Source organism: Pseudomonas rosaeacicularis, assembly GCF_057128745.1.
This window is the reverse complement of sequence record NZ_JBSKHT010000012.1, coordinates 1-57671: the sequence shown is the minus strand read 5'-3', so window position 1 is coordinate 57671 and position 57671 is coordinate 1. Positions and strand designations below refer to the sequence as shown.

Annotated in this window: 48 protein-coding genes (1 of these 48 running past the window's edge); 21 read left to right on the top strand and 27 right to left on the bottom strand. The window is 58.4% G+C overall.

All coding sequences use genetic code 11. The annotated features are described in order from the left end of the window. The 4 genes from ACWKWM_RS16575 to ACWKWM_RS16560 all read left to right on the top strand — a co-directional run. Nucleotides 1–1971 carry the 3' portion of an NEL-type E3 ubiquitin ligase domain-containing protein gene (locus ACWKWM_RS16575; RefSeq protein ID WP_483847177.1) on the top strand. Its footprint begins 3564 nt before the window's first position, so 1971 of the gene's 5535 nt are visible here — the last part of the coding sequence; its start codon lies off the left edge, out of view; its stop codon occupies nucleotides 1969–1971. Between the two features lie 158 nt (nucleotides 1972–2129). Next, on the top strand, nucleotides 2130–7679 hold the full coding sequence (locus ACWKWM_RS16570; protein ID WP_483847176.1) for an NEL-type E3 ubiquitin ligase domain-containing protein: 5550 nt from the start codon (nucleotides 2130–2132) through the stop codon (nucleotides 7677–7679). A gap of 131 nt (nucleotides 7680–7810) precedes the next feature. Further along, nucleotides 7811–8158 (top strand): GIY-YIG nuclease family protein, encoded by a 348-nt coding sequence (locus ACWKWM_RS16565; protein WP_483847175.1) that lies wholly within the window; start codon nucleotides 7811–7813, stop codon nucleotides 8156–8158. A 65-nt stretch (nucleotides 8159–8223) separates the two neighbouring features. Then, on the top strand, nucleotides 8224–9156 hold the full coding sequence (locus ACWKWM_RS16560; RefSeq protein ID WP_483847174.1) for a glutathione S-transferase family protein: 933 nt from the start codon (nucleotides 8224–8226) through the stop codon (nucleotides 9154–9156). Nucleotides 9157–9162: 6 nt separating this feature from the next. Here ACWKWM_RS16560 and ACWKWM_RS16555 read toward each other — a convergent pair whose 3' ends face one another. Together ACWKWM_RS16555 and yejK are read right to left on the bottom strand one after the other, a co-directional pair. Beyond that, nucleotides 9163–9513, bottom strand: a complete 351-nt coding sequence (locus ACWKWM_RS16555) for a glutaredoxin domain-containing protein (protein ID WP_483847173.1) — start codon at nucleotides 9511–9513, stop codon at nucleotides 9163–9165. 35 nt (nucleotides 9514–9548) lie between these two features. Next, nucleotides 9549–10550 carry a nucleoid-associated protein YejK gene (gene yejK / locus ACWKWM_RS16550; RefSeq protein ID WP_483847172.1) on the bottom strand — a complete coding sequence of 334 codons (1002 nt, stop codon included), beginning with the start codon at nucleotides 10548–10550 and terminating at the stop codon, nucleotides 9549–9551. A gap of 353 nt (nucleotides 10551–10903) precedes the next feature. On the opposite strand from yejK, the gene ACWKWM_RS16545 reads away from it, so the two are divergent. Then, a complete protein-coding gene (locus ACWKWM_RS16545; protein WP_483847171.1) occupies nucleotides 10904–11185 on the top strand; it encodes an HU family DNA-binding protein in 282 nt (93 codons plus the stop codon). Nucleotides 11186–11296: 111 nt separating this feature from the next. On the opposite strand, the gene rlmF is transcribed toward ACWKWM_RS16545, so the two are convergent. From rlmF to ACWKWM_RS16520, 5 genes are all read right to left on the bottom strand, one after another. Continuing rightward, nucleotides 11297–12313 carry a 23S rRNA (adenine(1618)-N(6))-methyltransferase RlmF gene (gene rlmF, locus ACWKWM_RS16540; protein ID WP_483847170.1) on the bottom strand — a complete coding sequence of 339 codons (1017 nt, stop codon included), beginning with the start codon at nucleotides 12311–12313 and terminating at the stop codon, nucleotides 11297–11299. A 167-nt stretch (nucleotides 12314–12480) separates the two neighbouring features. Further along, nucleotides 12481–15327 carry a valine--tRNA ligase gene (locus ACWKWM_RS16535; protein ID WP_483847169.1) on the bottom strand — a complete coding sequence of 949 codons (2847 nt, stop codon included), beginning with the start codon at nucleotides 15325–15327 and terminating at the stop codon, nucleotides 12481–12483. A 248-nt stretch (nucleotides 15328–15575) separates the two neighbouring features. After that, nucleotides 15576–15992 carry a DNA polymerase III subunit chi gene (locus ACWKWM_RS16530; RefSeq protein ID WP_483847168.1) on the bottom strand — a complete coding sequence of 139 codons (417 nt, stop codon included), beginning with the start codon at nucleotides 15990–15992 and terminating at the stop codon, nucleotides 15576–15578. A 7-nt stretch (nucleotides 15993–15999) separates the two neighbouring features. Continuing rightward, the gene (locus tag ACWKWM_RS16525) at nucleotides 16000–16428 is read right to left on the bottom strand and encodes a DNA polymerase III subunit chi (RefSeq protein ID WP_483847167.1); all 429 of its coding nucleotides are present in this window, start codon (nucleotides 16426–16428) and stop codon (nucleotides 16000–16002) included. 53 nt (nucleotides 16429–16481) lie between these two features. Then, nucleotides 16482–17972 carry a leucyl aminopeptidase gene (locus ACWKWM_RS16520; protein ID WP_483847166.1) on the bottom strand — a complete coding sequence of 497 codons (1491 nt, stop codon included), beginning with the start codon at nucleotides 17970–17972 and terminating at the stop codon, nucleotides 16482–16484. A 306-nt stretch (nucleotides 17973–18278) separates the two neighbouring features. On the opposite strand from ACWKWM_RS16520, the gene lptF reads away from it, so the two are divergent. Continuing rightward, nucleotides 18279–19403 carry an LPS export ABC transporter permease LptF gene (lptF, locus tag ACWKWM_RS16515; RefSeq protein ID WP_483847165.1) on the top strand — a complete coding sequence of 375 codons (1125 nt, stop codon included), beginning with the start codon at nucleotides 18279–18281 and terminating at the stop codon, nucleotides 19401–19403. Next, on the top strand, nucleotides 19396–20457 hold the full coding sequence (gene lptG, locus ACWKWM_RS16510) for an LPS export ABC transporter permease LptG (protein ID WP_483847164.1): 1062 nt from the start codon (nucleotides 19396–19398) through the stop codon (nucleotides 20455–20457). Before lptF ends, lptG begins: the two co-directional genes overlap by 8 nt. A 187-nt stretch (nucleotides 20458–20644) precedes the next feature. Here lptG and ACWKWM_RS16505 read toward each other — a convergent pair whose 3' ends face one another. From ACWKWM_RS16505 to gap, 14 genes are all read right to left on the bottom strand, one after another. Next, the gene (locus tag ACWKWM_RS16505) at nucleotides 20645–21133 is read right to left on the bottom strand and encodes an RDD family protein (protein ID WP_483847163.1); all 489 of its coding nucleotides are present in this window, start codon (nucleotides 21131–21133) and stop codon (nucleotides 20645–20647) included. A 105-nt stretch (nucleotides 21134–21238) separates the two neighbouring features. Then, on the bottom strand, nucleotides 21239–21451 hold the full coding sequence (locus tag ACWKWM_RS16500) for a cold-shock protein (RefSeq protein ID WP_003227496.1): 213 nt from the start codon (nucleotides 21449–21451) through the stop codon (nucleotides 21239–21241). Nucleotides 21452–21844: 393 nt separating this feature from the next. Further along, complete coding sequence (gene gcvT, locus ACWKWM_RS16495) at nucleotides 21845–22966, bottom strand: glycine cleavage system aminomethyltransferase GcvT (protein WP_483847162.1); 1122 nt, start codon at nucleotides 22964–22966, stop codon at nucleotides 21845–21847. A gap of 63 nt (nucleotides 22967–23029) precedes the next feature. Beyond that, nucleotides 23030–24406, bottom strand: coding sequence for an L-serine ammonia-lyase (locus tag ACWKWM_RS16490; RefSeq protein ID WP_483847161.1), 1377 nt, complete (start codon nucleotides 24404–24406; stop codon nucleotides 23030–23032). 180 nt (nucleotides 24407–24586) lie between these two features. Next, on the bottom strand, nucleotides 24587–27448 hold the full coding sequence (gcvP, locus tag ACWKWM_RS16485) for an aminomethyl-transferring glycine dehydrogenase (protein ID WP_483847160.1): 2862 nt from the start codon (nucleotides 27446–27448) through the stop codon (nucleotides 24587–24589). 10 nt (nucleotides 27449–27458) lie between these two features. Beyond that, nucleotides 27459–27842, bottom strand: a complete 384-nt coding sequence (gene gcvH / locus ACWKWM_RS16480; protein WP_483847159.1) for a glycine cleavage system protein GcvH — start codon at nucleotides 27840–27842, stop codon at nucleotides 27459–27461. A 385-nt stretch (nucleotides 27843–28227) separates the two neighbouring features. Further along, the gene (locus ACWKWM_RS16475) at nucleotides 28228–29736 is read right to left on the bottom strand and encodes a sigma-54-dependent transcriptional regulator (RefSeq protein ID WP_483847158.1); all 1509 of its coding nucleotides are present in this window, start codon (nucleotides 29734–29736) and stop codon (nucleotides 28228–28230) included. 185 nt (nucleotides 29737–29921) lie between these two features. Continuing rightward, nucleotides 29922–30275: a DUF5064 family protein gene (locus tag ACWKWM_RS16470; RefSeq protein WP_483847157.1), complete on the bottom strand. Its 354-nt coding sequence runs from the start codon at nucleotides 30273–30275 to the stop codon at nucleotides 29922–29924. A gap of 65 nt (nucleotides 30276–30340) precedes the next feature. Continuing rightward, nucleotides 30341–30763 (bottom strand): YbaN family protein, encoded by a 423-nt coding sequence (locus ACWKWM_RS16465; RefSeq protein ID WP_483847333.1) that lies wholly within the window; start codon nucleotides 30761–30763, stop codon nucleotides 30341–30343. A 92-nt stretch (nucleotides 30764–30855) separates the two neighbouring features. Then, on the bottom strand, nucleotides 30856–31464 hold the full coding sequence (locus tag ACWKWM_RS16460; RefSeq protein ID WP_483847156.1) for a biliverdin-producing heme oxygenase: 609 nt from the start codon (nucleotides 31462–31464) through the stop codon (nucleotides 30856–30858). 110 nt (nucleotides 31465–31574) lie between these two features. Next, nucleotides 31575–34151, bottom strand: a complete 2577-nt coding sequence (locus tag ACWKWM_RS16455) for a TonB-dependent receptor (protein WP_483847155.1) — start codon at nucleotides 34149–34151, stop codon at nucleotides 31575–31577. A gap of 119 nt (nucleotides 34152–34270) precedes the next feature. Next, on the bottom strand, nucleotides 34271–35245 hold the full coding sequence (locus ACWKWM_RS16450; RefSeq protein ID WP_483847154.1) for a FecR family protein: 975 nt from the start codon (nucleotides 35243–35245) through the stop codon (nucleotides 34271–34273). A 91-nt stretch (nucleotides 35246–35336) separates the two neighbouring features. Then, nucleotides 35337–35855, bottom strand: a complete 519-nt coding sequence (locus ACWKWM_RS16445; protein ID WP_483847332.1) for an RNA polymerase sigma factor — start codon at nucleotides 35853–35855, stop codon at nucleotides 35337–35339. Nucleotides 35856–36076: 221 nt separating this feature from the next. After that, nucleotides 36077–37078, bottom strand: coding sequence for a type I glyceraldehyde-3-phosphate dehydrogenase (gap, locus tag ACWKWM_RS16440; protein WP_483847153.1), 1002 nt, complete (start codon nucleotides 37076–37078; stop codon nucleotides 36077–36079). A gap of 223 nt (nucleotides 37079–37301) precedes the next feature. Between gap and edd the strand changes: the two genes are divergently transcribed. The 10 genes from edd (at nucleotide 37302) to ACWKWM_RS16390 (ending at nucleotide 49651) form a co-directional block, all read left to right on the top strand. Then, a complete protein-coding gene (gene edd, locus ACWKWM_RS16435; protein ID WP_483847152.1) occupies nucleotides 37302–39128 on the top strand; it encodes a phosphogluconate dehydratase in 1827 nt (608 codons plus the stop codon). Next, nucleotides 39125–40093 carry a glucokinase gene (locus tag ACWKWM_RS16430; RefSeq protein WP_483847151.1) on the top strand — a complete coding sequence of 323 codons (969 nt, stop codon included), beginning with the start codon at nucleotides 39125–39127 and terminating at the stop codon, nucleotides 40091–40093. The genes edd and ACWKWM_RS16430 overlap by 4 nt, the downstream gene beginning before the upstream one ends. Nucleotides 40094–40246: 153 nt before the next feature. Continuing rightward, the gene (locus ACWKWM_RS16425; RefSeq protein WP_483847150.1) at nucleotides 40247–40984 is read left to right on the top strand and encodes a response regulator; all 738 of its coding nucleotides are present in this window, start codon (nucleotides 40247–40249) and stop codon (nucleotides 40982–40984) included. A 60-nt stretch (nucleotides 40985–41044) separates the two neighbouring features. Next, nucleotides 41045–42451, top strand: a complete 1407-nt coding sequence (locus ACWKWM_RS16420; RefSeq protein ID WP_483847331.1) for an ATP-binding protein — start codon at nucleotides 41045–41047, stop codon at nucleotides 42449–42451. 272 nt (nucleotides 42452–42723) lie between these two features. Beyond that, a complete protein-coding gene (locus tag ACWKWM_RS16415; RefSeq protein WP_483847149.1) occupies nucleotides 42724–44010 on the top strand; it encodes an ABC transporter substrate-binding protein in 1287 nt (428 codons plus the stop codon). A 121-nt stretch (nucleotides 44011–44131) separates the two neighbouring features. Further along, complete coding sequence (locus ACWKWM_RS16410) at nucleotides 44132–45040, top strand: carbohydrate ABC transporter permease (protein ID WP_483838915.1); 909 nt, start codon at nucleotides 44132–44134, stop codon at nucleotides 45038–45040. Beyond that, on the top strand, nucleotides 45033–45878 hold the full coding sequence (locus tag ACWKWM_RS16405; protein WP_483847148.1) for a carbohydrate ABC transporter permease: 846 nt from the start codon (nucleotides 45033–45035) through the stop codon (nucleotides 45876–45878). The genes ACWKWM_RS16410 and ACWKWM_RS16405 overlap by 8 nt, the downstream gene beginning before the upstream one ends. 2 nt (nucleotides 45879–45880) lie before the next feature. Further along, complete coding sequence (locus ACWKWM_RS16400) at nucleotides 45881–47041, top strand: ABC transporter ATP-binding protein (protein WP_483847147.1); 1161 nt, start codon at nucleotides 45881–45883, stop codon at nucleotides 47039–47041. Between the two features lie 131 nt (nucleotides 47042–47172). Continuing rightward, entirely contained in the window at nucleotides 47173–48528 is a 1356-nt protein-coding gene (locus ACWKWM_RS16395; RefSeq protein WP_483847146.1) for a carbohydrate porin, read from the top strand. Between the two features lie 247 nt (nucleotides 48529–48775). After that, nucleotides 48776–49651: a D-hexose-6-phosphate mutarotase gene (locus ACWKWM_RS16390; RefSeq protein WP_483847145.1), complete on the top strand. Its 876-nt coding sequence runs from the start codon at nucleotides 48776–48778 to the stop codon at nucleotides 49649–49651. Nucleotides 49652–49812: 161 nt separating this feature from the next. On the opposite strand, the gene ACWKWM_RS16385 is transcribed toward ACWKWM_RS16390, so the two are convergent. Next, nucleotides 49813–50682: a MurR/RpiR family transcriptional regulator gene (locus ACWKWM_RS16385; protein WP_483838910.1), complete on the bottom strand. Its 870-nt coding sequence runs from the start codon at nucleotides 50680–50682 to the stop codon at nucleotides 49813–49815. Nucleotides 50683–50902: 220 nt separating this feature from the next. On the opposite strand from ACWKWM_RS16385, the gene zwf reads away from it, so the two are divergent. Genes zwf through ACWKWM_RS16370 form a run of 3 tightly spaced genes read left to right on the top strand, consistent with a single transcriptional unit; the run spans nucleotide 50903 to nucleotide 53773 of the window. Next, nucleotides 50903–52372, top strand: coding sequence for a glucose-6-phosphate dehydrogenase (zwf, locus tag ACWKWM_RS16380; protein ID WP_483847144.1), 1470 nt, complete (start codon nucleotides 50903–50905; stop codon nucleotides 52370–52372). Next, nucleotides 52359–53081: a 6-phosphogluconolactonase gene (pgl, locus tag ACWKWM_RS16375; protein WP_483847143.1), complete on the top strand. Its 723-nt coding sequence runs from the start codon at nucleotides 52359–52361 to the stop codon at nucleotides 53079–53081. Before zwf ends, pgl begins: the two co-directional genes overlap by 14 nt. A gap of 17 nt (nucleotides 53082–53098) precedes the next feature. After that, the gene (locus ACWKWM_RS16370; RefSeq protein WP_483847142.1) at nucleotides 53099–53773 is read left to right on the top strand and encodes a bifunctional 4-hydroxy-2-oxoglutarate aldolase/2-dehydro-3-deoxy-phosphogluconate aldolase; all 675 of its coding nucleotides are present in this window, start codon (nucleotides 53099–53101) and stop codon (nucleotides 53771–53773) included. A gap of 129 nt (nucleotides 53774–53902) precedes the next feature. Here ACWKWM_RS16370 and ACWKWM_RS16365 read toward each other — a convergent pair whose 3' ends face one another. Together ACWKWM_RS16365 and ACWKWM_RS16360 are read right to left on the bottom strand one after the other, a co-directional pair. Then, entirely contained in the window at nucleotides 53903–55084 is a 1182-nt protein-coding gene (locus tag ACWKWM_RS16365) for an aminotransferase class V-fold PLP-dependent enzyme (RefSeq protein WP_483847330.1), read from the bottom strand. 30 nt (nucleotides 55085–55114) lie between these two features. Next, the gene (locus tag ACWKWM_RS16360; RefSeq protein ID WP_483847141.1) at nucleotides 55115–55390 is read right to left on the bottom strand and encodes a DUF3820 family protein; all 276 of its coding nucleotides are present in this window, start codon (nucleotides 55388–55390) and stop codon (nucleotides 55115–55117) included. A gap of 244 nt (nucleotides 55391–55634) precedes the next feature. Between ACWKWM_RS16360 and ACWKWM_RS16355 the strand changes: the two genes are divergently transcribed. Then, complete coding sequence (locus ACWKWM_RS16355) at nucleotides 55635–56105, top strand: PA2169 family four-helix-bundle protein (protein ID WP_483847140.1); 471 nt, start codon at nucleotides 55635–55637, stop codon at nucleotides 56103–56105. Nucleotides 56106–56408: 303 nt separating this feature from the next. On the opposite strand, the gene ACWKWM_RS16350 is transcribed toward ACWKWM_RS16355, so the two are convergent. The 3 genes from ACWKWM_RS16350 to ACWKWM_RS16340 form a co-directional block, all read right to left on the bottom strand. Then, complete coding sequence (locus tag ACWKWM_RS16350; RefSeq protein WP_483847329.1) at nucleotides 56409–56513, bottom strand: hypothetical protein; 105 nt, start codon at nucleotides 56511–56513, stop codon at nucleotides 56409–56411. A gap of 26 nt (nucleotides 56514–56539) precedes the next feature. After that, nucleotides 56540–56839 (bottom strand): hypothetical protein, encoded by a 300-nt coding sequence (locus tag ACWKWM_RS16345; protein ID WP_483847342.1) that lies wholly within the window; start codon nucleotides 56837–56839, stop codon nucleotides 56540–56542. Beyond that, nucleotides 56826–57671 (bottom strand): VgrG-related protein (locus tag ACWKWM_RS16340; RefSeq protein WP_483847139.1); only part of this gene is annotated, 846 nt, incomplete at its 5' end. The genes ACWKWM_RS16340 and ACWKWM_RS16345, both read right to left, overlap by 14 nt.

The window sequence follows — 57671 nt, the reverse complement described above, 5'->3', positions numbered from 1 at the left end:
CTAAACGACAACCGTATTTCGGCCTTGCCTGAGCGCCTGGTGAGCAATGGCGTCGGCGCGCCTGGCCGCACGCACGTTTCGCTGCGAGGCAATCAGTTGCCCCGCAGCGTCCTCATAGAAATGCAGCTGGACCAGGCCCGGCCTGACAGTGCGCTCAGCTTCGACTTTGAGCCAGCGCCGGAACTTCAAACCCGCATCGATGTGCTGTTGGGCGAACAGGCTGAGCTGCAAAACGCATTGCGCGACTGGAGCGAGTCATCAGGGTCCAGCGAGCCTGTGAATGAAAATCTAGCGCTGGCACGACGAGAAACCAGCGAGCTGCTGCTCACTCACTGGGGGCGAGCCGTGTCGGGCCGAGCCCCGTTGGCGGTGGTGATAGAGGCCTCGCCGTTGACGGGTTTCCCTCATACGCTGCCGGAGACCTTTTATCGCAACGTCAGCAGTTTGTCGTTGCGCGAAGTGGGGGTGGAGCCGTCACAGCTGGAGGGGTTTGTGCGCAGGTTTGGCCAGGTTTCCAGTCTGGAACTGGCCGATATTTCCCCGGCGTTACTTGCGCCGCCGCAGGTGCTGACCGAGCTGGCCAGCCTCAGGGAGCTGGACATCACTGATCAGGGAATGATCCTGGACCAAAGCGCCCTGGATTTTTACGCCCGATTGCCCCGGCTGCAGCACTTGAATCTGAGTGGCAATCGCCTCGGGATCATTTCGGACACGACCTTGTTGGCGGCGCGTTATCTGCACTCGCTGACCCTGGACAACGTGGGCATGACCAGTTGGCCCGAATGGCTCACCGATCTGCTTCCTGCGCACATCAATTCCCTGTCGCTCAACCGCAATCAACTGACGACCCTGCCGGCTGAGATCATGGAGAACCCTCGCAACGAACAGGCTCACACGGAAATCTCGCTGGAAGGCAATCCGTTGTCACGCGAGTCGATGATTGCCATGCACGCCCGCGATCACGGGAACAATACGTCCTTCAGTTTCTATATGCGCTTGCCTGACGACATACGCGCGATGCCTGTGGAATGGCGAGAGGGTGATGGCTTTGATACCGCCTCTGACTCTGATCTTGAGTACTCCCCCGATTCGCCCGTTCATGGTCATGGCCGCGTTGTGGTCAATACGCGAAGGCCACTGGTTGAACCGTGGTTGACAGGCACAGCCGATGAGGTGGTCTTGCGTCGGGGGATCTGGGAGCGCCTTGAAACAGCGGCCGATGCCCCGCAACTCATGGCGCTGGTTGACCGCCTGCGCGAGTCCGCGGATTTTCTCAGGGCGCGAGCCACGCTGACGCCACGGGTCTGGCATGTGCTGGAGGCGGCAGAGCGGGACCCCGAGTTGCGGGCGCTGCTCAATGGCATGGCGCAGGACGAAGACATCGGCAATCCCACCTGCGCTGATGGCGTGCGTCTGGAGTTCAACCAGATGGAGGTTCAGGTGTTCACCCGTCGTTCATTGCAAAACGTAGCGGACGGCGAGCGAGGCCCCACCCTGTATGAGCTGATGCGACGTCTATTTCGCCTGAGCGAGGTGGATCGTCTGGCGGTTGCCAACACGCGCGGGCGGGATCAGGCCGAGGTGCGTCTGGCCTATCGACTGGGGCTGGCCGAACCGCTGGATCTGCCGCTCCCTCCATCGAGCATGTTGTATCGAACCATCGCCGGGGTAACGTCCGAAGAGCTGGCTGGCGTGCAGGGGGAGGTGATGGCGGGCCAAAACGGACCTGGGCTGCTGGATTACGCGGCCAACCGGGATTTCTGGACCGACTGGCTTCGAGAGACGTACGCGCCGCAGTTTGCGGAGTTGCAAGCCACATTCGATCAGGATCGTGTGCGCCTTGAGGATGACTTCCCGGAGCTCAACGACCAATACCTGGAACGGGCCAAAAGGCTGCTTGATGAGAAGCAGCGAAAAGACCTGGACTTGATCAGGCGGCTGACCCACCAGGCGGGGCTCGCCTACGACTGAGTGAGTCTTTGCGCCGCCGGCAGGGTTTGACGTTTGCCGGCGGCCGAAAGTTGGCCATGGCACAAGGTTATTTTGATCGCGATATCTATTTATGCTCCACCCCGCAAACCACTGTGTAACGTCATTTCCTAATCTTTCAGCGATAAGGAAATTGCCCGATGACCATTCCGTCGTCCACGTTACACATTCCCCCGGCGAGTGAGCCGCCGAGCCTCACTCATTTGCAGCAACGCTTCAGCGATGAGCCGGTCTTGCGCGTGATTCATCACCAACTGCCCAAAGCCTTAAGCGCCGCATCCACGCAACAGCAGCAAGATTATCGACGCGCGCTGCTGGCCAGCAAATCGGCCCGCCAAGCCTTGAAAGCTCTGCTCAAGCCGCTCAAGGGCCTGTCCGATTTTGCCGAACCAATGTTGCGTCAGGCCCTGAATACCCGCTTTGGACCGGGGCTTGAGCCCAAGGTCGACACGCTGTTTCATCCCACCCTCAGGCCCAGCGGTGCGACAGGCTTGGCCACCCAGTTGACCTTGCTCGAAGCCGCTTTACACAACTTTGAGCGCAAGGAGGCAATCAAGGGCGGCTTTCTGCGTTCGGCCTCGGTGGATAAAGGAATCGACGGCCCGCACCCGAAAAACATCAGCCCCGACCAATTTGCTGACGTCTGCCGACACCTCAATATCGGCAAGAAATATCAGGACCATCTCAACGATGTGCTGGAGCCGGCGTCGCTGCCGGACGATGCACCCAACGCTGCCCGGCTCAACGCGCGGGCTACCTTCATTACCAACGACCTGGCTGACATGGAGCTTTACGCCCGTGCCGCAGTGCTGCGCAAGGACATCAGTGAACAGGCACTGGCGGCGGTGCTGGAAGTGGTGACGCGACGTGCCAGTCCTATGTTCAACGGTCTGCCGGTGGCGTTCGAGTCCTTGACAATGTTTGGGGTCGAAATACCCCGCGTTGTCATTATCAAACCGCTGGCGAGCTGGACGTTCACGCAGGTGCCGCTGGTGTTGTACGTGCCGCAGGACCCCGTTACGCCGTTCAAGGAATTCGCCACCCTGAGCGAGCTGGAAGACGACTTGCGAAGCCGGTTGATGAGTCAGACCTATCAAGCGTTTTTTGCGCGGCTGATTGGCGAGCGGGCAAGGGCGGAGTTTTTCGGTCAATTGAACAGACACTTGTTCCCCCTGGCGCCTGTTGATGGCAGTTGGTTCACCAAAGGGCTATGGCATAACGCGCCTGACCCTCGCGCTGATCTGCGTATGCAGAGCGCACCGATCAACACCGAGCTGTTCCAGAGGATGTACCAGCAGCAGATCGAGTTGATTAAAGATAACGCTCGATTCCTGGCGGTCCCTACCGAAGACGAAGACGCCAAAAGCCGCCGTGAGCGACTTCAGGCCTGGTTCGACGTGGGCATGAACATCGCCAATGTCGCCTCATTCTTTGTCCCTGTTCTGGGCCAACTGATGATGGTGTACGCCAGTGTGGAATTAGTCAGCGAGGTGTATCACGGCCTTGAGGACCTCAGTTATGGCGATGTGGAGGAGGGGTTCGATCATCTTGTCAGCGCCGGTGCCAACATCGCCTTCATGATGGCATTGGGCAAGGCTGCGCACGGTGCAGCGCCTCCTGAGCCGCCGCCGCTTACGGGCAATAACTTTGTCGGGCAGGTGGTGCCGATCAAGCTTGCCAATGGCCAGACCCGCCTGTGGAAACCCGACCTTGAGCCTTTCCAGGTCAACATCGATGTCCCGCAAGGCGCCAGCGCTGAGCTCAGCGGTGTGTTTGAGCGCGAAGGGAAAAAGTACCTGACCCTCGACGGTCGGCAGTACGAAGTGATTCATCGAAAAGCCCTGAACAAATGGCAGCTCAGGCACCCACTTCCGGACGCGAAGTTTTCGCCTGTTCTGGAGCACAACGGTGTGGGCGCTTTCCGGCATGAGGGGGAGCTGCCGCAGCAGTGGTCGAAGGATAAGTTGTTCAAGCGCCTCGGCCATACGGTGTCCGGATTGTCGGAATCGTCTGCCGAGCAAATACTCAGCGTGGTCGATGTCGACGAACCGCTGTTACGCCAGGTGCATGTAGAGAGTGCCGTTCCGCCAGGGCAACTGCGCGATACGGTCAAACGCTTTCAGCTGGATGCCGCCCTTGACCATTCGGCAAGCGGAATGTCTGGCAGGCAGCGAGCCGAGCAGTTCCGGCAGCAGTACGAGGCCAGTGAAGTGTCGTCCGATCCGATGGCTCAACTGATTCGCCGAGATTTTCCCGGCGTACCCACCGCAGTGGCCGAGGATTTGGCAAGCACCCTGACATCGGCGGAAACGGTGCAGATGCTGGACAACGGTCACGTCCCCCTGCGCGTCAGTGAAGCGGCCGTCTGGCAGCAACGACAAACACGGTTGAACCGTGCGTTCGAGGGTTTTTATTTGAAATCCCTGAGCAACGAGGACACCGAGATTCTCAGTCTGCGTTTGCTGGAAAAACTGCCGGGCTGGTCCGACCAGGTGCGCCTCGAAGTGCGCCTGGGATCGTCCGACGGCAGCCTGCTCGACAGCATCGGCGCCCCTGAAGCCACGGTCCATAAAGTGTTGGTCAAGTCCAATGGCAAGTATCAGGCGTTTGATGCACAGGGCAACGAACTCAACAGCGTGCCGACAGCGGGGAATAATCTGTGTGCTTCGATTCTGCATGCGCTGCCAGACGCACATCGCAGCGCGCTGGGTCTGCCACATGTGTCCCAAGGCCCGCAGCTCAATACGGCACTGGGAGCGTTGGCTACGGGTGATCGCGCCCGTGCCTCGCGCCTGTTAGGTATTCGCGATGGCCGGCTGAAATTCAATAAGCCTGAACGCATGAAGCAAGGGCGTGTGGGGTATGCGCTCAGCGGCATGGGCCGACTGCCCGGGTTTATCAGCGAGGATCATCTGCTGACCCGCATCGGCTTGCTGGAACTGAGCGATGTTACCGCCCAGGACGTGCTGACCAGCCTGCGTCTTGAGGGGATGTCGAATGCTGATATCAACGCGCGTCTGGATGTGTTGCAGGATGAGCGCCAGGCAATGCGTGCCAGTCTGGATCAATGGGCGATGGCCTCGAGCGAGCTACTGGCCCCCAGCCCCTCCCGAATGAACAGCAGGACGCGGATCGGCGAAGCGATTCTTCAACATTGGCAGGCTACCAGTCTGCCGGGTGCACCCGCCGACGTCGCGTTGCGCCTGGAGTCCGTTCGGCTGTCTGATTTCCCGGCGCGACTGCCAGCTTTTTTCTATGCGCGTGTCGAGCGACTGCAGCTTGTCAATGTCCACGCCCAGCCGGCTCAGCCCGGTGCCTGGCTGCCGGGTGCGAATTGGGGTTGCGACGTAATGAACACCTTCCTTGGCCGGTTTGGGCAAACCACGGCGCTGGAGATCAGCAGGCCAATGTCTTCGGGTTTCAGTTTCACCGAATTTCATGATCTGCCGCGCATTGTCGCAACTCACTTGCCTGAGCTAAGAGACCTGAGCTTGATCAACCAGGGGTTGGACATCAACGTCGAGAACCTGAACCTATTGGGCCAGATGTCACACCTGGAGAGCCTGGACCTGAGCGGCAATTTCAGCCTGGACGCGCCGGTGCCTGGCTCGGTCAACCTGAACTTGCGCAGGCTGGGGCTGGATCGAATCGGCCTGGAGCGTTGGCCTGACTGGCTGACCGCCTTGGTGCCCGAGCACATTGAGGAGGTCTCGCTGGTCGATAATCAAATTCCGGGGCTACCGGAGGCGCTGCTGCACGAAACACCGTCTTCGCAGACGACGCTGATACGTCTGCAAGGCAACCGACTGTCACGCGCCGACATGATCGAAGCCAGCTTGCGTGGGGCGGGGCAAAATCGAGCGGTCAAGATTGACGCGGGTATGCCAGCCGAACTTCAACCCCGGATCAATGTGTTGCTGGGCGAGCAGGCAGAGCTGCAGGCAGCGCTTCGCGACTGGGCCGAAGCATCGACATCGCGCGCGCCGCTGAGCGCTGAGGCGATCAGCACGCGCCAGGCAATGGGCGAGTCATTGCTCGAGCACTGGCGCGGTACCGTGGCGGGGCGCGCATCGCGGCCGATTATGATCCAGGCGATGGCACTGTCGGAATTTCCACAACGGTTGCCGGCCACGTTCTACCGCAACATCAACGGCCTGCTGTTGCGAAATGTCATCACCGATAGCGAGCAGTTGAGTCAGTTTCTGTCCAGATTTCCTCACCTATCGACCCTGGAAATCATGGGCCATTCCACCCCCATGGTCGCGCCGCCGCGCATCCTCAGCGCACTGCCAAACCTTCGCACGCTGGCTTTGATGGATCAGGGCATGGTGATCGATCAAGCAGTCATGGAGTACCTCAGTAGCCTGACTAACCTGAGAAATCTGGACCTGAGCGGTAATCGTCTGGGTGCCATTGAGTTTTCGCCTGTGCTAGGGCGGCACTGGGAATCCCTGACCCTGGATAACGTCGGCATCAGCACATGGCCCGAGTGGTTGAACTGGTTTTTGCCCGGCAGCATTGACGCGCTGTCGCTTGCGCAAAACCAACTGACGGCGCTGCCGGAAGAGATCGTCCGAAACCGCCGCAACGATTTAGCGCATACCGAAATATCGGTTGAGGGCAACCCTTTGTCTCGCGAAAGTATGATCGCAGCTCACGTCAGCGAATATGGCAATTCCCGATCATTCAGTTTTTACATGGACCTGCCGGACGATATCCGTGCGCTCGCGCCGGAGCGGGCTTGGTCATCAACCGAATCGCTGAACGATCTGGATTCGGACTTTGATGCCGACTCCGACTCTGACGCCAGCATTCATCGTCACGGGCCCACCGGGGCTGACTCCGCTGGCCCGACTAACGTGGCGCCGTGGCTTCAAGGCACGGCACAGGAAATCATCGGCTATCAGGTGGTCTGGGATCAGATTGCAGCGGCGGATGATGCGCCGATGCTCATGTCTCTGATCGGTCGTTTGCGCGAAACCGCTGATTATCTCAGGGCGCGCGAGGCGCTGGTACAACGCGTCTGGCATGTGCTGGGTGCTGCGGCGGAAGACCCGCAGTTGCGCCAACTGCTCAACGCGATGGCCGAAGAAGCGATTGCCAGTCGCACCTGCGGCGATGGCGTGCGGCTGGAGTTCAACCAGATGGAAGTCCAGGTGTTTGCGCTGGACTCGCTGCGCGATATTCCGAATGCTGAGCGAGGGCCGACGCTGTATCGACTCATGCGCAGATTCTACCGTCTGGACGAGGTGGACCGGTTGGCGCGGCTAAATGCGCAGGGCAGGGATCAGGCCGAGGTGCGATTGGCCTATCGTCTGCAACTGGCCGAGCGTCTGGATCTGCCACTGCCGCCCGCCCGCATGCTGTATCGGACGGCCGCCGCAGTGACCGCCGATGAGCTGCAAACGGTCGAAGGGCTGGTGCTGACCAGCCAGGACAGCCCGGCGTTTTTTGCCAATGTGGTGAATCGGGATTTTTGGTCGGCGTGGCTGCGGGAAACCTACGCCTCTGAGTTCGCCGAGCTCAAGGGTACATTCGACAGCGACAGGGCGCGGGTGGAGGATGAGTTTCCCGAACTCAATGACGCCTACTTCGCGCGCATCAAAGCCCTCGACGATGAGCAAAAAAACCGTGAGCGGGAATTGATGGAACAACTCACCTACCAGGAAGGCATGAAGTACAGCGACTGATCTGCTTTGCCGTTGTTTCAAATCGCAAGCGCCTCATAAACCAACCCTGTATGGCAGGGTTGGTTTTGTGCGTTTGCAGGCGTCATCGTCGGTTCTGCTAGAATCCGGTCTCTTTTTATGTGTCGCTGGCCATGTCCGATACTTCCCTTGCCGTGCCTGAAGTCGACAGCCCGTCGAACGCGCAAAAGCCCTGGTTTGTGTACCTGGTGCGCGCTGCCAACGGATCGTTGTATTGCGGCATCAGCGATGACCCGCAGCGCCGTTTCGTCGCCCATCAAAGCGGCAAGGGTGCGCGTTTTTTCTATTCCAGCCCCGCCGTTGCCTTGGTGTACGTCGAAGCCTGTCACGACAGAAGCGATGCGCTGCGTCAGGAAAGGTTGATCAAAAAACTCAGGAAGAGCGCCAAGGAAGCACTCGCCGCCAGCGACTGGCGCACTGACGGGCTTATCCACGGGAGTGATAAACAGGCATCAGCCTGAGCGGGTAGGCCGTCTGCGCAGACCCGGTTAAGCTGCTGGTTTTCACCCTGCGGGCGGACCGAAGCATGTCAGAGCTGATCCTTCACCATTACTCCACGTCACTGTTCGCCGAAAAAGCACGTCTGATGCTGGGCTTCAAAGGTCTTTCATGGCGCTCGGTGATCATCCCGTCGATCATGCCCAAGCCCGATCTGACAGCGCTGACCGGCGGCTACCGCAAAACCCCCGTGCTGCAAGTCGGCGCCGATATCTACTGCGATACCGCCCTCATTGCCCGCCGTCTGGAACAGGAAAAATCAACGCCGACGTTCTATCCAGAAGGCCAGGAATTCACTGTCGCAAGCTTTGCCGCGTGGGCTGACTCGGTGATGTTCCTGCATGCCGTCAGCCTGGTGTTTCAGCCAGCCTCCCTGGCGGTGCGTTTTGCCAAAGTCCCGCCAGAGGCCGTCAAAGCATTCGTTGCCGACCGCGCCGCTTTGTTTTCAGGTGGTAACGCCAATCGTGTCTCGCTTGAGCAGGCCCAGCATCAATGGCCGACCTTGATGTCGCGACTGGAAACGCAGCTGGAACGTGGCGGCGAGTTTCTGTTCGGTGCACCTTCTATTGCGGACTTCTCGGTGGCGCATACCCTGTGGTTTCTCAAACAAACACCAGTCACTTCTGGGCTGGTCGACGACTATCCAGTCGTAGAGACCTGGTACAAGCGGGTGATCGGGTTTGGACATGGGGCTTTTAGCGAAATGGCGTCCGGTGAAGCACTTGAGGTGGCAGGCAACGCCGCCCCGGCGGCACTCCCCGAGGAAGACTTCAGCGATCCGAACGGGTTTGCGGTCGGGCAGCGGGTTGCCATCTCAGCAGTGGACTACGGCGTCGACAGGGTGGAAGGCGAGTTGGTGTTTGCAGGAAGTGAAGAGCTGATCTTGCGTCGCGAGGATGAGCGAGCGGGAGTGGTGCATGTGCATTTCCCGCGGTACGGGTTTCACATCAAGGCCCTTTGAGCGTCCTTATTTCAACGCCGCTAAAATCGCCTGCTCACTGAATCCCCTGATCAGCGTGCCGTTCACGTCGATCAGGGGGATGCCGCGTCCGCCCAGCGCTTCATAGGCTTTGCGCCCTGCGGCATCTTTCTCGATATCGAACTCGGTATACGGGATGCCCTTGCTGTCCAGAAAACGCCGCGTTTGCTTGCAGTAGCCACACCAGTCGGTGGCGTAGAGCACGACCTTGGCGTTGGCTTGGGCCTGCGTCGAAACGGCAGAAGAGGGGTGAACGAAGTTTTCGATCTTGCCCCAGTTCTGGTAGACCACCACCACCAGCATGATCAGCAGAAACTTCTTCAGCGTGCGTATGAACATGCGAGTTCAGCCCCCTTGCTTTCGGTTGCCGAGCATCAGCGGCGCTTGAGCTGATCGGTCAACTGCGTCGGCAGCCCCTTGATGATCAACGTGCCTTTCTCTTCGTCGTACTCGATCTTGTCGCCCAACAGGTGCGCTTCAAAACTGATGGACAGGCCTTCGGCGCGGCCAGTGAAGCGACGGAATTGATTCAGGGTGCGCTTGTCAGCCGGGATTTCCGGCGACAAACCGTAATCCTTGTTGCGGATGTGATCGTAGAACGCGCGCGGGCGTTCTTCATCGATCAGGCCGGACAATTCTTCCAGGCCCATGGGCTCACCCATTTTGCTCTGGCTGCTGGCGTAATCGACCAGGGTCTTGGTTTTCTCGCGGGCGGAGTCTTCGGGCAGGTCTTCGCTCTCGACGAAGTCGCTGAACGCCTTTAGCAGCGTGCGGGTTTCGCCGGGGCCGTCGACGCCTTCCTGGCAACCGATGAAGTCACGGAAGTACTCGGAGACCTTCTTGCCGTTCTTGCCTTTGATGAACGAGATGTACTGCTTGGACGTCTTGTTGTTCTGCCACTCGGAGATATTGATCCGTGCGGCGAGATGCAGTTGGCCGAGGTCCAGATGGCGCGACGGCGTGACATCAAGCGCTTCGTTTACCGCCACGCCTTCGCTGTGGTGCAGCAACGCGATGGCCAGGTATTCAGTCATGCCTTGTTGGTAGTGAGCAAACAGTACGTGGCCGCCTACCGACAGGTTCGATTCCTCCATCAGCTTTTGCAGGTGCTCGACGGCAGTGCGGCTGAAGGCGGTGAAATCCTTGCCTTCGTCGAGGTATTCCTTGAGCCAGCCGCTGAAAGGGTGTGCGCCGGATTCCGCGTGGAAGAACCCCCACGCTTTGCCCTGCTTGGCGTTGTAGCTCTCATTGAGGTCCGCCAGCATGTTCTCGATGGCCTGTGACTCGGCGAGCTCAGAGTCGCGTGCATGAAGAACTGCGGGCGTACCGTCAGGTTTCTTGTCGATCAGGTGAACGATGGCATGACGGATCGGCATGGATTTCTCGGCGGCTGAAATGAAACTGAACGGGTGAGCGCAAGGCTCAGTCGAAAGTCGGCAAGTGTACCGCAACTGCCTCCACGGGCGCCCGAATCAGGCCGCAAACAGTGGTCGCGGGGCTTGTAACGGGCTATTTGCGGTCTGGATCGTGATAAAGCTGACCAAATGGGTAGGTAGGGGCGGATATTTGCCTAGCTCTGTGCTAGTTTTGCCCCGTCTTGCGCACTGAAGCGCGCCAAGCACGCAGTTTGTGGGCCTTTGGGCGAACCAAAGGGCTGATTCGGCATCTACATTTCGCGCCTGAACACACTCTGCAAACCATATGAATTTGATAGGGAAGGAACACCACCATGGCTCTGACTAAAGACCAATTGATCGCCGATATCGCAGAAGCTATCGACGCGCCTAAAACCACTGCGCGTAATGCTCTTGAGCAATTGGGCCAAATCGTCGCTGACCAACTGGAAAACGGTAGTGAAATCACTCTGCCAGGCATCGGCAAACTGAAAGTCACCGAGCGTCCAGCTCGCACTGGCCGCAACCCTTCGACTGGCGCAGCCATCGAAATCGCAGCCAAGAAAGTGGTCAAGTTCGTTCCAGCTAAAGTGCTGAGCGACTCGATCAACAAGTAAGCGACAACGCTTGCTGTAGAAGGCCGTGCAACGGAGCGATCCGGGCACGGTTTTTTTGTGGGCGGGATTTGGCTTCTGCCCGCGATCATACGGGGCTCCAACACGTTCTGCTCAGGCCCAGCGCTCTGCGCGCCACGCAGCCTGCTGCGCCTTGTCATGAAAGGTCCAGGCGACAAACCGGCTTTGCTTCTGCCCCTGTGACATCTCCACCACTTGGCTTTCAAACACACCCGCTTTCTTCAGCGTGCTCTGGATCACTGGCAAATTCGAGGCCTTGGAGACCAGCGTGCTGAACCACAACACCTGTTGCTTAACCTGGGCGCTCTCGTTGATCAATTGCGTGACAAAGCGCGACTCGCCGCCCTCACACCACAATTCCGCCGCTTGCCCACCGAAGTTGAGCACCGGAAGCTTGCGCTTGGGATCAGCCTTGCCCAGCGCTCGCCATTTGCGTTCACTGCCGCGCAGCGCCTCGTCAGCGGAGGCGTGGAAGGGGGGATTGCACAGGCTCACGTCGAAACGCTCATCCTTGTTCAATACGTCCAGCAGGATCAGCTTGCGATCCTTTTGCTGACGCAGGCTGACGGCTTTGCCCAGACCGTTGGACTTGATGATTGCCGTAGCTGCCGCGACCGCAACGCTGTCGATATCGGTGCCGACAAACCCCCAGCCATACTCGCTGTGACCGATCAGCGGGTACACGCAGTTGGCGCCAGTGCCCACGTCAAGCGCCGTGATAGAAGCGCCGCGCGGGATTACTCCCCCGTTGTGATCTGCCAAAAGGTCTGCCAGAAAATGCAGGTAATCTGCGCGACCGGGGATCGGCGGGCACAGGTAATCTGCGGGGATATCCCAATGCGCGATCCCGTAGAACGACTTCAACAGCGCACGGTTGAACACACGCACCGCCGCCGGGTTGGCGAAGTCGATGCTCTCTTTGCCATAAGGGTTGAGGACGACGAACTTGCCGAGTTCGGGGCTGCTTTTGATCAGCTTAGGGAAGTCGTAATGGCCTTGATGGCGGTTGCGCGGGTGCAGGCTGGCCTTTTCACGCGGCGCGGCGGGTTTGGCCGGTTGCGCGGGTTTGGGCTTCTTGCGTGGAGGTTTTGGCGTACTGGAGTTTGTCATGAGAATCCGGTTCTACGGTGTGCGCATATCCGTGTAGGAGCTGCCGGAGGTTACGAGGCTGCGATTGACGCGATCGCAGCCTCGTAACCTTCGGCAGCTCCTACAGGTCGTGCGTGACAAAAAAGGGAGGCCGTTGCAGGCCTCCCTTTTTCTATCGATTGCCAAATCTACAAACTGGCAATCCGCGCGTGTTGCTCGGCCAGCTTGCCCAGGGCCTGCTCGGCCTCGGTCAGCTTGGCGCGCTCTTTGGCGATGACTTCCGGCGGAGCCTTGTCGACGAACGCTGCGTTGGACAGCTTGCCGCCCACACGCTGAACTTCGCCTTGCAGACGCAGGATTTCCTTGTCCAGACGCGCCAGCTCGGCATCTTTGTCAATCAGCCCTGCCATCGGCACCAGCACTTCCATCTCGCCCACCAACGCAGTGGCCGACAAAGGTGCTTCGGCGCCGTCAGCCAGGATCGTGATCGATTCAAGCTTGGCCAGTTTCTTCAGCAGCGCATCGTTTTCAGTCAGGCGGCGTTGATCTTCGGTGCTCACGTTCTTGAGGAACAACGTCAGAGGCTTGCCTGGGCCGATGTTCATTTCGCCACGGATGTTGCGCACGCCGAGCATCAGGCCCTTGAGCCATTCGATGTCGTTCTCGGCGCCCTGGTCGATGCGCGCCTCGTTGGCCACAGGCCACGGTTGCAGCATGATCGTCTTGCCCTCGGCACCGGCCAGCGGCGCGAGGCGCTGCCAGATTTCTTCGGTGATGAAGGGCATGAACGGATGCGCCAGACGCAGCGCCACTTCCAGCACCCGAACCAGTGTGCGACGCGTGCCGCGCTGACGTTCGATCGGCGCGTTTTCGTCCCACAGCACGGGCTTGGACAGCTCCAGGTACCAATCGCAATACTGGTTCCAGATGAACTCGTACAGCGCTTGCGCTGCGAGGTCGAAGCGGAACTGGTCCAGCTGGCGCGTGACTTCGGCTTCAGTGCGTTGCAGCTGCGAGATGATCCAGCGATCCGGCAAGGTCAGCTCGAAGGCTTCGCCGTTCTGGCCGCAGTCTTCGCCCTTGTCGAGCACGTAGCGCGCGGCGTTCCAGATCTTGTTGCAGAAATTGCGATAGCCCTCGACGCGGCCCATGTCGAACTTGATGTCGCGACCGGTGGACGCCAGCGAGCAGAAGGTGAAGCGCAAGGCATCGGTGCCGTAGCTGGCGATGCCGTCGGCGAATTCGTCGCGGGTCTGCTTCTCGATCTTCTTCGCAAGCTTGGGCTGCATCATGCCCGAAGTGCGCTTGGCGACCAGGTCTTCAAGCTCGATGCCGTCGATGATGTCCAGCGGGTCAAGGACGTTGCCCTTGGATTTGGACATCTTCTGGCCTTGGCCATCGCGGACCAGGCCGTGCACATAAACCGTCTTGAACGGCACTTGCGGCGTGCCGTCTTCATTCTTCACCAGGTGCATGGTCAGCATGATCATCCGGGCGACCCAGAAGAAAATGATGTCGAACCCAGTGACCAGCACGTCGGTGGAGTGAAAGGTCTCCAGCGCCTTGGTCTTTTCCGGCCAGCCGAGCGTGGAGAACGTCCACAGGCCCGAACTGAACCAGGTGTCGAGTACGTCGTTGTCCTGCTGCAGCGCAACGTCGGGACCCAGGTTGTGCTTGGCGCGGACTTCGGCTTCATCGCGACCGACGTAAACTTTGCCGGACTCGTCGTACCAGGCCGGGATGCGATGGCCCCACCAGAGCTGACGGCTGATGCACCAGTCCTGGATGTCGCGCATCCACGAGAAGTACATGTTTTCGTACTGCTTGGGCACGAAGGCGATGCGGCCGTCTTCAACGGCGGCGATTGCAGGCTCGGCCAAAGGCTTGGTGGACACGTACCATTGGTCTGTCAGCCACGGCTCGATGATTGTGCCGGAGCGGTCGCCTTTCGGGACTTTCAGGGCGTGGTCGTCGACGCTGACCAGCAAACCCAGCTCATCGAATGCCGCGACGATCTGCTTGCGCGCTTCGAAGCGATCCAGCCCTGCGTATTGAGCGGGCAGGGTGCCGTCGACGGTGTCATTCAATGTGCCATCGAGGTTGAACACCTGAGCAGCCGCCAGCACATGGGCGTTTTTGTCGAAGATGTTCAGCAGCGGCAGGTTGTGGCGCTTGCCGACTTCATAGTCGTTGAAATCGTGGGCCGGGGTGATTTTCACGCAGCCGGTGCCGAATTCCGGATCGCAGTAGTCATCGGCGATGATCGGGATGCGGCGGCCCACCAGTGGCAGTTCGACGAAGGTGCCGATCAGGGCTTTGTAGCGCTCATCCGATGGGTTCACTGCAACGGCGGCGTCGCCGAGCATGGTTTCCGGACGGGTGGTGGCAACGATCAGGTAATCCAGGCCGTCGGCGGTTTTCGCGCCATCAGCCAGTGGATAACGCAGGTTCCACAGGTGGCCTTTCTCGTCATGGTTTTCCACTTCGAGGTCGGAAATGGCCGTGTGCAGTTTGGTGTCCCAGTTCACCAGACGCTTGCCGCGATAGATCAGGCCGTCTTCATGCAGGCGCACGAAGGCTTCTTTTACGGCCTCGGACAAACCGTCGTCCATGGTGAAGCGCTCGCGGCTCCAGTCCACGGACGAACCCAGGCGGCGGATCTGACGGCTGATGTTGCCGCCAGACTGATCCTTCCATTCCCAGATTTTTTCGAGAAATTTATCGCGGCCCAGGTCGTGACGGCTCAGGCCTTGCGCTTCGATCTGACGCTCTACCAGCATTTGCGTGGCGATACCGGCGTGGTCGGTGCCCGGCTGCCATAGGGTGTTGCGACCCTGCATGCGGCGGAAGCGGATCAAGGCGTCCATGATCGCGTTATTGAAACCGTGGCCCATGTGCAGGCTGCCGGTGACGTTCGGCGGCGGAATCATGATGGTGTACGAGTCGCCCGCGCCTTGCGGAGCGAAATAGTTTTCGGACTCCCAGGTCTGATACCAGGAAGTTTCGATGGCGTGCGGCTGGTAGGTCTTGTCCATGCGGGGCGGGAACCTAATTGGCATTAATTCGGGAAAGCCGGCAAGTATAGCGGCAGGGCTAGCTGCAAGCCACAAGCGACAAGGCGCAAGCTACGGGCGGTGATGGCAGGATCAAGCAGGAGTTCAAGGGCCGCAGATGCTCCGTGGGAGCGGACCTGTCCGCGAAGACTTCGGTACAGACGACGCTGATGTGTCGACTGTACTTGCGCCTTCGCGGACGGGTCCGCTCCCACGGGAATGCGCAGGCTTCAGTTTTGATACTGGGCGAGGAGCCGTTCCATCCGCGCATCCAGACGCCGCTTGATCTCGTTTTCTATATGAGGCGCGAAGTCGTCGATGACGTCTTGCATGATCAACTGCGCGGCGGCGCGCAATTCGTTGTCCAGATGCAGGAGAGCGTCAGGGTTGGGTGTCGCGCGGGGTTCTGCATGGGGCTGCGCCGGTTCCGCGATCAAAGTCGGAATGTCGGCTTCATTCACGCCGTGTTCGTCAGCAGAAATCACTTTGCCACTGACCACGTCGAACAACAGGGGAATCTGGCCTTCGTCGGAAACCGTTTCGGTCAGCAACGGTGGCTCTGTGGAATTTTCGCCAAGCAACTGTCGGATTGACTCGAGGTCGTCCAGCAAATCAGGCGGGGCTTTCAGGTGTTTTGAATTATCCATCGTGTGCTCAAAGACGCTGCAGTCGGTGATCTTGCAGAGGATAGCCCTGTTCACGATAGAAGCGAAAACTCTCTCGTGCGGCTAATTTAATGGCCGGATCTTCCACAACTATTTCCGCCACGCGGGCGAAGCGTTTGAAGAAATCCGGGATGCGCAGGTCCAGATTGACCAACAGATCCTGATGCTGACCGGGGTCATCGCCCAGCCCAAGGGCAACCGGAGCGTCGGTGTCATCTTCGGCCTCGCCATGGGGGACGAAGGTTTCGCCCTTGAAGCGCCACAGGCGAGCATCGAGGTCTTCGCGCTGGGCTGCATCGCTGCAGTGCAGATACACCCGATGGCCAAGACGCCAGGCTTTGTCTGTCAGTTTGCAGGCGAAATCCAGCCGCGCCATTGGATCGGCGCTGGGAAGGATGTAGAAATCGACTTGGGTCATGAAGGCTCCAGAGCGTGAAACGTGCCGGGCAGGCCGGCACGTTTAGCGACGCTTTACGCGCCTGCGCGGTCGAGCAGGTATTGGGTCAGCAATGGAACCGGACGGCCAGTGGCGCCCTTGTCCTTGCCGCCGCTGAGCCACGCCGTGCCGGCGATGTCCAGATGCGCCCACTCGTAGGCCTTGGTGAAGCGCGACAGGAAGCAGGCTGCAGTGATGGTGCCGCCTTTCGGCCCGCCGATATTGGCGATGTCAGCGAACGGGCTGTCCAGTTGCTCCTGATACTCGTCGAACAACGGCAGTTGCCAGGCGCGATCGTCAGCACGCTTGCCAGCGTCCAGCAGTTGATTGATCAAGCCATCGTTGTTACCCAGCAAACCGGACGTATGACCGCCGAGCGCAACCACGCAAGCGCCAGTCAGGGTAGCGATGTCGATGACTGCCTGTGGCTTGAAACGTTCGGCGTAGGTCAGCGCGTCGCACAACACCAGACGGCCTTCGGCGTCAGTGTTGAGGATTTCAACAGTCTGGCCGCTCATGGTTTTTACGATGTCGCCCGGACGGGTCGCGGTGCCGCTCGGCATGTTCTCGGCGCAAGCCAGGATGCACACCAGATTGATCGGCAGTTGCAGCTCAAGCACGGCGCGCAGAGTGCCGAACACGCTGGCGGCGCCGCACATGTCGAATTTCATCTCGTCCATGCCGGCAGCAGGCTTGATGCTGATGCCACCCGTGTCGAAGGTGATGCCTTTACCGACCAGCACGAACGGCTTGTCGGCCTTCTTGCCACCGCTGTAGTTCATGACGATCAGGCGTGGCGGCTGTGCGCTGCCTTGGGCCACGGCCAGGAACGAACCCATGCCCAGATCGGCAATCTTCTTTTCGTCGAGAACGTCGACTTTCAGATGCTTGAATTCCTTACCCAGCGCCTTGGCCTCTTCGCCCAGGTATGTGGGGTGGCACAGGTTCGGCGGCATGTTGCCCAGGTCGCGGGTAAATGCCATGCCCTTGGCGATGGCCAGAGCGTGGGTCGCGGCGCGTTCAACGTCGGCCACGTTGACCTTGTCGGTCAGCAGCGTGACTTTCTTCAGCGCGCGCGGGTCGGCTTTCTGGCTCTTGAAGCGATCAAAAACGTATTCGCCGTCGGCCAGGGTTTCGACCAGCAGGCGGTTTTTGCCATACAGATCGCGATTCTTGACGGTCAGGTGGTCCAGCGCGAAGGTGGCGTCGGTGCCGCCCAGGCCCTTGAGGGTCGATAGCACACCGCTGATGATTTTGCGGAATTGACGATCGGTCAGCTCGGCGTCTTTGCCGGAACCGACCAGCAGAACACGCTCGGCTTTGAGGTTGGGAAGGCTGTGCAGCAACAGGCTTTGACCGACTTTGCCGGCCAGGTCGCCGCGCTTGAGAACGGCGCTGATCGCGCCACCGCTGAGGGTATCGACATTTTTAGCGGCATCGCTGAGCGCGCGGCCTTCGCCAACGGCCACCACCAGGGTGGCGGTTTTCAAGGTTTCTGGGCTGACGCTTTTAACAACCAATTCCATGTCGGGGTCCCCGAATAAACTGTGGGTTATCGCAAAATGACTGCGCAGCGCGGCATGGGCGCAAGTGTCTCCGATCGCCATGCCAGCGGTAAGGCCCGCAGTTTGACCCTGCGGGAGGACCCATGACAACCCCGTTAATACGCGCGTATGACCGGTATGTGAGAAGTATCCGGCGCGCGCAGTGACAGACACACCCAATCACAGGATAATGCCGCATATTTTTTTGGTCGTTCGTCTTGGCGAGCGACCTGGCTGATCCATTTCCTTGTCAGGCTGCCTGAGCGTGACAACCCTGGAGTGTCTGGTTTGATTGTCTTCCGTTACCTGTCCCGAGAAGTGCTGGTTACCTTGAGCGCTGTGAGCGCCGTGCTGCTGGTAATCATCATGAGCGGACGCTTCATCAAATACCTTGCCCAAGCGGCCTCTGGCGCACTCGATCCCGGCGTGCTGTTTCTGATCATGGGCTTTCGTCTGCCGGGCTTCCTGCAGTTGATTCTGCCGCTCGGTCTGTTCCTCGGGATTCTCCTGGCCTACGGCCGCCTGTACCTTGAAAGCGAAATGACCGTTCTGGCCGCCACGGGCATGAGCCAGCAACGTTTGCTGTTGATCACCCTTGCGCCGGCTGCTCTGGTGTCGTTGCTGGTGGCGTGGTTGAGCTTCAGCCTCGCGCCTCAGGGCGCTACGCAGTTTTCCCTGCTGATCAACAAGCAGGACGCAATGACCGAGTTCGACACCCTCGTACCGGGGCGTTTTCAGGCATTGCGCGATGGCACGCGAGTGACCTACACCGAGCAATTGTCCGACGACCGCGTGAACCTGGGCGGCGTGTTCATTTCCGAAAAACGCATGTCTTCGGATCAATCCAAGGATCGCGGGATTACCGTACTGGTTGCCGAGAAAGGCCACCAGGAAGTCAGAAACGACGGTAGCCGCTACCTGATTCTCGAAAACGGCTATCGCTACGACGGCAATCCGGGTGAAGCCAATTACCGGGCGATCAAGTACGACACTTACGGTGCGTTGTTGCCCAAACCTGACATCAGCGATGAAGTGACGGACCGCGATGCGATTCCGACCAGTGAGTTGTTGTCGGGCGAGGATTCCCCGCGCAACCGGGCGGAATTGCAGTGGCGTGTCTCGCTGCCGATTCTGGTGTTCATCGTGACGCTGATGGCCGTGCCGCTGGCGCGTGTGAATCCTCGTCAGGGCCGATTCCTCAAGTTGTTGCCGGCCATCCTCCTTTATATGGCTTATCTCACCATCCTCATCGCTGCCCGTGGCGCGCTCGAACGGGGCAAGATTCCCGCCGCGCTGGGTTTGTGGTGGGTTCACCTGATCTTCCTCGCGATTGGTCTGGGGCTGCTGTATTGGGAACCTCTGCGCTTGAAGATGAAGAGTCGCCGCAGCGTGTCGGGGGTGGCTCATGGTTAAGCTCGATCGGTACATCGGCAAGAGCGTCTTTATCGCGATTCTTGCCGTGCTGGGCATCATTCTCGGGCTGGCTTCACTGTTTGCCTTCATCGATGAAATCGCTGACATCAGCGACACCTACACCTTCTGGGACGCGGGCAGTTTCGTGCTGATGACGGCCCCGCGTCGTCTTTACGACATGCTGCCGATGGCGGCGCTGATCGGTTGCCTGATCGGCCTTGGCGGTTTGGCCAGCAGCAGCGAATTGACCATCATGCGGGCCGCTGGTGTGTCCATTGGCCGCATCGTGTGGGCGGTCATGAAGCCAATGCTGGTGCTGATGGTCGCAGGCTTGCTGGTGGGTGAGTATGTCGCGCCCGCCACCGAGGCTCAGGCACAAGCCGCCCGCTCGCTGGCCCAGGGCAGCGGCGATGCGCAAAGTGCACGTCACGGTCTGTGGCACCGCCAGGGTGAGGAATTCATCCACATCAACACCGTGCAACCGAACGGCTTGTTGTATGGGGTGACGCGCTATCACTTCGACGATCAGCGGCACATGCAGACCGCCAGCTTCGCCAAGCAGGCGAATTTCAAGACAGATCACTGGCTGCTCAAAGACGTCACCACGACGGTGTTCCACGGTGATCGCACGGAAGTGGTCAACACGCCGGAAGAGCGCTGGAACGTCGCGCTCAGTCCGCAGTTGTTGAGCACCGTGGTGCTTCCGCCTGAGTCGCTGTCGATGACGGGGCTGTGGGGCTATGCGCACTATCTGGCCGATCAGGGGCTAAACAACGGCCGTTACTGGCTGGCGTTCTGGACCAAGATTTTGCAGCCGTTAGTGACCGTCGCGCTGGTATTGATGGCTATCTCCTTCATCTTCGGTCCGCTGCGTTCGGTGACGTTGGGCCAGCGGGTATTCACGGGCGTGCTGGTGGGCTTCACGTTCCGCATCGCTCAGGATTTGCTGGGGCCTTCCAGCCTGGTGTTCGGGTTCTCGCCACTGTTCGCCGTGCTGGTGCCGGCAGGCATATGCGCGCTGGCAGGGATCTGGCTGCTGCGCCGAGCTGGCTGACGTTAGCCACAATGAAAAAGCCGACCTCAGGGTCGGCTTTTTTGTGGGTTATATCGTCGATGCATACCCTGTGGGAGCGGACCTGTCCGCGAAAACTATTTTTGGCCGATGCATAGGCATTGAATGTGGGGACGTCTTCGCGGACAGGTCCGCTCCCACAGTTAGATATCAGTCCCCAAATTTGCGATCACTTCTTCTGCCGCGGAATCCGCACCAACTGGCTGTCGGAATACAGGTCATGCCAGCTGCGTTTCTGCTTGTCGATCAGGCTCCAGAAGAACCCGAGGCCGACACACAGCCACGATGCGATCGCCACCACAAACCTCAGCAGCGCCTGCCACAGGCTGATGCCGGTGCCGTCAGCGTTCTGTACCCGAATCCCCCAGACCTGCATGCCCAGCGTCTGCCCCGCGTGGGTCCAGAATTTAGCGAAGAAGCCAAACAAGACGAACAACAGAATCGTCGAGAGCAGAGGGTCGCCATCCAGTGAACCTGCTTCGGACATGGCGCGAAGTTTTGTTTCGCCAACGAAGGCCATCCAGATCAGTTTGTAGATGAAGGTCGTGACCATCAGCAGCGCTACGCACAGCAAAGAGTCATAGAAGATCGCGGCCATGCGACGACCCAGTCCCGCTGCGGGGAAATCGCCCTGGGGGCGGAGCAGGTGTTTTGACATCAGTGCGCGCTCGTTGGCGGGGAGCCTGCATGGTACAAAATTGCGGGTATAAAAAAGCCCCTGTTGATGCAACAGGGGCTTTTTCGTTTGCAGCTATTGTGCTTCTCAGGCTTCGGCTTGTACTTCGTCAGCCTGCATACCTTTCTGTCCTTGCACGGCAACGAACGTCACCTTCTGGCCTTCTTTCAGGCTTTTGAAGCCGTTGCCCTGAATAGCGCGGAAGTGGACGAACAGATCCGGACCGCTCTCGGGAGTGATAAAACCAAAACCTTTCTCGTCGTTAAACCACTTAACGGTACCGCTCTGACGTGTAGACATTTTCTTATTTCCTTGGAACTTAAATTAATGACAGCCTCCTTCGCACGAAGAAGTACTGGGCTGGTTGCAGGAAGTAAGAAACGTAGAGCGGGATGTAGCATTGCTTCTCGCTACTGCCCAGGTCACGGTCCGAAGCGACCCATGCAAACACAGTTAAGAAACTCTACGCTAACTGTTACAGAAAAAACAAGCCCCGCTCAGCCCCGGTTTCAGGGGGTCAAGGCCGTTTTTTAAAAAGTTTAACCAGTTAAGAGTGATCGATAGTTTTTACAATGTGCGCGTCGTTTAAAGTGCATTTTTTTGACACTTTTCATGCTGTATGTAAATGCACTGTGATGCGGCAGCCAGACTGCGAATGCACTCTTTTGGCTGCCTGATTTTTTGACGCCGATATCAACCGCGGAAGTAACGTTGCGCCACGAAAGGCATTTTGGTGACCAGCATTGGCACTTTCTTGCCACGCACAATCGCCCAAACGGATGTGTCGAGCGCGGCGAAGCCTGTATCGATACTGCCCATGGCCAGTGGAGCACCCAGTGTCGGCCCGAAGCCACCGCTGCAGACAGTCCCGATCACCGTGCCGTCGGCATCCACGATTTCTGCGCCTTCGCGCACTGGCGTACGTTCTTGTGGCAGCAAACCTACGCGCTTGCGAGCAACGCCTGATGACTGCTGGGCGAAGATCTGTGCTGCGCCAGGGAATCCGCCAGCACGGGCGCCGTCAGCACGACGCGTCTTGGAAATCGCCCACAGCAGGCTGGCTTCGATTGGGGTGGTGTCAGTGTTCATGTCATGGCCATACAGGCACAGACCGGCTTCCAGGCGCAGCGAATCCCGAGCGCCCAGACCTATCGGTGCCACTTCAGGCTCCGCCAGCAGACGCCGCGCCAGTGATTCAGCCTGATCGGCCGGCACCGAAATTTCGTAGCCGTCTTCACCGGTATAGCCCGAACGACTGACGTAGCAGTCAATGCCATCAATGCTCACGCCCTTGAACTGCATGAACGTCATCTTCGCCACTTCCGGCGCCAGGCGCGCCAGTGCTGTCACTGCCTGCGGGCCTTGCAGAGCGAGTAGGGCCCGTTCTTCGAACAGCGGTTTGATCTCGCACTGCGTGCCGATGTGCTGTTGCAGATGCGCCAGATCTTCATTTTTGCAGGCGGCGTTGACCACCAGCATCAGTTGATCATTGCCCAGATTGGCGACCATCAAGTCGTCGAGAATCCCGCCAGTGTCATTGGTGAACATCGCGTAACGCTGCATGCCCACCGGCAGGTCGATGATGTCGACAGGGACCAGGGTTTCCAGCGCTTTGGCAGCATTGGCGCCGGTCAGCAGAATCTGGCCCATGTGCGACACGTCGAACAAACCTGCTTGCTCGCGGGTGTGCAGGTGCTCTTTCATCACGCCAGCCGGGTATTGCACGGGCATGTCGTAACCCGCGAACGGGACCATTTTGGCCCCCAGTTCTCGGTGCAGGGCGTGCAGCGGCGTTTGCAACAGTTCGGTAGACATAGAAGGCTCCTTGAATGGGGTGTCACTCACCGACCGGGGTCGATGGGTTGAATAGGGGGTGGATCAGCATTCGATAATGTTCACGGCCAGCCCGCCACGGGCCGTTTCCTTGTACTTGCTTTTCATGTCGGCTCCGGTCTGGCGCATGGTGCGGATGACTTTATCCAACGAGACAAAATGCTGGCCGTCACCGCGTAACGCCATACGCACGGCATTGATGGCTTTCACCGAACCCATGGCGTTGCGCTCGATGCACGGCACCTGCACCAGCCCGCCGATGGGGTCGCAGGTCAGACCGAGGTTATGCTCCATGCCGATTTCGGCAGCGTTTTCGACTTGATTAACGCTGCCGCCCAGGACTTCGCACAAGGCGCCGGCCGCCATTGAACAGGCAACGCCGACCTCGCCCTGACAGCCAACTTCGGCGCCGGAGATGGAAGCGTTTTCCTTGTACAAAATACCGATGGCTGCGGCAGTCAGCAGAAAACGCACGACGCCGTCTTCATTGGCGCCGGTGATGAAGCGCATGTAGTAATGCAGCACGGCCGGGATGATCCCCGCAGCGCCGTTGGTGGGCGCGGTGACAACCCGGCCGCCATTGGCGTTTTCTTCATTGACTGCCAGCGCATACAGATTGACCCAGTCGAGCACCGACAGCGCATCGCGCAACGCTGCTTCCGGGTTTTTGCACAGCTGACGGTGTAACGCTGCGGCGCGACGTTTGACCTTCAGCCCGCCCGGCAAAATGCCTTCGTTGCGGCAACCGGCCTCGACGCAGTCCTGCATGACCTGCCAGATACGCAGAAGGCCCTGGCGGGTTTCGGCTTCGGGGCGCCAAGCGGCTTCATTGGCCAGCATCACCTGGCTGATCGAAAGGCCGCTGGCAGCGCAATGGGCCATCAGGTGCTTGGCAGTCTTGAACGGATAGACCAGCTGCGTTTGGTCTTCGACGATGCGATCCGCGCCAGCTGCTTCCTCATCGACCACGAAACCCCCGCCGACGGAGTAGTACTCGCGACTGCGCACTTGTAGGCCGGAGGCATCGAAGGCACGGAAAATCATGCCGTTGGGGTGGTAGGGCAGTGGCTTGCGAATCATCGCCAGATGTTGTTTCTCGATGAACTCGATGCTGTGTTCGCCAAGCAGATTCAGGCGCTCGCTGCTGCGGATCTGTTGCAGGCGGGCAGCGACGGTTTCAGTGTCGACGGTGTCTGGGTGCTCGCCTTCCAGGCCAAGCAAGACGGCCTTGTCGCTGCCGTGACCCTTGCCGGTGGCGCCGAGCGAACCATACAGCTCGACTTTGACGCAGGTGATCGATGTCAGCAGCCCGTCGCGCTGCAAGCCTTCGGCAAAACGCGCCGCCGCCCGCATCGGGCCCACGGTGTGAGAGCTGGAGGGGCCGATGCCAATCTTGAACAGGTCGAACACGCTCAGGGACATGGTAGGGCTCCGGTTATTGTTATGGTGTTTGCAGGCTTGCCCCGGGCGATTTCATCGCGAGCAAGCTCCCTCCCACAGATTAAAGTGTGGCCTGTGGGAGGGAGCTTGCTCGCGATAGCGTTTTGTCAGACAAATCGCGTCAGGCTATTCGCGGGCAAGCGCGCTCCTACAGAAAACTGATCACGCGTCCTGATAGCTCTCGATCGACGGGCACGCGCACACCAGATTCCGGTCGCCGAACACGTTGTCGACGCGGCCAACCGGTGGCCAGTATTTGCCGTCGATCAACGATGCCACTGGGTATACCGCTTGCTCGCGGCTGTAAGGGTGGCTCCACTCGCCCACCAATTCAGCTGCGGTGTGTGGCGCGTTTTTCAATGGATTGTCTTCCTTGTCCAGCGCGCCGCTTTCGACCGCACGAATCTCTTCGCGAATCTTGATCATGGCGTCACAGAAGCGGTCCAGCTCTTCTTTGGATTCGCTTTCGGTTGGCTCGATCATCAAGGTGCCGGCCACCGGGAACGACATCGTCGGGGCGTGGAAGCCGAAATCGATCAGGCGCTTGGCGACGTCATCGACGCTGATGCCGCTGCTGTCCTTGATCGGGCGCAGATCCAGAATGCATTCGTGCGCCACCAGGCCGTTGGTGCCGGAGTAGAGCACGGGGTAGTGCTCTTCCAGGCGACGGGAAATGTAGTTAGCGTTGAGGATCGCCAGTTGCGAGGCGCGTTTGAGGCCTTGGCCGCCCATCATGCGGATGTACATCCAGGTGATCGGCAAAATGCTTGCGCTGCCAAATGGCGCTGCGCAGACCGCGCCTTCTTTGCGTTCCATTTTGCCGTGACCCGGCAGGAATGGCGCCAAGTGCGATTTGACGCCAATCGGGCCGACGCCTGGGCCGCCACCGCCGTGTGGGATGCAGAAGGTTTTGTGCAGGTTCAAGTGGGACACGTCGCCGCCGAACTTGCCCGGTGCGCACAGACCGACCATGGCGTTCATGTTGGCGCCGTCGATGTAAACCTGACCGCCGTTGTCATGAACGATGCCGCAGATTTCGCGGATGCCTTCCTCGAACACGCCGTGGGTGGACGGGTACGTGATCATCAGCGCTGCGAGGTGTTCGCGGTGCTCAAGGGCTTTGGCGCGCAGGTCTTCAATATCAACGTTGCCGCGCGAATCGCAAGCGGTCACAACAACCCGCATCCCGGCCATGTTGGCGGTTGCAGGGTTGGTGCCGTGGGCCGACGACGGGATCAAGCAGATGTCGCGGCGGTCATCGCCACGGCTCTGGTGGTAGGCACGAATGGCCAGCAAACCGGCATATTCGCCTTGCGAGCCGGCGTTCGGCTGCAACGAGATTGCGTCGTACCCGGTGGCAGCGCAGAGCATCTCTTCCAGTTCATCAGTCAGCTGCTGATAGCCGGCACTCTGCTCGGCAGGCGCGAACGGGTGCAGGTTGCCGAATTCGGCCCAGGTGACGGGGATCATTTCACTGGCGGCGTTGAGTTTCATGGTGCAAGAACCCAGCGGAATCATGGTGCGATCAAGCGCCAAGTCCTTGTCCGCCAGTTTGCGCAGGTAGCGCATCAGCTCGGTTTCTGAGTGGTAGCGATTGAAGACCGGGTGGCTGAGGATTGGCGACTGACGCAGCAATTCGCTCGGCAATTTGGCTTGCACAGCGTTCGCCAGTTCAGCGAAATCAGGCAGTGCTTTGCCGTCGGCGAACAGTGCCCACAGTGCTTCTACGTCCGCTTGCTGGGTGGTTTCGTCAAGCGACAGGCCAAGACGTTGAGCGTCTACTTCACGCAGGTTGATCCGCTGAGCGCGGGCCTTGGCGTGCAGCTCAGAGGTCTTGGCACCGGTATTGATCGTCACGCTGTCGAAGAAGAATGCCTGCTCGACGTTCAAACCCAGCTGGCTCAGGCCTTGGGCGAAGATTGTGGTGAGCTGATGCACACGGTTCGCGATCCGCGTCAAGCCGCGCGGGCCATGGTAGACGGCGTACATGCTGGCGATGTTGGCGAGCAGCACCTGCGCCGTGCAAATGTTGCTGGTAGCCTTCTCGCGGCGGATGTGTTGCTCGCGGGTTTGCATGGCCAGACGCAGGGCGGTCTTGCCGAAGCGATCGATCGACACCCCGACCAGACGGCCTGGCATGTCGCGCTTGTAAGCGTCGCGCGTTGAGAAATAGGCCGCGTGCGGGCCGCCGAAACCCAGCGGTACGCCAAAGCGTTGTGCGCTGCCGATGGCCACGTCAGCGCCGAATTCACCCGGCGGAGTCAGCAGCGTCAGGGCCAGCAGGTCAGCGGCGACCGCGACCAGTGCGTTGGCTGCATGGAAACGCTCGACCAGTTCACGGTAGTCGAACAGATCGCCATTGCTCGCCGGGTATTGCAGCAATGCGCCGAAGAACGCGCTGACGTCGGTCAGCTCGCTTTCATCGGCGACCACTACCTCGATTCCCAGCGGTTCGGCGCGAGTGCGCAGCACGTCGAGGGTTTGCGGGTGGCAATGGCTGGAAGCGAAGAATTGCTGGCTGCTTTTATTCTTGCTCAGGCGCTTGCAAAAGGTCATCGCTTCGGCGGCGGCGGTCGCTTCATCGAGCAAGGATGCGTTGGCGATCGGCAGGCCGGTGAGGTCGCTGATCAAGGTCTGGAAATTCAGCAGCGATTCCAGACGGCCTTGGGAAATCTCCGGCTGATACGGCGTGTACGCCGTGTACCAGGCCGGGTTTTCCAGCAGGTTGCGCAAAATCGGCGCCGGCGTGTGAGTGCCGTAATAGCCTTGGCCGATGAAGGTTTTGAACAGTTGGTTTTTACCGGCGATGGCTTTGATCGCCGCCAGTGCGTCGGCTTCGCTCTGGCCGTCGGACAGGCCCAGTACGCTGGTGCCTTTGATCGATTCGGGGATAACGCTGGCGCTCAGCTCTTCCAGGGAGGTGAAGCCCAAGGTGGCGAGCATGGCTTTTTCGTCGTCGGCGCGGGGGCCAATGTGACGGGCGATGAATTCGTTGGCAGTGCTCAATTCGATACGGTCAGTCATGTCGGACTCCTCAGGCTTCGGCGTTGGCTTTGATCAGGCGGTCGTAGGCGTCCTGATTGAGCAATTGACCGACAGCATTTGCATCGGAAGGGATGAAGCGGAAGAACCAGCCCTGGCCCATCGGGTCTTCGTTGACCAGCTCGGGGTTGCTGTCCAGCGCGGGATTGGTTTCGATCACTTCGCCGTTGAGTGGCATGTACACGCCGCTGGCGGCTTTGACCGATTCAACCGTAGCTGCTTCGGCGCCTTTTTCGTAGGACTGCAGGTCAGGAAGTTGCACGAAAACCACGTCACCCAGTGCGTCTTGCGCAAAAGCCGTGATGCCAACGGTGACGCTGCCGTCGGTTTCGGTGCGCAGCCACTCGTGATCTTCGGTAAAACGCAACTCGCTCATGAAAACTCCCCTGAATGAACAAAATACTCGTCGAAGGCCGCGAGTACGAATGGGCAAGTGCATAGCAAGTTTGCGGCCAGTTTGTCGGGCGGCCTGTGGTGCGCGGCTTTGCGCGATGTTTTGACTTTTTGAGGAGATGGCGCTGTAGCGAAATCGATACGGATTATCGGGTGCTGAAAATGCGTCCGAGATCAAAGCCTTGTGAGGTGGGCCTGAGCACCTTTCGTAACGATAACGTTCCGCTGGAGTGAAAGCGTTACGAATTGCCGGTTTTCGTGGGGGCGGACCTGTCCGCGAAGGGGCCGGTAAATCAGACATTGATTTATCGGCTATCAGATTGCATACGCGGACAGGTCCGCTCCCACGGTAGGTGCCGATGTCTGGCTTATCCCTTTCCGGAAATCCCGTATTTGCGCAGCCGATGGGCGATCGCCGTGTGGGAGGTCTGCAAGCGCGCCGCCAGTTGGCGCGTTGAGGGGTAATGGCTGTAGAGCTTTTCCAGCAACGACTTTTCAAAGTCATCAACGGCTTGTTCGAGGCTGTCGATCTCGCCGTCGTTCTCGCGCGCTACGGATGTGCCGGCGATGTCCAGATCGTCAATGTCCACCACGGTGTTTTCACAGATTGCCGCAGCGCGGAAGATCACGTTCTGCAACTGGCGCACGTTCCCCGGCCAGCGGTTGCCCAACAAGGCGGGGTAGGTGCCCGGCGCTAGACGACACATGGGACGCTGAATCTGCGCGCAGGCCTGCTCCATGAAGTAGCGTGCCAGCAGCAGGATGTCCTGACCGCGTTCACGCAGGGGCGGCACGTCGAGGTTCAGCACGTTCAGGCGATAGAACAAGTCTTCACGAAAGGTCCCTTCAGCCACCATTTTTTCCAGATTACGGTGGGTGGCGCTGAGGATGCGCACGTTGACCTGCACCTCCTTGTCGCCCCCCACGCGGCGGAAGCTACCGTCATTCAGAAAGCGCAGCAGTTTGGCTTGCAGATACGGCGACATTTCGCCAATTTCATCGAGAAAAACGGTGCCTTGGTTCGCCAGCTCCATCAGCCCTGGTTTGCCGCCACGCTGTGCCCCCGTGAACGCGCCAGGTGCGTAACCGAACAGCTCGCTTTCGGCGAGATTCTCCGGCAGCGCTGCACAGTTCAACGCCAGGAATGGCCCGCTATGGCGCGCACTTACTGCGTGACAGGCGCGCGCGACAAGCTCTTTGCCGGTTCCGGTTTCGCCTTGAATCAACAGCGGAGCATCCAGCGCGGCAACCCTCTGCGCACGGGCTTTGAGGGTGCGGATAGCGGCTGAATCGCCCAACAATGCATCGAAGCCTTCGGCATGATCGTGATGCAGGGCGGACAACCGCTCGCCGATGCGGCTGGGCAGATACAGCGTCAGCAGCGCACCTGCATCGTTGATCGGCGTGGCGTCCAATAACAGCGCAGCACCGTTGAGCGTGACCTCGCGCAGGGGCAGTCGGAAGCCATTCTCCACCAGCGCCGTTTGCAGGCCTGGGTCCGAAAAAAGCGCACCGATGGATTCGCCCGCAGGTTCGCGTCCACACAGGGCGATCAACGCAGGGTTGGCCAGCAATACATGCCCTGCGCTGTCGAGCGCCAATACCGGATCGGTCATGGCGGCGAGCAACGCATCGAGTTGCAGATGCCGACGCTGGCCGGGAAGGATGTCGACCACGGTAATGGCTTCAACGCCTCGTACCCGAAAAAGCCGGTCTTTGAGCTCTTCGAGCACTTCGTGGCTCAGGGTCGGGGCGTCGATGTAAACATTGGGAGGGACCATCTCCACGGCGTCCAGATTCAGATTTCTGCCACCAAGAATCCCCAGGACTTCCTGAGTGATACCGACTCGGTCGATGAAACTGACGTGGATTCGCATAGGGTGGAGAAGGTCAGGCTGTGGGGAAGGGGGCGATTATGCCAGTAAACCAACCCCGCAAGCGCAGTGCTCTTGTTGGAGCGAGGCCTGCCCGCGAAGCTTACAACGCGGACCATCTGACACACCAAGGTGTCAGCTTCACGGGCCAGCCTCACTCCAATCTCGTTCCAACAGATATCCCGTGATTATTCCAGATGCTCAGGCTTCACAGGATCGCCGGACTTCACGTCCAGCTTTTCGCGGATGTCTTCGAACATGGCGTCGTACTGGCCGTGCATTGCATGCAGGTCAATATCTTTGGGCAGACCGTGCTTCTCGGCCACCCGTGAGGCTTCGCTGGCGAAGTTGTAGGCCTTGTCCTTCGGTAATTCGAATTCATCGCTGAAGGGCTTGCCGTTGATTTCTCCTTCAAGGGAGAAGTGCATGCCTTCCCCCGAGTCGACGGTCTGGCTGACCTCATAGCGAATATGGATGTCGTAACCCACGTCCTCCGGTTGCACAGCAGGATGGGCGATATGCAGATGGCCTGGCTCGAACATGGGAATTGCTCCAGCGAAAGGTAATGAACGTAGTAAGGCAGACCCTTCTGTGGGCCCGGGGTTCATCAATGGCCCGAACTCTCCGGGCAATCCTGGCCTTTCGCAGCAGGCTCCGGACGCGACCAGATCCACAGGTTGACCAGCACCATGCCCGTCACCGCGAAGTAGATCCACCAGTTATGGTTTAGCACGACCAGCATCATGATCGCGCACAGTAGCATGGTGACCGTGGCGCTGATTTTGGCCCGCCGGGCAATCATTTTGCCGTTGCGCCAGTTGTAGAGCATGGGGCCGAACAGGCGGTGGTTTTCCAGCCAGGCGCTCAGACGTGGAGAGCTTCGTGTCGCAGCCCACGCCGCAAGGAGGATGAATTCGGTGGTCGGCAACCCGGGAATGAAAATCGCAATGATGCCAATCGTCAGGCTGACGTAAGCCAGGATGCCGAAGAGGATGCGGGACAGTTTGCTACCGGGTGCTTTGCTGATCATGGTCTCGGAATACAGGGTCAAGAGAGGCAATCCACGGTGTGTTGTCCACGGAAGGCGCCCAGCTTACCAGCGCCGGGCGCAACATGAAGCATTCAGGCGGTGACCGTTTTTGCCGATCCTGCGTAGGCATGCTCGAGCAGTTCATTGAAACGCTGGAACGCGTCCAGTGCGCCTTTATCGATTTGCTGCTCCTGGTCAGCGCTCAATGGCAGATCGTCGAGGATGCGAATGAAGCGCTTCCAGCCGTCAGCGCGGCCTCCAGTCGGTTCGCCCAAATGCCGGGCGCCGAAGCTGTCGCTCAAGTCCAGTGCCACGGCGCGCTTGATGAGAAAGGCAGCGCCCAGTTTCGAGCCCTCCGACACGAACAGCCAGCCCAGCGCCTCGGCGACGGATGGGTCTTGGACTGCACCTTGCACCGGCTCCGGTATAGAGGTTTGCAGATCAATCAGATCGGCCCTGGCTTGCTCGGCACGGCAGCGGTCAGGGAGATCCGGCACGATCTGAATCAGTTGAGGATCGGTGTACAGCGCTTTGAGCTCTTCCTGAAACAAATATTGAGCGGTCAGAAACCGGGTGTAACTGGCCAGGGTTTCGAACGGTGCGTTGGCTTTGACGGCTTTATCGAGTTGTTCGTGGGGGGCGTGGGTAATCTGGTTCAGGCGTTGCGAGCGTAGGAGAGGGCGTTGTGATGTTTCGGTCATGAGGTCTTCCTTGCGAAAAGAGGTGCGCGTCATAACGAGACGGACGAGCACTGCTTAAGCGTAAAAAAAACGCCGCTGCTGTTCAGCGGCGCACTGGTCAGCGGTGGAATTCAGATGTCCCACACCACGTTGATGGCGAAATTGCGACCCGGCTGAGTCAGGCGATCAAGGCTGGCCGGGGCTGTTACGCCTGCTTCACCGACGCCGTCATAGCCGCGCACGTCATCCCACAGCCAGTATTTCTTGTCGGTGAGGTTGTACAGGCCGCCGCTCAAGGTCACATCGTCGGTCACCTTGAAGTAACCGGTCATGTCGAGCATGCCGAAGCCCGGTGTCTTGAACGAACTGGCGGAGCCGTCCGGCGAGTGGAAGTTAGTGTCGTCAACACGGGTCTTGCGCTTGACCAGTGTCCAACTCAGCAACCCGCCGTAGTTGTCCTGGTCGTAACCCAGGCCGAAAACACCCGTCAGTGGGTTGACGCTATTGATCGGTTGGCCGGTATCGTCATTGCGGCCGTAGGCATACGCCACAGAGCCGAGTGAATAAAGACCTTGAGGTGCTCCGAAAGCATCGAGGTCCAGACGCCCCTTGAGTTCGACTCCCTTAATGGTGGCGTGCTTGATGTTGTTGGATTGGAAAGTGGTCTGGGTATAGCCGGGGCTGATAGCGTCTTCATTGATGAAGTCGCGGTACTTGTTATAGAACACCGCGAGATCAAACGATCCGGAGTCGAAATGGCCCCTCAGTCCTGTTTCGTAGCTTTTGCTCTTCTCCGGGTCCAGATTGGGGTTCGGCTCGACAATGTAGCCGGACGCTAAATTCTCGAAACGGCCATAGAGCGCTTTGGCTGATGGTGTCCGGAAGCCTTCGGCGTATTGGCCGTACCACGTGTACTGGTTGTCGATGGCATAGGTGAGCCCGAACTTGGGGGACAGGCGATGCCATGTCTTGTTTTTCCCATCGACGTCGCCGGAGTTTGTGAGGGCGACGGTGTTCAGGAATTCCTGAGTAATGTGCGGATCGAGCTTGGTGTAGTCGTAGCGCGCGCCCGGTAAAAAGGTCCAGTCGCCCCAGCTGATCTCGTCCTGAGCAAACAAGGCGTAGGTGTTGATAGTCGGATCCGGAAAGTCACTGGAGCGCACTAGGCGGTCGGACGGGCTATCGGCGCCGACGACACGACAGCTCCCGAACACTCGCGCGCAAGTGCCGTTGCCACTGCGCATGCCGGTGACTTCTTGTTGTTTGATCGTTGTGCCGTAGGTCAGCAAATGATCGGTGTCGGCAACGGCAAACGCTTTATCGAACTGAGCATCGAAGACCCACTGCTTTTCCTGGTAGTAAGCCTGGCGGTTGCGATTAACGTCCCGGGAGAAAGGGAAGTAGCGTTCGTGGGTCTCCTGCTCGGTTTTGGCGGTCTGGTAGTTGAGGCTCCATTTGACGTTGTCGACCAACAAGCTGTTCAGCTCAAAGGCGTTCTCCAGGCCAAATCGCTCTCTGCTGATGGAGTCGGTGCCTGTGCGCGACTGATAAAAGCCCAACCCGCTGCCATTGGTGAAAGGGCCGCCTACAGCGCTTTTCTGGTTGGTGTCGCGATGATCGTTGTAACGTTCATACGTGAAAGCCAAACGATCATTGTCGTTGTAATTCCAGCCCACTTTTGCAAGAACGTTTGTCGTCCGAACATCCATCGGGTTGGCTTCAGTGCGTTGCAGGCCGGTCCCGTTATTGCCGCCGTAGGATTCGGTTTCATCGCCGTCGCGCTGGCTGAAATGCAGCAGACCGTCGAACTCTCCCTGGCGACCCGCAACCGTGGCCGACTTCAACCAGCTGTTATCTGCCGAGCTGTAGCCGGTTTTCAGACGAGCGCCGACATCCTTGCCTTCCTTGATGATGTCGTCGGCGTCCAGCGTGTAGTAGCTGACAGCGCCACCGATGGCACTACTTCCGTAAAGAACGGACGCCGGACCCCGAAGGATTTCCACGCGCTTGACGATTTCCGGGTCCACATAATTGCGGTGGGTATTGGCGTAAGGCCCGGTGAAAAAGTTATCCGGAATTTCGACTCCATCCACTTGCGTCAGAACTCGATCCCCATCGATTCCGCGAATGTTGTAGCCGCTCGTGCCTGCGCGTTGCCCGGCGCCGCCTACCGAGACGCCGGGCTCATAACGCACCAGATTGCGAATGCTATTAACGTTCTGGCGGTCCAGTTCAGCGCGGTCATGCACGGTCACCGTGCTGGGCACCAACGCTACCGCCTGTGCCTGACGGGTGGCGCTCACTGTGATCTGATCCAGCGCTACAGCACCGCCCGTGCGCTTTTCGATGACGACATTGTTATTGCCCATGCTGCGGTAGCTCAGGTTACTGCCGACCAGCAGATGTTCGAGCGCCTTTTGGGCAGACATCGAGCCATTGACCGCAGGCGCCGTGATGTTTCTCGCCAGCTCCGATGACAGTCCCACCTGCCAGCCGGTGACCTTGCTGAACTCGTTCAGTGCTGTCACGAGAGGCTGCTGGCCGATGGCAAATTGGTAGCTGCCAGCCACGCGCGCTGGCTGTTCTGCGGATATGGCAGGTGCGCTGTGCAGACTGGCGCCCATTACGGCAGCGGTCAGCAGCGAAAGGCTGAACCTGCTGGCGGTTCTGGTGGGTGGGCGAGTGGCGGGGGTGAACGTGGACGGCATCGATAGCGCTCCCTGTCGTGCTAGTCGTTATAGTGTTTGTAACTGTTTCTAATAAGAATCAGTTGCATTGGCTATGACTAGACGAACGACGAACGGCTATCGCGTAAAAATATTTTCCTTCAGTTCAGAATCACCAGCGCGGGCAGTTCATGCAGGCCAGCGGAGGTGATTTGTGCCAGGGAGCGAACCACATCGAGCGGGTTGTCCAGGCGGTAATTTCCGGTCACGGCGACCTTATCCAGACGCGCGTTGGTGTTGACGATCCAGCCGGGGTAGTAGCGGCGCAGCTCAGCCAGTACCTCACTCAACGGGCAGTTATCGAATATCAACCGGCCTTGCACCCAGGCGAGGTCTTTGGTCGGGTCCAGCTTTGTGCGGGGGCTGAATCCCTCGGGGCCGACGCGGATGCTGTCGCCCTCCGTCAGGCTTACTTGCGAGTTGCCCTTCGTGGCCTGGACATTGACGGCGCCGCGCTCTACCTGAATCTGTGCCACGCCGTCCAGATAGCGGACTGCGAATGCGCTGCTGCTGCCACGCATGCGCACCGGTCCGGCCTGAACTTCCAGCGGCAAACCTTGGGTAGCAGGCACCTCGAAATACGCTTCGCCTTGCAGCAGGCGCGCTACTCGTTGCTTATCGGTAACGTCACTGGACAGTGCAGAATTGGTGTTGAGCAGCACTTTGGAGCCGTCCTCCAACTGCAAACGCTGACGTTCGCCTGCGACTGTCAGATGATCGGCTTCAAGGCGCAGCGGCAGATTGCTGAAACCAAACACGCCTAATATCAGCACTGCAGCCGTAGCCAGCGGGAGCCAGTGCGGGCGCACTCGCCGCCACCTCGATCTCGCGATGGCTGGTTTGGCCTCAAGGGCCGCCGCCGTTTGCGCTACCGGCTGGGAATGCCAGACTGACCGGACTTTTTCGAAGGCCAGGCCATTAGCAGGATCCGCCGCAAGCCAGGCCTGAAATCGCAGCTGTTGTGCGTCGTCATTGACGTCCAGTTCTATCAGCCAGCTCAAGGCTTGATCCATCGCACTGTCGCTCAGCACGTCATGGGCCAGCGAGTGGGCGCGCGAGATGTCGGGGTCCTTCACGGGTTGTCCTCGGTGTTCTTGTTTTTCAGGTGCATGTTTTTCAGGTGCATGACCGGGCAGGGCAGTAACTGACAGCAGACTGCGACAGTGCCTACACGTGGTCAAGCCTGGTGGCGACGCCGACACAAATAGCCATGATCAGTTTCAGCTCTTTTTGCACGGTACTGGGCGATACACCGAGTTGGTCGGCGATTTCGATATAGCTGCACCCGTTGAGTCGACTCAGGGTAAAAATCCGCTGCTGGCGTTGCGTCAGTTGCCCCAGGCTGGCGCTCAGCCCTTCCAGCAGGCGCTTGGCATGGGTCGCGTCTTCAAGAGTCGCCTGGGGCGCAACGACGCTTTCTACATCTGAAAGCGGCGCATCTTCCACGATGGTGCGGGCATGAATCCGCCGTGCGCGCAGATGATCCAGCGCAAGATTGCGAGCAGTTTGAAAAACGAAAGGTTCGAGATGCGTGATAGGGCGTTCGTTCAGGGCGTTTCTGACGCGCAGATAGGTTTCCTGCAGCAGGTCCTCGGCAACGCTGTGATTACTCACCATCCGCTGCAAAGTGCGGAGCAGGATCACCCGTTGAGCAAGAAATACATCATTGAAATTCGACTGACTCACAGGAGCGCCCGACCGGAAATTCGCCAGATGATAATGCTTATCATCCGTGAAGTGGGTCAAGAGATTGTAAGTGTTCTCGCTGTGAGCACAATCGTAGGCGCTTACGAGCAACGCGACGATGCGATGCGGTATCCCAGACATACCAAATCGCAGCTTCGCGCGGGCTCGTCAGCCTCTAGAAACGACCGGGTCCGCCGCAGCGTCGCGGCGGCCAGACCCAATCACTCGGCGTTCATCAACGCCAGGCAGTTATCCAGCATGCGGTTGGAGAAGCCCCATTCGTTGTCGTACCAGGCCAGCACTTTCAGCAACTTGCCGCTGACTTTGGTGTGGTTGGCGTCGAAGATGGACGAGAGCGGGTTGTGATTGAAGTCATGGGACACCAGCGGCAGGGTGTTGTAGCCGAGAATCTTGGAGTGCTGGCTGGCTTCTTTCATGATCGCGTTGACCTCTTCGGCCGTTGCATCGCGCTTGAGTTGGATCGTCAGGTCGACCAGCGACACGTTGATCACCGGAACGCGAACAGCCATGCCAGTCAATTTACCTGCCAGCTCCGGGAGCACCAGGCCAACCGCTTCGGCGGCGCCGGTTTTGCTCGGGATCATCGACTGGGTTGCCGAGCGCGCGCGATACGGGTCGGTGTGGTAAACGTCGATCAGGTTCTGGTCGTTGGTGTAGGCGTGAATGGTGGTCATCAAGCCGCTCTCGATGCCCAGTTCGCGGTGCAGAACTTGAGCAACCGGGGCGAGGCAGTTGGTGGTGCAAGACGCGTTGGAAATGACCTGATGAGATTGACGCAGCACATCATGGTTGACGCCATAGACCACGGTGGCATCAGCGCCTTTGGCTGGAGCCGAGATGATGACCTTTTTGGCGCCAGCGGTGATATGAGCGGCGGCTTTGTTGCGGTCGGTGAACAGACCGGTGCATTCGAACACCACGTCGATGTTTTCAGCTTTCCACGGCAGGTCAGCAGGATTGCGAATAGCGCTGACCGAAATGCGGTCGCCGTTGACCGTCAGACCTTCTTTGTCGAACTCGACAGTGCCATCAAACTGACCGTGAACGGTGTCGTACTTGAGCAAGTGGGCGTTGATTTCGCTGTCGCCCAGGTCGTTAATGGCGACGACTTGCAGGTCCTGGCGGTAGCCTTGGGTATAGAGTGCACGTAGGACGTTGCGGCCGATTCGGCCAAAACCGTTGATTGCGATGCGAAGTGTCATACCCCGTCCTCACTGAATTTGTTGTTGGAATTACAAGATTATTCTCATGGAAATAGAAAACAAGCCTTTTTAGTGGCAGTATTTTGTTTTATCTACAAATAGAAACCCGTAATGCCAGTGCAAATGTCCGAAAATCAAGCCGTTGCCAGCTCATCGGTTTGTTCGTCGAAAATTTGCAGGGCCTGAACGGGTGACCACATCAGTTAGCCTGGAGTTCATGACAATGCATCCCCGCGTCCTTGAGGTAACCGAACGGCTGATCGAACGCAGCCGTGAAACCCGTCAGCGCTATCTGCAAATGATCCGGGGCGCTGCGAGCGACGGCCCGATGCGCGGCAAGCTGCAATGTGCCAACTTCGCCCATGGCGTTGCGGCCTGTGGTCCGGAAGATAAAAACAGCCTGCGCATGATGAATGCGGCCAACATCGCCATCGTTTCTTCCTACAACGACATGCTCTCGGCGCATCAGCCGTACGAGCATTTTCCTGAGCAGATCAAGACAGCCCTGCGTGAGATTGGCTCCGTCGGTCAGTTCGCCGGCGGCGTGCCGGCCATGTGCGATGGCGTGACCCAAGGCGAGCCGGGCATGGAATTGAGCCTGGCCAGCCGCGAAGTCATTGCACTGGCCACAGCGGTTGCGTTGTCTCACAACATGTTTGATGGCGCTCTGATGCTCGGTATCTGCGACAAAATCGTGCCCGGCCTGATGATGGGCTCGTTGCGCTTCGGTCATTTGCCGATCATTTTTGTCCCGGGCGGGCCGATGGTGTCGGGCATTTCCAACAAGGAAAAAGCCGACGTGCGTCAGCGCTACGCCGAAGGCAAGGCGACCCGCGAGGAGCTGTTGGACTCGGAAATGAAGTCCTATCACGGCCCGGGCACTTGCACCTTTTACGGCACTGCCAACACCAACCAGCTGCTGATGGAAGTCATGGGTTTGCATTTGCCAGGCGCATCCTTCGTTAATCCCTACACGCCGATGCGCGATGCGCTGACACGCGAAGCGGCATACCAGATCACGCGTCTTACGAAACAGAGCGGTCAATTCATACCGCTGGGTGAGATTGTGGACGAGCGCGCGCTGGTCAACTCGATTGTTGCCCTGCACGCGACGGGCGGTTCCACCAACCACACGCTGCACATGCCCGCCATTGCGCAGTCCGCCGGCATTCAATTGACCTGGCAGGACATGGCCGACTTGTCCGAAGTCGTACCGACCCTGACCCACGTTTATCCGAACGGCAAAGCCGACATCAACCACTTCCAGGCGGCCGGGGGCATGGCGTTCCTGATCCGCGAGCTGCTGGACGCAGGCTTGATGCATGAAGACGTCAACACGGTGATGGGCCCTGGACTGCGTCGGTATACCCAAGAGCCGTTTCTGGAAGACGGCAAGCTGGTCTGGCGCGATGGCCCGACCGAAAGCCTGGACGAGCACATCTTGCGTCCGGTCGCCCGTCCGTTCTCGGCCGAAGGTGGTTTGCGCGTGATGGAAGGCAACGTGGGGCGCGGCGTGATGAAGGTATCGGCTGTAGCGCTGGAGCATCAAATCGTAGAAGCGCCGGCCAAGGTGTTTGACGATCAGCAGGACCTGGCGGATGCCTTCAAGGCGGGCGAGCTGGAGTGTGATTTCGTTGCCGTCATGCGTTTTCAGGGGCCGCGTTCCAACGGCATGCCTGAGCTGCACAAGATGACGCCGTTCCTTGGCGTGTTGCAGGATCGCGGCTTCAAAGTCGCATTGATTACTGATGGGCGTATGTCCGGCGCGTCGGGGAAAATACCGGCAGCAATCCACGTTTGTCCTGAAGCGGCCGATGGTGGTCCGTTGGCACTTGTGCGTGATGGGGATCTCATTCGGGTCGATGGCGTGAAAGGAACGTTGCAAGTTTTGGTTGAACCGGCAGAATTGGCCGCCAGAGAACCGGCAATCGGTCGGCTGGCCAACAACGTGGGCAGCGGACGTGAGTTGTTCGGCTTCATGCGTATGGCCTTCAGCTCCGCGGAGAAGGGCGCCAGCGCCTTTACTTCGAATCTGGAGACGCTTACGTGAAATTGGCGATGGTGGGTGATATCGGTGGGACGAATGCGCGTTTTGCCATTTGGGAAGACGACCAACTGCATTCGGTCCGGGTGTTCCCGACCATCGATTACGCAAGCCCTGAGAAAGCGCTGCTGATCTACATCGAGGACCTGGAGCTGCAATTGGGCGATGTCGGCTCCATTTGCCTGGCGGTGGCAGGCCCTGTGGTTGGCGACGATTTCCACTTCACTAACAGCCACTGGCAGATCAACCGGCAGTCGTTCTGCGCCGCACTTAAAATCGACAACCTGATCATGGTCAACGATTTCACCGCCATGGCGTTGGGCATGACCCGTTTGCGTGACGATGAATACCTGACTGTACGCCACGGCAAGGGCGACCCGAATGCCGCCAAAGTCGTCATCGGTCCGGGCACAGGCCTGGGCGTCGGAACATTGGTGCGTAACGGCGATAAGCACTGGATGGCCGTCCCGGGGGAGGGCGGGCATGTCGATTTGCCGATTGGCACCCCGCGTGAAGCCATGCTGTGGATGCGCCTGATGGCCGACCACGAGCACGTCAGCGCTGAAACTGTGCTGAGCGGCGCCGGTCTGTTGTTGCTGTACCGGGTCAGTTGCGCCCTGGACGAAATCGAGCCAACGCTTAAATCCCCCGCTGCCATCACCTCGGCAGCAATGGATGGCGATTCAGTCGCCGCAGCGGTGCTGGAGCAGTTTTGTGTGTTTTTGGGGCGAGTGGCGGGGAACAACGTACTCACGGTCGGCGGTCGCGGCGGGGTATACATCGCAGGCGGCGTGATTCCGCGCTTCGTGGATTTCTTCATGCAGAGCGGTTTCAACCGGGCCTTGTCTGAAAAAGGCTTGATGAAAGACTATTTCCAGGGTGTGCCGGTCTGGCTGGTGACTGCCGAATACCCAGGATTGATGGGGGCGGGCGTGGCGCTGGATCAGGCGCTTGAAGTGGCCCACCACTGAGGGCGTGGGGGCGGACCTGTCCGCGAAGACGTTGGTACTTCCGACGCACAGGTAAGGGGGCGGCAATCGCATTCGCGGGCGGGTCCGCTCCCACAAGGTTCATTGATGAAGATTTATCTATAACAACAAATAACGCACACAAGGACGACCAACGTGAACGCTGTCAGCAAGTCGATTCTGGTGGTCGATGATGACCAGGAAATCTGTGAGTTACTGCAAGCCTACCTGAGCCGATCTGGTTTTCAGGTCCGAACGGTCGGCGATGGTGCGCAGTTTCGCCAAGCGTTCAATGAGGAGCCCAGCGACCTGCTGATCCTCGATGTGATGTTGCCAGACGAAGACGGCTTCAGCCTCTGCCGCTGGGTCCGGCAACACCCTCGGCAACCCCACGTGCCCATCATCATGCTCACAGCCAGCTCCGACGAAGCCGACCGGGTCATTGGTCTGGAGTTGGGCGCTGACGATTACATGGCCAAACCCTTCAGTCCTCGTGAGCTGCAAGCCCGTATCAAGGCGCTGCTGCGGCGTGCGCAATTCGGCCAGGAGCGTTCCGGTGGCGAAGTGCTGGTGTTCGATGAGTGGCGTCTGGACATGGTCAGTCACCGGCTGTTCCACAACGACGGCGAAGAGGTGATTCTCTCGGGGGCGGATTTCGCTCTGCTCAAGCTGTTCCTCGACAACCCTCAGCAAATCCTCGACCGCGACACCATCGGCAACGCTACCCGTGGCCGGGAGCTGATGCCGTTGGAGCGTATTGTTGACATGGCAGTGAGCCGTTTGCGTCAGCGCTTGCGTGACACCGGTAAGGCGCCGCGATTGATACGCACCGTGCGCGGCAGCGGTTATCTGCTGGCCGCGAACGTGTTGCCCCAAGCCAGCAATGGCTACTAACGCGTGATCGTGATCGAGAAGAAACGCAAGTTGCCGGTGCCGCGTTCGCTGTTGGGACGCATGCTGCTGCTGACATTGCTGGCGGTGTTCATGGCTCAGGCGCTGTCCAGTGTGATCTGGCTGTCACAGCTGCGGGCCACGCAAATGGAGGGCTTGATCACCAGCGCGCGCAGTCTTGCGCACTCGATGGCGGCGAGCGTCAGCTACTTTCGCTCGCTGCCGGTGGCCTATCGGCCTTTGGTGCTGGACCAACTGCGCAACATGGGCGGCACTCGGTTTGTCGTGTCACTCAACGATCATCCGCTGGACATGGCGATTCTCGAGCCGACCCCACGCAAGGAAGCCGTGCTGACCGCTGTCGATGAAGTGCTGCGCCAGCATCTGGGCAACGACCCGGACATCGCTATCTGGTTCGTTCGTCCCGAAGACCTGCGCATCTTCAACGGCGGTTTGAAGCTCGACGAACTGCCGCGCTCTTGGGCGCATTACGCGTTGAGCCTGGAGCCGGTGAACCCGCCAGTGTTGGTCACGCAGATCCAGCTCTCTCAGGGCGAGTGGTTGTACATCGCCTCTTTGCTGCCCGAACCCTACACCAGCCTCGAAGAGCAGGACCTGCCAACGCAGCAGGTGTGGTTCATCATCCTCACCAGCAGTTTTCTGTTGCTGTTCATTGGCCTGCTGGTGCACTGGCAAAGCGGCCCGCTCAAGCGTCTGGCGCGGTCGGCGCGCGATATGTCCCTCGGCGCCGATGTTGAGCCAGTGGTAGAAGGCGGGGGCAGCGAAGTGGTTGAGGTGACTCGCGCGTTCAACACCATGCGTGCGCGAATCAGTCGTTATCTGAGTGAGCGGGGCCAGTTGTTCAGTGCCATCTCTCATGACCTGCGCACGCCCATTACTCGTCTGCGACTGCGGGTAGAACTGCTGGAAGATGAGGTCACGCAGGCCAAGTTCACCCGCGATCTGGACGAGCTTGAGTTGTTGGTGAAAGGCGCATTGCAGTGCGTCAAAGACACTGACATTCACGAAAACATCGAGCCGGTGGACCTGAATCACGCGCTCGATTGCCTCATCGAGCCCTATCTGTCACCCGATGGCGATGGCCGCGTGACGCTGCAGGGCAAGGCCATGTCGATGTTTCCCGGCAAACCGTTGGCCCTGCGGCGCTGCATGGGCAACCTCATCGACAACGCGATCAAGTACGGCAACAAGGCCCATTTGCACGTCGAGGATGATGCCGAGGCGTTCATTCTGCACGTCGACGATGAAGGCCCGGGCGTTCCCGAGCAGCGTCTGGAGCAAGTGTTCGAGCCGCATTTTCGGCTGGCGGGCAACCAGCAGCAGGGTTATGGGCTGGGCCTTGGTATCGCGCGCAATATCGCCCATAGCCATGGCGGCGAAGTGACGTTGCAGAACCTGCGTGATGGCGGGCTGCGCGTGACATTGTTTCTGCCGCGTGGGTTGGAATAGGCGTTGAGAACTGCTCTTGTGGGAGCGGACCCGTCCGCGAATACGGTCTGGCATTCGCCATAACCTTGTCGGCTGTACAAATGCCTTCGCGGACAGGTCCGCTCCCACTAAAACGCATCGCCTGAGGTGGTATTTATTAGTGTTATTTGAATGTCACAACTCTGTGACACTTGCGCGTCCCTTCGTTACCGTCCGCTCTAGCCCCTTGGTTAGAATCCATGCAGCGCAAGCACCAGACTTGCTCAGGCATAACAACAAGAAAGGTCAATTAGATGAATTCCATCACCCGTCTCGCTGCACTTGTTTCCCTCGCCTCGTTGTTTCCGCTGAGCGCCCTCGCTGCTGAATCCAAAGGCACTGTCGAAGTTGTCCACTGGTGGACGTCCGGCGGCGAAAAAGCTGCTGTTGATGTGCTCAAAGCCCAAGTTGAAAAAGACGGTTTTGTCTGGAAAGACGGTGCCGTCGCAGGCGGCGGTGGTGCAACCGCCATGACCGTTCTCAAAAGCCGCGCCGTAGCCGGTAACCCACCAGGTGTTGCCCAGATCAAAGGCCCTGACATTCAGGAATGGGCGTCCACCGGTCTGCTGGATACCGACGTTCTGAAAGACGTCTCCAAAGAAGAAAAGTGGGACAGCCTGCTGGATAAGAAAGTCTCCGACACCGTTAAGTATGACGGCGATTACGTAGCCGTTCCGGTGAACATTCACCGCGTGAACTGGCTGTGGATCAACCCGGAAGTCTTTAAGAAAGCCGGTATCGACAAAGCCCCCACCACCCTCGAAGAATTCTACGCCGCAGGCGACAAGCTCAAGGCCGCAGGTTTCATCCCGCTGGCCCACGGCGGTCAGCCTTGGCAGGACAGCACCGTTTTTGAAGCCGTCGTGCTTTCAGTCATGGGCGCTGACGGTTACAAAAAGGCCCTTGTTGATCTCGACAACGGCGCATTGACCGGCCCGGAAATGATCAAGTCGCTGACCGAGTTGAAGAAGGTCGCCACTTACATGGACGCCGACGGCAAAGGCCAGGACTGGAACCTGGAAGCGGCCAAAGTCATCAACGGCAAGGCTGGCATGCAGATCATGGGCGACTGGGCCAAAAGCGAATGGACTGCTGCCAAGAAAGTCGCCGGCAAGGACTACCAGTGCGTAGCGTTCCCGGGCACCGACAAGGCGTTCACCTACAACATCGACTCCCTGGCGGTGTTCAAGCAGAAAGACAAAGGCACGGCCGCTGCTCAGCAGGACATTGCCAAAGTCGTACTGGGTGAAAACTTCCAGAAAGTCTTCAGCATCAACAAGGGCTCGATTCCGGTTCGAAACGACATGTTGAACGACATGGAAAAACTCGGATTCGACTCGTGCGCCCAAACCGCTGCCAAAGACTTCCTGGAAGATGCCAAGACCGGTGGCCTGCAACCGAGCATGGCGCACAACATGGCGACTACGCTCGCCGTGCAAGGTGCGTTCTTTGATGTCGTGACCAACTACATCAACGACCCGAAAGCCGATCCGGCTGACGCGGCCAAGAAACTCGGTGCTGCGATCAAGTCTGCCAAGTAAGCGTTAGCAACAAGCTAGAAGCTAAAAGTTGCAAGCTACAAGTTGCAGGTCATGGGTTGTACGGCGCTGCACTTGTAGCTTACGGCTTGCAGCTGTATCCCCTCTCTATTGGATTTTCAACATGAGTTCTGTTGCTGTGTTCAGCAAAGCCTCGCCGTTCGATGCACTGCAGCGCTGGCTACCCAAACTGGTGCTGGCGCCAAGCATGTTCATCGTGTTGGTGGGCTTCTACGGTTACATCTTGTGGACGTTTGTACTCTCGTTCACCAATTCGACTTTTCTACCGACCTACAAATGGGCCGGACTGGCGCAATACGAGCGCCTGTTCGATAACGACCGTTGGTGGGTGGCGAGCAAGAACCTGGCCGTTTTCGGCGGCATGTTCATCGGCATTACCTTGGTGATTGGCGTGCTGCTGGCGGTGTTTCTCGATCAGCGCATCCGTCGCGAGGGCTTCATCCGCACGATTTACCTGTACCCGATGGCGCTCTCGATGATCGTTACTGGTACGGCGTGGAAATGGCTGCTCAACCCGGGCATGGGCCTGGACAAATTACTGCGGGACTGGGGCTGGGAAGGCTTCCGGCTGGACTGGCTGATCGATCCTGATCGCGTCGTCTACTGCCTGGTGATCGCTGCCGTCTGGCAAGCCTCCGGATTTATCATGGCGATGTTCCTCGCGGGCTTGCGCGGCGTCGACCAGTCGATCATTCGTGCTGCGCAAATCGATGGCGCAAGCATGCCGAAGATTTATTGGAAAGTGGTGCTGCCAAGCCTGCGTCCGGTGTTCTTCAGTGCCGTGATGATCCTTGCGCACATCGCCATCAAGAGCTTTGACCTTGTCGCCGCGATGACAGCGGGCGGTCCGGGTTACTCCTCCGACCTGCCAGCGATGTTCATGTATTCGTTTACTTTCAGCCGCGGCCAGATGGGCATGGGCTCGGCCAGTGCAATCCTGATGCTCGGGGCGATTCTCGCCATCATCGTGCCTTATCTGTATTCCGAGCTGAGGGCCAAGCGCAATGACTAATCTCGTTGGCAAACCCGCGCTGAGTCTCAGCCGAGTTGCGATTTATGCAGTGCTGATCTTGGCGTGCCTGCTGTATCTGGTGCCGCTGGTGGTCATGTTGCTGACCAGCTTCAAGACACCCGAAGACATCGGCACGGGCAACCTGTTGAGCTGGCCAACCGTCGTCACCGGCATCGGCTGGGTCAAGGCCTGGGCAACCGTAGACGGCTATTTCTGGAACTCGATCAAAATCACTGTGCCGGCCGTGCTGATTTCCACCGCCATCGGCGCGTTGAATGGCTATGTGCTCTCAATGTGGCGCTTCCGGGGTTCGCAGTTGTTTTTCGGCCTGTTGCTGTTCGGTTGCTTTCTGCCATTCCAGACCGTGCTGCTGCCCGCGTCGTTCACCCTCGGCAAAATGGGCCTGGCGAGCACCACCACAGGGCTGGTGTTCGTGCATGTGGTCTACGGGCTGGCGTTCACGACGCTGTTCTTTCGCAACTACTACGTGAGCATTCCTGATGCGCTGGTGAAAGCCGCACGCCTAGATGGCGCGGGATTTTTTACTATCTTTCGCATGATCATTCTGCCGATGTCCACGCCGATCATCATGGTCTGCCTGATTTGGCAGTTCACGCAGATCTGGAACGACTTCCTGTTCGGTGTGGTGTTCTCCAGTGGCGATTCCCAGCCTATTACCGTGGCGCTGAACAACCTGGTCAATACCAGCACCGGCGCCAAGGAATACAACGTTGATATGGCTGCCGCGATGATCGCCGGTCTGCCGACCCTGCTGGTGTACATCGTCGCAGGCAAGTATTTCGTGCGCGGCCTCACGGCCGGCGCAGTCAAGGGGTAATCATGGCAACGCTCGAACTTCGTAACGTAAACAAGACTTATGGCCCCGGCCTGCCGGACACCCTGAAGAACATTGAACTGCAGATCAACGACGGTGAGTTTTTGATTCTGGTCGGGCCTTCGGGCTGTGGTAAATCGACCCTGATGAACTGCATCGCGGGCCTTGAAAACATCACCGGCGGCGAGATTGTCATCGACAACCAGGACGTCAGCGGCATGAGCCCCAAGGATCGGGACATCGCCATGGTGTTCCAGTCCTACGCGCTTTACCCGACCATGAGCGTGCGCGAGAACATCGAATTCGGTTTGAAGATCCGCAAGATGAGTCAGGCAGCCATCGACGAGGAAGTTGCTCGCGTTGCCAAGTTGCTGCAGATCGAACACTTGCTCAATCGCAAGCCTGGCCAGTTGTCCGGTGGTCAGCAACAGCGTGTGGCCATGGGCCGTGCGTTGGCCCGTCGCCCGAAAATTTACTTGTTCGATGAGCCGCTCTCCAACCTCGACGCCAAGCTGCGGGTCGAGATGCGTACCGAAATGAAACTGATGCACCAGCGCCTGAAAACCACCACGGTTTACGTCACCCACGATCAGATCGAAGCAATGACCCTGGGCGACAAAGTGGCGGTGATGAAGGATGGCATCATTCAACAGTTCGGTACGCCCAAGCAGATTTACAACGATCCAGCTAACCTGTTCGTAGCCAGCTTTATCGGTTCACCTCCGATGAATTTCATACCGCTGCGTTTGCAGCGTAAAGAGGGTCGTCTGGTGGCGTTGCTTGATAGCGGTCAAGCGCGTTGCGAATTGCCCATGAGCATGAACGATGCGGGGCTTGAGGATCGTGAGGTGATTTTGGGTCTTCGCCCGGAGCAGATCATGCTAGCGTCCGGCGAAGCCAGTGCTTTGCCAGGCATTCGTGCTGAAGTGCAGGTTACAGAGCCGACCGGGCCCGATACGCTGGTGTTCGTCATGCTCAACGGCAGCAAGGTCTGCTGCCGTCTGGCGCCGGATGTCGCGCCTCAGGTGGGTGAATCATTGAATTTGCAGTTCGATCCGAGCAAGGTCCTGCTGTTTGACGCTCAGACCGGAGAGCGACTGGGTGTATTGGGAAAGTCGCCAGCCGCTGAACCCGTCAGCAATATCACGCGGCTCAATCGCAACTGATCCAGAGTGGCTATGTAAGAAGCGGGCACATCTGACTGGCCAACCCTGCCGTAAGAAAGCCAGTCAGGCACACGAGGCAAGTAGTTACAACGCTGTTTAAAGCTAATAACAATAAAACGAGGATTTAAGGGATGAAGAAGGTACAGGGCAAATCGCTGAAGCAGTTTCAGCTTATCGGTGGACTGTCGGTTTTAAGTGCGTTGACGCTATCGGGAACTGCTTCGGCAATGGAGCCGTTCCACGCCAGCGAACACATGACCGGCGACTGGGGTGGTCTGCGCCAAGAGCTTTACGACAAGGGTTTTGATTTCCCTATCGAGTATGTGGGTGAGGCAGGCTCCAATCTCAATGGCGGCTACAACGACGACACGACCGGGCGCTACAGCGACCAGTTCGCGTTCGGCGTACAAATGGACCTGCAAAAAATCCTCGGTTGGCATGACGCCGAATTCAAACTGGCGATCACCGAGCGTAGCGGCAATAACATCTCCAACGACCGTATCGGCGATCCTCGCGCCGGCACCCTCAGCTCCTCCCAAGAAGTATGGGGCCGTGGTCAGACCTGGCGTCTGACGCAAATGTGGGTCAAGCAAAAGTACTTCGACGGGAAACTGGATATCAAAGCCGGGCGATTCGGCGAAGGCGAAGACTTCAACAGCTTCCCATGCGACTTCCAGAACCTTTCGTTTTGCGGCTCGCAAGTCGGTAACTACGTAAACACCTGGTACAACTGGCCAGTCAGCCAGTGGGCATTGCGCGTGAAATACAACATCACGCCAGAAGTCTTTGCCCAGATTGGTGTGTACGAGCAAAACCCGTCTTACCTGGAAACCGGCAACAGCTTCAAGCTGAGCGGCAGCGGCGCCAAAGGTACCGTGGTTCCAGTTGAACTGGTGTGGTCGCCAACGGTTAACGCCTTGCCGGGCGAATACCGCGTCGGTTACTACGTCAGCAGCCCGAATGCCGATGACCTGTACGAAAACGAAAACGGTCAGCCGCAAGCGACTGCCGGTGGTGACTTCAAGTCGCACAAAAACAAACACGGTTGGTGGGTTGTGGCGCAGCAGCAGTTGACCAGCGTGGGTGGCGACACTTCTCGTGGTCTGAGCATCTTCGCCAACGCGACTGTGCATGACAAAGCCACCAACTTCGTCGACAACTATCAGCAGGTCGGCTTTGTCTTCAAAGGCCCGTTCGACGCACGCCCGAAGGATGACATCGGTATCGGTATCGCCCGTATCCACGTCAATGACGATGCTCAGGACAACCGTCGCCTGATCAACGCCACCAACGGCATCGACGACTACGACAACCCAGGCTATCTGCCCATCCAGAAGACTGAGTACAACTCGGAAATCTACTACGGTGTGCACCTCACCGATTGGCTGACCGTGCGTCCTAACTTGCAGTACGTGAAGAGCCCGGGCGGTGTGGACGACGTTCAAAACGCACTGGTTGCCGGTATCAAGATTCAGTCGAAGTTCTGATTCAAGCGGACGCTCCTCCGCTTCACAAACGATCAAGGGTCGTGTGTGCTTTTACGGGCAGCCTGGCTGCCCGTTTTTTTTGTTGTCGGCTCTGGCAGTTCAGGGCATTTTTTATTGGGTTTGCTGACCCTGTAGGAGCCAACTTGTTGGCGAGACAGATGGCTAGGTGTGTCCGGCAAGACGCCTCGCGAACAAGTTCGCTCCTACAGAAGCCGCGTCGTTTCAAGATATCCAGCACGGGACCGCAATGGCCATCAACGCATCACCTTTGCACGAGCATCCGCTGCAGCGTTTCTTCACCGCCACGCGGCCAATGCCGACGTTTCAGTGGGAGCGTTATCAGCAACGAGACGTGCTGGTGATCGATCATCCCCAGTGCCAGGCAGTCTTCAGTCGGCAGGGCGGGCAATTGCTGCATTTTCAGCCCCGCGGCCAGAAGCCATGGCTGTGGTGCGCCGCGCAGTGGCCACAATTCGGCGCCATACGCGGCGGCGTGCCGGTGTGCTGGCCATGGGTGGGTCGGCATCCAAGCGAAAAGGTCTGGCCCGCTCATGGCTGGGCGCGCCTGCTCGACTGGAAGCTGATCGACAGCACCGAAAGCGAAGCCGGGGTGACGTTGCACTGGCGTCTGAAGCTTTGGGATTGGCAGGCTGACTTGTTCGCCGAGCTGGGCCATAGCATGGGCTTGCGCCTGGAAACGCAGCACGAAGACAGCCAGCCTTGTCAGTTCAGCCATGCGTTGCATGCTTACTGGCGCATCAGCGACGTGGCTGATGTGGCGGTGGACGGCCTGGACGGTGCACACGGGTATGACGAGCTGAGCCGCAGTGCATGCGAGCAGATAGGCGAATTGCGGGTCGCTGGCGGCTGTCAGCGGGTGTTCGAGCACGCTGGTGCCCTCGAGCTGCTGGACGAAACCTGGCGTCGGCGGTTGAGCATCGACACCGGCGACAGTGCCAGCACCGTGGTCTGGCATCCAGGAAGTCGGCCATTGCTGGGTGTGGGCGGGGCAGAAGCGAGCGGGTTTGTGCGTGTGGAAGCCGCGTCAGGTGCGGCGGACAGCTTTAGCCTGGCTCCGGGGCAGCAGGCCAGCTTGAGCTTGCAGGCGCATTTGGTGCATTAGCGCCTATCTCTGTAGGAGCCAACTTGTTGGCGAGCCGGACGCTGCGGTGTGTCAGTCGAGCCGGCTCGCTTTGTAGGAGCCAACTTGTTGGCGAGCCAGACGCTGCGGTATGTCATTCAGCCGGCTCGCGAACAAGTTCGCTCCTACAGAGAGAAGCTCTTTCAGTTCAACTCATCATCCACCGGATACCGGCTGGCGTTCAGGCTTTCTTTGATCTTGCGCAAATGCGGCTGGAAGTCGACGCCCCGGCGCAGGGTCATGCCGGTCGCCAGTACATCGAGCACGGTCAACTGGATGATCCGCGATGTCATCGGCATGTAGATGTCGGTGTCTTCGGGCAGCGGAATGTTCAGGCTCAAGGTGCTGGCCCGCGCCAGTGGCGAATCTGCCGCCGTCAGGCCCAACACTGAGGCGCCGTTCTCCCGGGCGATACGTGCCACTTCCACCAGCTCACGGGTGCGCCCGGTATAGGAAATAATCACGAACAGCTCGCCTGTGTGCGCGACCGAAGCCAGCATGCGCTGCATCAATACATCGGCGTGGGCCGTCACGGCCAGGTTGAAGCGAAAGAATTTATGCTGCGCGTCGAGCGCCACAGGGGCTGAGGCGCCGAGACCGAAGAAATGGATCTGTCGCGCTTGAATCAGCAGATCCACGGCCTTGCTCACCAGGTTGGGGTCAATCGCCTGCAAAGCGCTGTCGAGCGAGGCAATGGCGCTGCCGAAAATCTTCTGGGTGTAGGCCTCGGGATTGTCATCGGCTTCGACCGCGCGGCTGACGTATGCCGCGCCGCTGGCCAGGCTCTGGGCCAGTTGCAGTTTGAGTTCAGGATAACCACTGACCTCAAACGAGCGGCAGAAGCGGTTGACCGTCGGTTCGCTGACCTTTGCAGCTTGGGCCAGCGCCGCGATGCTGAAGCGGGTGGCTTGCTGAGGATTGAGCAGGATGGCCTCGGCGACCTTGCGCTCGGCCTTGTTCAAGTCTTCCAGCCGGCTCTGGATCTGCTCCAGTAGATTGCGTACGCGGTCCATTCAGAGTCCTTCTTCTAATGCTGCGACAGGCAGATAAACGTCGTTTATCTAAAGGGGGCCTTTAGCCTGTCGCAAAGGTGGCCTATCGTACTGAGGGCCTGTGTTGATCACCACCGGAAAGTGCTTTATGACGAAATGTTGTGGTTATTACTACATATGGCCTTGAGTAACGCCTTTAAAAAAGGTATTTGTAGCCTAACTTGATAAAAGAACCAACATTATGCTCTCGATTACGGTTGAACCGTGCACTTTTGCCCTGTTTGGCGCCTTGGGTGACCTGGCAGTACGCAAACTGTTTCCAGCGTTATACCAGCTTGATCGAGCAGGACTGCTGCATGCCGACACCCGAATTTTAGCCCTGGCTCGCGAAACCGGAACCCCAGAAGAACACCTCGCGTATATCGACAAAAGCCTGCGCCGCTTTGTCCCTGAGGCCCAACTTGAAAATGAACACGTTGAGCGTTTTCAGGCTCGCCTGAGCTACCTGCACGTTGACTTCCTCAAGGCCGAAGATTACGTCGCCCTGGCTGAAACGGTAGGCGACGCCGAGACACTGATCGCCTATTTCGCCACCCCCGCGGCGGTATACGGCGCCATCTGCGAAAACCTCGCTTCAGTCAACCTGACCGAACGCACGCGCGCCGTGCTGGAAAAACCCATCGGCCATGACCTTGCTTCATCGCGTCGGGTGAATGACGCCGTGGCTCAGTTCCTTCCGGAAAATCGCGTTTACCGGATCGACCACTACCTGGGCAAGGACACCGTTCAAAACCTCATTGCGCTGCGTTTTGCCAACAGCCTGTTCGAAACCCAATGGAACCAGAACTACATTTCCCACGTCGAGATTACGGTGGCGGAGAAGGTAGGGATCGAGGGCCGCTGGGGGTATTTCGACCAGGCCGGACAGCTGCGCGACATGATTCAGAACCACCTGTTGCAGCTGCTGTGCCTGATCGCGATGGACCCTCCCAGCGACCTGTCAGCGGACAGTATTCGCGACGAAAAGGTGAAAGTGCTCAAAGCGCTGGCGCCTTTCACACCGGAGCGTCTGGCGACCCAAGTGGTCCGCGGGCAGTACATCGCCGGTTACAGCGAAGGCAAGCCTGTACCGGGTTATCTGGAAGAGGAAAACTCCAACACCCAGAGCGACACCGAAACGTTCGTGGCCATTCGTGCCGACATTCGTAACTGGCGTTGGTCCGGTGTGCCGTTCTATCTGCGTACCGGCAAGCGCATGCCGCAAAAGCTGTCGCAGATCGTGATCCATTTCAAAGAGCCGCCGCACTACATCTTCGCCCCGGAGCAACGGTTGCAAATCAGCAACCGCCTGATCATCCGCTTGCAGCCCGATGAAGGGATTTCACTGCAGGTGATGACCAAAGATCAGGGCCTGGACAAAGGCATGCAATTGCGCAGCAACCCGCTGCAGCTGAGCTTTTCCGATGCTTACCGCAGTGCCCGGATTCCCGATGCCTATGAGCGGTTGTTGTTGGAAGTGATGCGCGGCAATCAAAACCTGTTTGTCCGCAAGGACGAAATCGAATCGGCGTGGCAATGGTGCGACCAGCTGATTGCAGGCTGGAAAAAAGCGGGCGATGCGCCCAAGCCTTATCCGGCCGGTTCATGGGGTCCGATGAGCTCCATTGCCCTTATTACGCGTGACGGGAGATCCTGGTATGGCGATATGTGAACTTGAATTTCCGGATGGCCTGAAGGCTGCCGAATTCGACAACCCAACCCTGCTGGCCGAGGCATTGGCCAATCATGTGGCTGACCTGCTGACGACAGCCATCAACAGCAATCCGCATGGCGTGGCAACCTTGGTCGTGTCCGGCGGCAAGAGCCCGGTGGCGTTTTTTCAGGCGCTGGCGAAAAAAGACATCGAATGGTCCCGCGTGGCGATCAGCCTGGCTGACGAGCGCTGGGTCCCCACCGAACACGCAGACAGCAACGCGGGCCTGGTCAAACGCTACCTGTTTCAGGGGCCGGCAGCTGAAGCGGGCTTCTTCAGTCTGTATCGAGCGACGCGCACCGTGGATGAAGCTGCCGCCGCCGCCGATAGCGCACTCAAAGAAGAGATGCCGTCCATCGACGTGCTAGTGCTGGGGATGGGCGATGACGGCCATACCGCATCGCTGTTCCCCAATAGCCCGAACCTGGCTGATGCGCTGGATCTCAATAGTGAACACCTGTGTCTGCCAATGCTGGCGCCAACCACGCCGCATCAGCGTCTGACCATGACACGCAAACTTCTGGCCTCGGCGAAGTCGCCGATTTTGTCGATTTCCGGACAGGCCAAACTGGAAACCCTGCGTACGGCGCTGGCTGGCGATGACATCGCCCAAATGCCCATCCGTGCCTTCCTCAACCCGTCTCTAGAGATTTACTGGTGCCCATAAGCAAAGGATCAGCCGCCATGGAAAATACCCAAGCGAAGCAGCCGTTGAACGACATGGCGAGCAAGATTGCCCAGATCGACGCACTTTGCGCGAAAGCGAAGATATTGCCGGTCATCACCATTGCTCGTGAACAAGACGTGCTGCCGTTGGCCGATGCGCTGGCAGCGGGCGGCTTGAATGCGCTGGAGGTCACCCTTCGTTCGGAGTTTGGTCTCAAGGCCATCCGAATCCTGCGCGATCAGCGTCCGGAGCTGTGCACCGGTGCTGGCACCATTCTCGACCGGCGCATGCTGGCCGCTGCCGAAGCTGCAGGTTCGCAGTTCATCGTCACTCCCGGCAGCACTCAGGATCTGCTGGAAGCCGCCGTACAAAGCGAGTTGCCGCTGATACCCGGCATCAGCAGCGCGTCGGAAATCATGATCGGTTACGCCTTGGGCTATCGTCGCTTCAAGCTGTTCCCGGCAGAAATCAGTGGCGGTGTTGGCGCGATCAAAGCGTTGGGCGGCCCGTTCCCGGAAGTGCGTTTTTGCCCAACTGGCGGCGTCAGCGCAGCCAATCTCAAGAGTTACATGGCGCTGCCTAACGTGATGTGCGTCGGCGGCACCTGGATGATCGACAACACTTGGGTGAAGAACGGCGACTGGAGTCGGATCACCGATGCGACGGCTGAAGCAATCGCGCTGTTTGATTGATCCGCCGCTGAACCTGTAAGCGCGCCTGCCCGCGAAAAACGTACCCAGCGCGCTATCAAGATTACAGCTTGGCTATTTAACGGTGCTCCCTGGTCCGGACACCGTTTTTTTTCGTCTGCAATATTGCCGTTACGCTAATACGCGCAGTGCGTTGACCAGTTGCTCCATATCCCGGGCCGTTGTGGTGAAACCTGGGGTCACGCGTATGCACGTACCACAGGCAGAGCCCTCGCGTGCCACGGTGAATACGCCGTGCTCGTCCAGCAGGCGCTGAATCATCACGTGCTGATCGGCGTGGCGGGTAAACCGGAACGCGGTAATACCGGCATAAAGCCGGGCGTCATCGGGCGTCAGAATTTCAATGCCTTCGATCTCTCTGGCAGGCTTGACCCACAGGTCACGCAGGTAGTTGAGTCGCGCCCCTTTGACCGTCGAACCACCGATCGCGAGATGTTCTTCGAACACCGTTGGCAGGGTCATCAGCGCAGGAATATTGGGTGTGCCGTATGGAACACGGGAAAGCAGCTCATCGAGCGGATAACGGCCGTCGCCCATGTCCGGATCGATTGATTGCAGACGGTCCTTCGCCACATAGATAAAGCCCAGGCTCAGCGGCGCTCCGATCCACTTCTGCAGGTTGTAGCCGGCAAATGCGACGCCGAGTTCGCTCACTTTGAATTCCATCTGGCCCAGCGCGTGCGCGCCATCGAGAATCACGTCGATGCCGTGCTCTTTCGCCAAGGCAGCGATGGCCTGCACCGGCATTACCAGCCCTGTACGGTGAGTGACGTGGGTCAGCGCCATCAGCTTCAGGCGTGGGTGGCGCTGGAAGGCGTCGCGGTAGCTGTCGAGCAGCGCATCGTAGCTTGCAGGATGCGCGTGCTGAATTTCGATCAGCTCGATGCCTCGGGTTTTCGCCAGCCAGCGCATGGCGGTTTGCACGCTCATGTAGTCCAGGTCGCTGATCAGCAACTGATCGCCCGGACGCAGCTCGTTGTAGTTTCGAATAAGCGATTGCAAACCTTCAGATGCGCATCGGGTGATTGCCACTTCGCTCCGGTCCGCCCCCAGCAACTGCGCCAGTTGTGCGCGAATGACTTCGCTATCGACTGCATCGAATTGCTGGCGCACGTACACCGAGTTGCTTGCGTTGACGTACACCAGATTTTGTTCGTAGTTGCGCAGCGCCTTGCGCGTCATGCGCCCGAAGTAGCCGTACTCGAGATTCACCGGGCCAGCTTCAACTTCGTACTGAGCCGCCACCTCCTGCCAGAACGCTTCATCGTGGGCGCGTTCGGTTGGGGTAGGCAGTGAGCTTGCGTGCAGTGCGTCAGGCATCTATCAGTCTTCCCTGTCAGTGAAGCGAATGGTGGTTTTGGCGGGGCGCTCGTTCAGCGGCTGGCGCGGGCGAGTGCGTAATGGATCGAGCAAGCTCGACAGCCCGTTATGGTCGATCTCGTGCATCAGTGACAGAAGGCTGCCCAATTCGCTCTTGGGAAAACCCTCGCGAGCGAACCAGTTCAGGTATTGCCCAGGCAAGTCGGCAATCAAGCGGCCTTTGTACTTGCCGAAGGGCATTTCGCGCGTCACCAAAAGCTTAAGTTTCTCGGGATCCATGGGGCGCCGTTGGTCTATTCAGATGAACTGAAACGATACGTGCATTCTGCAACGGTGCCAATCGACAGATCATGCAGAAAGCTTGGTTGGTCTGTGTATTGATAAAATTAAGTCATTGATTAATAAGGATAAATCTTGTTGGAAAAAGCTGGCACGCCTGCTGCAACAGCTACCGTACAGAGATGAAATTGACTGCTCTCCAAGAATTTAATATTTCGATCAACTGCCATTAAGGAAATGACAAATGACTGATATCAATAAAGAAGCAATCTCGGTACTCAATGACCTGATCGAGACCAGCATCGACGGCGAGAAGGGTTTTCACACCGCTGCCGAAGACGCGAAGAACCCAGAAATCAAAGCGTATCTGCTGTCCCGTTCTGCAGAGTGCAAAACTGCTGTAGCTGAACTGCAAGCCGAAGTGCGTGCACTGGGCGGCGACCCGGAAACTTCGTCGAGCGCAGCTGGCGGCGTGCACCGCTTGTGGGTAGAGCTGAAGTCCGCTCTGTCGGGCAAAACCGATGAGGCTGTGCTGAACGAAGTCGAGTCCGGTGAAGACCACGCTCTGAAAGCTTACAAAGAAGCTTCGCAGAAAGCCGTAGAGAAAAATCTGCCGGTCAACGTGACTAGCCTGATCCAGCGTCAGCTGGCTGGCACCCAGGCCAACCACGATAAAGTGAAGGCTCTGCGTGACACCGTTCGTCGCGCCAGCTAAGTAGTAGCTGCAATGGAAAACGCCGACTTGTTCGGCGTTTTTTTTGAAATTTCTCTAATGCGGTAACCCGGAAGCATGCCCCCGCAGTCGCTTCGTCCGACCAGGCGAAGTGGCGGCGGCGATCGCGCTTATGTCCAGAGCGCACCCCATCAGTAAGTAATTTTTTTCCGAGAACTCAGGATCATTCAGGAGCGACTTATACTGATCATATTTTCCGATGCGGTGATCGTTAGGTACAATCTTTCTGCCCAGATTTCACTGAAGGGCTTGAGCTACCCTGCAGATCGTGAGAAGAACTGCCGATTAGATCTGCGCCTCGACTAACAGCTCCCTAACAAACGCATTTCGAAATGACACCTCCTCCAGCATGCAGTTTCTCGTAAGCAGAGCGCCTCTTTGGCCGCCCAATGCTTGATAGGGCTCACATTTTTCTTTTACATACTCGTCCCAAGCACCCTGACTTTTTTCAGCGCCACCCAAAGCTCACTTATTGATGTATCTCCCTCAGCAGCAGCCAATTCACTATAAATTTCTGTATTATTTTTATCGATTTCCTCATCTATGCATTCAACCATCTCGGCATGGACACCGCCAGCGTCGTAAATGCACGAAGCGTATCTGTCACTATGACTTACCTGCCAACCGACGTGTTCACCACTCCGCACAAATGCAGCAAAACAGGTCACCATAGAAAACACTATAAAGTTCGCCGTGATCTTGCTATTCGATTTCAAATCCCGAGGCCTCCAAGTCAAGCAGCCTGCTCTTTTCATCTGTTGCTCTCGCTATCAATCCTGAATGCAGTGTAGGTGAACTCGCGAAGAGCTTATTGTTATTACTGACTTTGAAATCCTGAACCGCACTGATGATATCTACGACAGACACCGATAAAAAATTTAAACCAAGAGTCGCATTTTTAATCAACTTCGTTTTAGGTCCAAACTGAACGCTCGTGGACCACACCAAGTCATGCAACGCCGCAGTTCTATTTTCAGTTGGAAACCCCACTCCCTTAAGAACATCATTTAGCTGTACATCGTAATGGGTTGACTTTATATAGTCATGCTGGGCTTTTCTAAATGCCTCTGTATTTTCGTTAGCGATCTCCTTCCATCTGTTATTAAAATCACTTGATCCCGCCTGTAGCCTGGCGAAACGGGAGATATATTGTGATGATTTTATAAAATCCTGTACAACTCCCATTTTTGAGGACATTTGGTACACACCGTACGATGCCCCGCCATGGTCGCCTCGTCCTGTTGATACAACTCCTGGACCTCTTCCTGCCGATTCGTAGCGTTCAGATGTAGCCCCAAGTTTCCAACGTCCTCGAACTATCGCTGCAAAACCCCCCACCAACCCCACCGGATGAAAGTGGTACACCTTCCCATCCGCCCTCAACCCCAACTTCTGCGCCACATCCCCCCACCAACTGATTTCCTTGATCCGGTCTTTCTCCGAAAACCAGTTCAGGTGCGGGGTTGAACTCGTGTGGCCGGACGGTTCGTCCAGGCTGTCCCATTTGTGCCGGGTGTAGCACCACTCGCTTTCGGCGAAGATGATCAG

Excerpts from the sequence above, each read along its gene's own strand:
- lptG (WP_483847164.1), top strand. The coding sequence starts at position 19,396 with ATGGTTAAGCTCGATCGGTACATCGGCAAGAGCGTCTTTATCGCGATT.
- ACWKWM_RS16520 (WP_483847166.1), bottom strand. The coding sequence starts at position 17,972 with ATGGAATTGGTTGTTAAAAGCGTCAGCCCAGAAACCTTGAAAACCGCC.
- ACWKWM_RS16555 (WP_483847173.1), bottom strand. The coding sequence starts at position 9,513 with ATGTTCATACGCACGCTGAAGAAGTTTCTGCTGATCATGCTGGTGGTG.
- ACWKWM_RS16370 (WP_483847142.1), top strand. The coding sequence starts at position 53,099 with ATGGAAAATACCCAAGCGAAGCAGCCGTTGAACGACATGGCGAGCAAG.
- ACWKWM_RS16420 (WP_483847331.1), top strand. The coding sequence starts at position 41,045 with ATGCTGCTGCTGACATTGCTGGCGGTGTTCATGGCTCAGGCGCTGTCC.
- ACWKWM_RS16455 (WP_483847155.1), bottom strand. The coding sequence starts at position 34,151 with ATGCCGTCCACGTTCACCCCCGCCACTCGCCCACCCACCAGAACCGCC.
- ACWKWM_RS16395 (WP_483847146.1), top strand. The coding sequence starts at position 47,173 with ATGAAGAAGGTACAGGGCAAATCGCTGAAGCAGTTTCAGCTTATCGGT.
- edd (WP_483847152.1), top strand. The coding sequence starts at position 37,302 with ATGCATCCCCGCGTCCTTGAGGTAACCGAACGGCTGATCGAACGCAGC.
- ACWKWM_RS16500 (WP_003227496.1), bottom strand. The coding sequence starts at position 21,451 with ATGTCTACACGTCAGAGCGGTACCGTTAAGTGGTTTAACGACGAGAAA.
- ACWKWM_RS16400 (WP_483847147.1), top strand. The coding sequence starts at position 45,881 with ATGGCAACGCTCGAACTTCGTAACGTAAACAAGACTTATGGCCCCGGC.
- gap (WP_483847153.1), bottom strand. The coding sequence starts at position 37,078 with ATGACACTTCGCATCGCAATCAACGGTTTTGGCCGAATCGGCCGCAAC.
- ACWKWM_RS16390 (WP_483847145.1), top strand. The coding sequence starts at position 48,776 with ATGGCCATCAACGCATCACCTTTGCACGAGCATCCGCTGCAGCGTTTC.
- ACWKWM_RS16405 (WP_483847148.1), top strand. The coding sequence starts at position 45,033 with ATGACTAATCTCGTTGGCAAACCCGCGCTGAGTCTCAGCCGAGTTGCG.
- gcvH (WP_483847159.1), bottom strand. The coding sequence starts at position 27,842 with ATGAGCGAGTTGCGTTTTACCGAAGATCACGAGTGGCTGCGCACCGAA.
- ACWKWM_RS16530 (WP_483847168.1), bottom strand. The coding sequence starts at position 15,992 with ATGGATAATTCAAAACACCTGAAAGCCCCGCCTGATTTGCTGGACGAC.
- ACWKWM_RS16470 (WP_483847157.1), bottom strand. The coding sequence starts at position 30,275 with ATGTTCGAGCCAGGCCATCTGCATATCGCCCATCCTGCTGTGCAACCG.
- rlmF (WP_483847170.1), bottom strand. The coding sequence starts at position 12,313 with ATGACAAACTCCAGTACGCCAAAACCTCCACGCAAGAAGCCCAAACCC.
- gcvP (WP_483847160.1), bottom strand. The coding sequence starts at position 27,448 with ATGACTGACCGTATCGAATTGAGCACTGCCAACGAATTCATCGCCCGT.
- ACWKWM_RS16545 (WP_483847171.1), top strand. The coding sequence starts at position 10,904 with ATGGCTCTGACTAAAGACCAATTGATCGCCGATATCGCAGAAGCTATC.
- ACWKWM_RS16460 (WP_483847156.1), bottom strand. The coding sequence starts at position 31,464 with ATGACCGAAACATCACAACGCCCTCTCCTACGCTCGCAACGCCTGAAC.
- yejK (WP_483847172.1), bottom strand. The coding sequence starts at position 10,550 with ATGCCGATCCGTCATGCCATCGTTCACCTGATCGACAAGAAACCTGAC.
- ACWKWM_RS16525 (WP_483847167.1), bottom strand. The coding sequence starts at position 16,428 with ATGACCCAAGTCGATTTCTACATCCTTCCCAGCGCCGATCCAATGGCG.
- gcvT (WP_483847162.1), bottom strand. The coding sequence starts at position 22,966 with ATGTCTACCGAACTGTTGCAAACGCCGCTGCACGCCCTGCACCGAGAA.
- pgl (WP_483847143.1), top strand. The coding sequence starts at position 52,359 with ATGGCGATATGTGAACTTGAATTTCCGGATGGCCTGAAGGCTGCCGAA.
- ACWKWM_RS16570 (WP_483847176.1), top strand. The coding sequence starts at position 2,130 with ATGACCATTCCGTCGTCCACGTTACACATTCCCCCGGCGAGTGAGCCG.
- ACWKWM_RS16565 (WP_483847175.1), top strand. The coding sequence starts at position 7,811 with ATGTCCGATACTTCCCTTGCCGTGCCTGAAGTCGACAGCCCGTCGAAC.
- ACWKWM_RS16505 (WP_483847163.1), bottom strand. The coding sequence starts at position 21,133 with ATGTCAAAACACCTGCTCCGCCCCCAGGGCGATTTCCCCGCAGCGGGA.
- ACWKWM_RS16385 (WP_483838910.1), bottom strand. The coding sequence starts at position 50,682 with ATGGACCGCGTACGCAATCTACTGGAGCAGATCCAGAGCCGGCTGGAA.
- ACWKWM_RS16360 (WP_483847141.1), bottom strand. The coding sequence starts at position 55,390 with ATGGATCCCGAGAAACTTAAGCTTTTGGTGACGCGCGAAATGCCCTTC.
- ACWKWM_RS16475 (WP_483847158.1), bottom strand. The coding sequence starts at position 29,736 with ATGCGAATCCACGTCAGTTTCATCGACCGAGTCGGTATCACTCAGGAA.
- ACWKWM_RS16490 (WP_483847161.1), bottom strand. The coding sequence starts at position 24,406 with ATGTCCCTGAGCGTGTTCGACCTGTTCAAGATTGGCATCGGCCCCTCC.
- ACWKWM_RS16535 (WP_483847169.1), bottom strand. The coding sequence starts at position 15,327 with ATGGACAAGACCTACCAGCCGCACGCCATCGAAACTTCCTGGTATCAG.
- ACWKWM_RS16355 (WP_483847140.1), top strand. The coding sequence starts at position 55,635 with ATGACTGATATCAATAAAGAAGCAATCTCGGTACTCAATGACCTGATC.
- ACWKWM_RS16410 (WP_483838915.1), top strand. The coding sequence starts at position 44,132 with ATGAGTTCTGTTGCTGTGTTCAGCAAAGCCTCGCCGTTCGATGCACTG.
- zwf (WP_483847144.1), top strand. The coding sequence starts at position 50,903 with ATGCTCTCGATTACGGTTGAACCGTGCACTTTTGCCCTGTTTGGCGCC.
- ACWKWM_RS16560 (WP_483847174.1), top strand. The coding sequence starts at position 8,224 with ATGTCAGAGCTGATCCTTCACCATTACTCCACGTCACTGTTCGCCGAA.
- ACWKWM_RS16415 (WP_483847149.1), top strand. The coding sequence starts at position 42,724 with ATGAATTCCATCACCCGTCTCGCTGCACTTGTTTCCCTCGCCTCGTTG.
- ACWKWM_RS16465 (WP_483847333.1), bottom strand. The coding sequence starts at position 30,763 with ATGATCAGCAAAGCACCCGGTAGCAAACTGTCCCGCATCCTCTTCGGC.